At 37.8% G+C, this 40639-nt stretch carries 33 protein-coding genes and 1 pseudogene; 12 read left to right on the forward strand and 22 right to left on the reverse strand.

What is annotated here, in order from left to right; all coding sequences use genetic code 11:
- Positions 1–704: 704 nt before the first annotated feature.
- Positions 705–1043 (reverse strand): hypothetical protein, encoded by a 339-nt coding sequence (locus IQ244_RS25685; protein ID WP_193899243.1) that lies wholly within the window; start codon positions 1041–1043, stop codon positions 705–707.
- A 466-nt stretch (positions 1044–1509) separates the two neighbouring features.
- Here IQ244_RS25685 and IQ244_RS25690 point away from each other — a divergent pair, with 466 nt between their 5' ends.
- Positions 1510–2238 (forward strand): 2-phosphosulfolactate phosphatase, encoded by a 729-nt coding sequence (locus IQ244_RS25690; RefSeq protein WP_193899245.1) that lies wholly within the window; start codon positions 1510–1512, stop codon positions 2236–2238.
- A 184-nt stretch (positions 2239–2422) separates the two neighbouring features.
- Here the strand turns inward: IQ244_RS25690 and IQ244_RS25695 are convergent, their stop codons facing one another.
- A complete protein-coding gene (locus IQ244_RS25695) occupies positions 2423–2953 on the reverse strand; it encodes a hypothetical protein (RefSeq protein WP_193899247.1) in 531 nt (176 codons plus the stop codon).
- A gap of 542 nt (positions 2954–3495) precedes the next feature.
- Between IQ244_RS25695 and IQ244_RS25700 the strand changes: the two genes are divergently transcribed.
- The 4 genes from IQ244_RS25700 to IQ244_RS25715 all read left to right on the forward strand — a co-directional run bounded on the left by IQ244_RS25700 (position 3496) and on the right by IQ244_RS25715 (position 8764).
- Positions 3496–6906 carry a phycobilisome rod-core linker polypeptide gene (locus tag IQ244_RS25700; RefSeq protein ID WP_193899249.1) on the forward strand — a complete coding sequence of 1137 codons (3411 nt, stop codon included), beginning with the start codon at positions 3496–3498 and terminating at the stop codon, positions 6904–6906.
- Positions 6907–7278: 372 nt separating this feature from the next.
- On the forward strand, positions 7279–7764 hold the full coding sequence (gene apcA, locus IQ244_RS25705) for an allophycocyanin subunit alpha (RefSeq protein ID WP_015114202.1): 486 nt from the start codon (positions 7279–7281) through the stop codon (positions 7762–7764).
- 64 nt (positions 7765–7828) lie between these two features.
- The gene (gene apcB / locus IQ244_RS25710; RefSeq protein WP_015114201.1) at positions 7829–8317 is read left to right on the forward strand and encodes an allophycocyanin subunit beta; all 489 of its coding nucleotides are present in this window, start codon (positions 7829–7831) and stop codon (positions 8315–8317) included.
- 240 nt (positions 8318–8557) lie between these two features.
- A complete protein-coding gene (locus IQ244_RS25715; protein WP_015114200.1) occupies positions 8558–8764 on the forward strand; it encodes a phycobilisome linker polypeptide in 207 nt (68 codons plus the stop codon).
- 328 nt (positions 8765–9092) lie between these two features.
- Here IQ244_RS25715 and IQ244_RS25720 read toward each other — a convergent pair whose 3' ends face one another.
- Positions 9093–11738: a CHAT domain-containing protein gene (locus tag IQ244_RS25720; protein WP_193899251.1), complete on the reverse strand. Its 2646-nt coding sequence runs from the start codon at positions 11736–11738 to the stop codon at positions 9093–9095.
- Positions 11739–11880: 142 nt separating this feature from the next.
- Between IQ244_RS25720 and IQ244_RS25725 the strand changes: the two genes are divergently transcribed.
- The 4 genes from IQ244_RS25725 to IQ244_RS25740 all read left to right on the forward strand — a co-directional run bounded on the left by IQ244_RS25725 (position 11881) and on the right by IQ244_RS25740 (position 17095).
- Entirely contained in the window at positions 11881–12309 is a 429-nt protein-coding gene (locus IQ244_RS25725) for a DUF3110 domain-containing protein (protein WP_193899252.1), read from the forward strand.
- A gap of 143 nt (positions 12310–12452) precedes the next feature.
- Positions 12453–13376: an N-acetylmuramic acid 6-phosphate etherase gene (murQ, locus tag IQ244_RS25730; protein WP_193899254.1), complete on the forward strand. Its 924-nt coding sequence runs from the start codon at positions 12453–12455 to the stop codon at positions 13374–13376.
- Between the two features lie 737 nt (positions 13377–14113).
- Entirely contained in the window at positions 14114–15574 is a 1461-nt protein-coding gene (locus tag IQ244_RS25735; protein WP_193899256.1) for a hypothetical protein, read from the forward strand.
- A 285-nt stretch (positions 15575–15859) separates the two neighbouring features.
- Positions 15860–17095 carry a nucleotidyltransferase family protein gene (locus IQ244_RS25740; protein ID WP_193899258.1) on the forward strand — a complete coding sequence of 412 codons (1236 nt, stop codon included), beginning with the start codon at positions 15860–15862 and terminating at the stop codon, positions 17093–17095.
- A 30-nt stretch (positions 17096–17125) separates the two neighbouring features.
- Here IQ244_RS25740 and IQ244_RS25745 read toward each other — a convergent pair whose 3' ends face one another.
- The 14 genes from IQ244_RS25745 to IQ244_RS25810 all read right to left on the reverse strand — a co-directional run bounded on the left by IQ244_RS25745 (position 17126) and on the right by IQ244_RS25810 (position 34234).
- Positions 17126–18301 carry a glycosyltransferase family 4 protein gene (locus IQ244_RS25745; RefSeq protein ID WP_193899260.1) on the reverse strand — a complete coding sequence of 392 codons (1176 nt, stop codon included), beginning with the start codon at positions 18299–18301 and terminating at the stop codon, positions 17126–17128.
- A 163-nt stretch (positions 18302–18464) separates the two neighbouring features.
- The gene (locus IQ244_RS25750) at positions 18465–19694 is read right to left on the reverse strand and encodes a glycosyltransferase family 4 protein (protein WP_193899262.1); all 1230 of its coding nucleotides are present in this window, start codon (positions 19692–19694) and stop codon (positions 18465–18467) included.
- A gap of 131 nt (positions 19695–19825) precedes the next feature.
- A complete protein-coding gene (locus tag IQ244_RS25755; protein ID WP_193899264.1) occupies positions 19826–21139 on the reverse strand; it encodes an O-antigen ligase family protein in 1314 nt (437 codons plus the stop codon).
- 142 nt (positions 21140–21281) lie between these two features.
- Positions 21282–22460: a glycosyltransferase family 4 protein gene (locus tag IQ244_RS25760; RefSeq protein ID WP_193899266.1), complete on the reverse strand. Its 1179-nt coding sequence runs from the start codon at positions 22458–22460 to the stop codon at positions 21282–21284.
- A gap of 11 nt (positions 22461–22471) precedes the next feature.
- Positions 22472–23728 (reverse strand): glycosyltransferase family 4 protein, encoded by a 1257-nt coding sequence (locus IQ244_RS25765; RefSeq protein WP_193899268.1) that lies wholly within the window; start codon positions 23726–23728, stop codon positions 22472–22474.
- Positions 23729–23828: 100 nt separating this feature from the next.
- Positions 23829–24641 (reverse strand): hypothetical protein, encoded by an 813-nt coding sequence (locus IQ244_RS25770; protein ID WP_193899270.1) that lies wholly within the window; start codon positions 24639–24641, stop codon positions 23829–23831.
- Positions 24642–24742: 101 nt separating this feature from the next.
- Positions 24743–25882 carry a glycosyltransferase gene (locus IQ244_RS25775; RefSeq protein ID WP_193899272.1) on the reverse strand — a complete coding sequence of 380 codons (1140 nt, stop codon included), beginning with the start codon at positions 25880–25882 and terminating at the stop codon, positions 24743–24745.
- Positions 25883–25898: 16 nt separating this feature from the next.
- A complete protein-coding gene (locus IQ244_RS25780; protein WP_193899274.1) occupies positions 25899–26831 on the reverse strand; it encodes a glycosyltransferase family 2 protein in 933 nt (310 codons plus the stop codon).
- A 60-nt stretch (positions 26832–26891) separates the two neighbouring features.
- Positions 26892–27824: a glycosyltransferase gene (locus IQ244_RS25785; RefSeq protein ID WP_193899276.1), complete on the reverse strand. Its 933-nt coding sequence runs from the start codon at positions 27822–27824 to the stop codon at positions 26892–26894.
- A gap of 114 nt (positions 27825–27938) precedes the next feature.
- Positions 27939–29015, reverse strand: coding sequence for a glycosyltransferase family 4 protein (locus IQ244_RS25790; RefSeq protein WP_228059152.1), 1077 nt, complete (start codon positions 29013–29015; stop codon positions 27939–27941).
- Positions 29016–29110: 95 nt separating this feature from the next.
- Positions 29111–30352, reverse strand: a complete 1242-nt coding sequence (locus IQ244_RS25795) for a polysaccharide pyruvyl transferase family protein (protein ID WP_193899278.1) — start codon at positions 30350–30352, stop codon at positions 29111–29113.
- A 287-nt stretch (positions 30353–30639) separates the two neighbouring features.
- Positions 30640–31773 carry a nitroreductase family protein gene (locus IQ244_RS25800; RefSeq protein WP_228059153.1) on the reverse strand — a complete coding sequence of 378 codons (1134 nt, stop codon included), beginning with the start codon at positions 31771–31773 and terminating at the stop codon, positions 30640–30642.
- A 43-nt stretch (positions 31774–31816) separates the two neighbouring features.
- On the reverse strand, positions 31817–33268 hold the full coding sequence (locus tag IQ244_RS25805) for a lipopolysaccharide biosynthesis protein (RefSeq protein ID WP_193899280.1): 1452 nt from the start codon (positions 33266–33268) through the stop codon (positions 31817–31819).
- Positions 33269–33436: 168 nt separating this feature from the next.
- Positions 33437–34234, reverse strand: coding sequence for a WecB/TagA/CpsF family glycosyltransferase (locus tag IQ244_RS25810; RefSeq protein ID WP_193899282.1), 798 nt, complete (start codon positions 34232–34234; stop codon positions 33437–33439).
- A 1228-nt stretch (positions 34235–35462) separates the two neighbouring features.
- Between IQ244_RS25810 and IQ244_RS25815 the strand changes: the two genes are divergently transcribed.
- Both IQ244_RS25815 and IQ244_RS25820 read left to right on the forward strand, forming a co-directional pair.
- Positions 35463–35885 (forward strand): hypothetical protein, encoded by a 423-nt coding sequence (locus IQ244_RS25815; RefSeq protein WP_193899284.1) that lies wholly within the window; start codon positions 35463–35465, stop codon positions 35883–35885.
- A gap of 103 nt (positions 35886–35988) precedes the next feature.
- Complete coding sequence (locus IQ244_RS25820; protein WP_193899286.1) at positions 35989–36594, forward strand: hypothetical protein; 606 nt, start codon at positions 35989–35991, stop codon at positions 36592–36594.
- Between the two features lie 194 nt (positions 36595–36788).
- Here IQ244_RS25820 and IQ244_RS25825 read toward each other — a convergent pair whose 3' ends face one another.
- Positions 36789–36974, reverse strand: a complete 186-nt coding sequence (locus IQ244_RS25825) for a hypothetical protein (protein ID WP_193899288.1) — start codon at positions 36972–36974, stop codon at positions 36789–36791.
- A 261-nt stretch (positions 36975–37235) separates the two neighbouring features.
- Here IQ244_RS25825 and IQ244_RS25830 point away from each other — a divergent pair, with 261 nt between their 5' ends.
- Positions 37236–37709 carry a hydrogenase maturation protease gene (locus IQ244_RS25830; RefSeq protein WP_193899289.1) on the forward strand — a complete coding sequence of 158 codons (474 nt, stop codon included), beginning with the start codon at positions 37236–37238 and terminating at the stop codon, positions 37707–37709.
- Positions 37710–37721: 12 nt separating this feature from the next.
- On the opposite strand, the gene IQ244_RS25835 is transcribed toward IQ244_RS25830, so the two are convergent.
- From IQ244_RS25835 to IQ244_RS25850, 4 genes and pseudogenes are all read right to left on the reverse strand, one after another.
- Entirely contained in the window at positions 37722–38102 is a 381-nt protein-coding gene (locus IQ244_RS25835; protein ID WP_015114174.1) for a hypothetical protein, read from the reverse strand.
- Between the two features lie 18 nt (positions 38103–38120).
- Positions 38121–39407 (reverse strand): nitroreductase family protein, encoded by a 1287-nt coding sequence (locus IQ244_RS25840; protein WP_193899291.1) that lies wholly within the window; start codon positions 39405–39407, stop codon positions 38121–38123.
- A complete protein-coding gene (locus IQ244_RS25845; RefSeq protein WP_193899293.1) occupies positions 39394–39858 on the reverse strand; it encodes an ankyrin repeat domain-containing protein in 465 nt (154 codons plus the stop codon). Before IQ244_RS25845 ends, IQ244_RS25840 begins: the two co-directional genes overlap by 14 nt.
- 264 nt (positions 39859–40122) lie before the next feature.
- Positions 40123–40509: pseudogene (locus IQ244_RS25850) on the reverse strand (CP12 domain-containing protein); the annotation flags it as partial.
- Positions 40510–40639 lie beyond the last annotated feature (130 nt).

Genomic DNA, 40639 nt, shown 5'->3' on the forward strand with positions numbered 1-40639 from the left:
ACGTACTTGTTTGTCATATATAGTGCTGAACGTTGGCAAAAGTGCTTCAAAAGCTTTCCGGTTCAATCCTGTTAATGCCCGTAACAGCCTATCTTGTTTTAATGCCCGTTCGATGTTCAGCATTTCCTCACTTAAGTACTAACTTTCTATTCTCCCTTATTTCCCAACAACTCTACTATATAATTTTTTCTTATTACTGATATTTGGCTTTTTGTGTCAATTTCTGTTGACTTGTCGTAACAGCTTAGTTACACTTATTTACATAAGTTTATAAATGCGAAATAAACTACAATCAAAACCGCTAACCAATAAAGATATTGTGAGAATTTGATATCTTTCGCAGTTAGCTATGAACAACGGACTTCAGTATCGGTATCTCCCATCGACATTTGGACTTCTCCTAATCACCTCGGTTTGAACAACGCCGAGGTTTTTTCTTTCTAGATATCAAATAGCTTGATTTTTGACCATTACTTTCAGACTTCAGACTTCAGCCTTTTTGTACTAGTACAGCACGGCGGAAATAAACAGACCATCTGTAAGTGCTAAAAGGTTTGCGGGATAACTATTCTTTCTTTTGCCTTTTGCCTTCTTACAAAGTTAGGCGAAGAGAAGTTGCGTGCGCGGGTTCCCCGCGTTGAGCAAACTTCGGGGACGGAAACCGACACCGCCTACTTTGCGCTTTTTACTTTTGCTTTGTTGCACTAGTCTTCATCCAACGGTGGAAAAGCTTCCTCAAATTTCCATAGTTCATCTTTATTGTCGAGAAACCAATTACGTGTAGCTGGAGTTAATTGGCTCCAAATAATAGCATCGGGAATATTCGGACAAGCATATTGATATTTCTGTCCAAGTAATTTGAGATTTAACTCTACTTCATCAGGAATACCAAATTCTTGCCAGTCAACGACTACGTGACTTCCCACAATTCCCGCAGTCGGATCAAAAATTAACTGTGCAGCCCTAATTAAATCAGCAAAATGTCGTGATTTGAGGTTAGACATCTGGTGAATTTGGAATAACTCGTTATGTTCTTGAGACATTTTCCCTGGAGTGATCAAAATTGACAACTTGTAGAACTTACTGCCAGAGATTTTTATCCTAATACTTCTAGTTTAGCGCTTACAGCAAAATTCAGGAGGTTCACCTTGCAGGAAATCTGTTGTAATAATTTAGTTAATAAAATTTAGTTTTATAAATAACCTAACTCAAGATATAAATTTCCAGTAAGAATTTACTCATGATTGACGATATCAAAAAGTAGCAAATTTGCCATGCTTCACTCTCTTACTAACTTGTCGAACTCAGCAATCTAATCTAAGTTGTTCTTACTTAAGAACGCAATCTTTAATCAAGAGGTTTTTTGGAGGTAGTAAATATGATGGGAGTTTTTTGGTTCTTCGTTTTCTGCTTTATTTGGCTGATGGGCTTTTCGTTGTTAGCAGAAATTTGGTTCTATGAAGAAGAGCAGGAATTGTAAAGCCTGCATTGAGCCAAATCTAACAACAGATGATTTACAATCAGTCAGAATTTGATTTACGTTGTGAGTGGGGCGCACAAGGAATTGCCCAACTTGCTTCTATCAGTGATGTAGTTGTCATAGTTGATGTGCTTTCTTTTTCAACTTGTGTAGAGATTGCTACTAACAACGGAGCGATAATTTTTCCCTATGCGTTTCGAGATAAATCAGTTGGAGATTATGCTAATTCGCTACAAGCTGAGTTAGCAAGTCATCGTCAGAGTTTTTCTACAAGTAAATATTCTCTCTCGCCAGTATCACTGATTAATATCCCAGATGGTACTCGGCTAGTTTTACCTTCACTTAACGGTTCAACTTTGACTTTGCTAACTGGAAGTACACCTACTTTGGCGGGTTGTTTACGAAATTGCGAAGCTGTAGCGCGGTTTGCCCAAAAATATGGAAGTAAAATTGCTGTGATTCCATCTGGTGAGCGATGGAAGGAAGATCATAGCCTCAGACCCGCTTTTGAAGATTTGATTGGTGCTGGGGCTATTTTGAGCCATTTAGATGGCAGTTTATCACCAGAAGCAGCGATCGCTGTCAACTCATTTCAAGCTTTTCGGCAAGATTTACTCAGTTATTTACAAAAATGCAGTTCTGGCAAGGAGTTAATTGCTAAAAATTTCGCCTCTGACGTTGAATTAGCCGCAGCGTTCAACGTCAGTAGTTGTGTGCCTTTATTTACTGATAACGCCTATAGAAAACAGTTAATTTAGGCAATTAAATGCAAAACAGCACCATTCTCAACCGTAGGGTGGGCAATGCTTACAACGTAAAAATCAAGGTTTGAGCGAATTTTTAGCATTGCCCACCTTACCTTAATTGCAATAAACCAACTGCTACAAGATGTAGATAAAAACGCTTATCTTAAAAATTTTCCTCCTGCCTTCTGCCTTGTATTTACAAGTCACATTGATGAGTTTGGCAATATTTTGCACTATCAATCTCGGCTTGCAATTGATTTAATTTAACAATTTGAAAAGCTGATCCACCTTGCACTTCAGCCAGAATATAAGCATATTTTTGACCTCTATAATAATGGTCTCGACCAACTTTAGTGATGCGGCGAGACTGGCTAAAATCATTAGCAATATTAGCGTTATAAATACTTTGGATTAATTTCACCGCCTTAGCATTTTTGGTGGTGAATTTGATGCTTGAGTCGCCGCTGACGGTGATTCCTTCTTTGGTGACTATGCCATTTTCTGAAGGAACATCAACATAGAAATATAAATTACCTTTAGTACCTGAATAACCATGTGCTTCGCTACTATAGGTCAGGCGTGGGAGCTTGGTTCTAGTTTTTGCCCACTTAATCACAGTGTTAATGTTTTGCCCAGGAATTGCATTAGCAGGCATAACAGTAAACGCCACTGCTAAAGAAGAAAAAATAGCCAAAGTGATTAAGTTAAATTTATTACTATTTCTCATAGTATTTCCCTGTACTAATGCTGATTGCTACAGCATAGCCCATGATTATTCTGGAGTCAGCGTTAGGGAAATTGTTTGGTTTGAGCGGGGAAAACTGAGAGATGATTAATTTTACTTTACAAAAATGAAAAAACAGCGATTGCACTACTCACAAGACATATCTGTCATTACCCAGAATCTTTCTTGGTAGCCAAAAAGCAAACATTTGTATATTTTTGTCGTAACTAAAGAAAATCGTAGTTACGACTCCAGTAAAATATTTTTGTAAAGTTTTTAACTTTCAGATACAAAACTTAGATTTTGTCTAATGTCCATAGAAGTATTTATTCTTAGACTTGCAACAACAAGGCTACAGAATCTACACACTTCTTAATAAATTACCAGGAAAAACGCAAAACGTTCTAATCTAAAAGCTGACTGGGTTAATTTTACTGGCAGTTTTGAAGGCGGTACTCTGACGGCATAAACACATCAATGTGTCAAGCCTCAAAGCGACCCAGACTTAACACATAAATGATTATGATGGGAGTTTTACAAATCCGATGAGTGTTAAGGCGAGTGGTGGAAGCTCAGTTGCGCGTCCGCAACTATATCAAACCCTAGCTGTAGCAACCATTTCCCAAGCGGAACAGCAAGACCGCTTTTTGGGCAGTGGTGAATTAAACGAACTGGCAAGCTATTTTGCATCTGGTGCAAAACGGTTAGAAATTGCCCAGATTCTCACAGAAAATTCCGAGATTATCGTATCTCGTGCTGCTAACCGGATCTTTGTCGGTGGTTCGCCAATGGCTTTTTTAGAAAAGCCTCAAGAAGCTGAATTGGCGATGGTTGGTGCTGCTGTTGGCGCTGGTGGAGATGTCACAGAAGGCATGAAACTAGGAACCGTAACCTACGTTGAAAGTCGGGGTGGATTCCTAGAAAATTTGCGTTCTATCTTCAACACCTCACCTAGTGGCCCAACCCCACCAGGTTTCAGACCAATTAACGTTTCTCGCTACGGCCCAAGCAACATGGCCAAGAGCTTACGGGACTTGTCCTGGTTCTTGCGCTATGCTACTTATGCGATCGTCGCAGGCGACCCCAACATCATTTCTGTGAACACCAGGGGTCTGCGAGAAATTATTGAAAATGCTTGTTCTGGTGAAGCAACCATTGTGGCTTTGCAGGAAATCAAGGCAGCATCCCTGTCTTACTTCCGCAAAGATGCTGAAGCTACAGACATTGTGGCACAGTACATGGATGTGTTGCTGACAGAATTCAAAGCACCCACACCTTCGACCAAACTACGTCAACGTCCTTCTAGCGACCAACAAGGTTTACAACTGCCGCAGATTTATTTTAATGCCGCAGAACGTCGTCCCAAATATGTGATGAAGCCTGGGTTGTCAGCCGGCGAAAAAAATGAGGTAGTAAAAGCAGCATATCGGCAAATATTTGAGCGCGATATTACCCGTGCTTATAGCTTGTCGATTTCTGATTTGGAATCCAAGGTTAAAAATGGCGACATCTCCATGAAAGAGTTTGTCCGCCGTTTGGCAAAATCTCCTCTTTACCAAAAACAGTTTTATCAGCCTTTTATTAACAGCCGTGTCATCGAACTCGCTTTCCGTCACATTTTGGGACGGGGGCCAAGTAGCCGCGAAGAAGTACAAAAATACTTCTCAATCGTTTCTAACGGCGGTCTACCGAAATTAGTAGATGCCTTGGTAGATTCGGACGAATACTCCGATTACTTTGGTGAAGAGACAGTTCCTTACATTCGGGGTCTAGGTCAAGAAGCCCAAGAATGTCGTAACTGGGGGCCGCAGCAAGACCTGTTTAATTACAGTGCGCCTTTCCGCAAAGTACCTCAGTTTATCACTACATTTGCGGCTTATGAACAGCCATTACCAGATCAACATCCTTATGGTTCTGGTAACGACCCATTAGAAATTCAGTTTGGGGCGATTTTCCCGAAAGAAACTCGCAACCCCAGTAGCCGTCCGGCTCCATTTGGTAAGGATACAAGACGGATCTTGATTCACCAAGGGCCGGGGATTAATAACCAACTGAGCAATCCCAAAGCACGGGGCGTAGCTCCTGGTACTCTGGGGCCAAAAGTATTCAAACTGGATCAACTTCCTGGCACTATCGGTAAGAAAGCCGCGAAGGGTGCAAGTGTTAAATTCTCTGAAAGCTCCACCCAGGCAGTAATTAGAGCAATTTACTTGCAAGTGATTGGTCGTGATGTTTACGAAGGTCAACGTTTAAAAGTCCAAGAAATTAAGCTAGAAAACGGCGAAATTTCTGTACGGGAATTTGTGCGGGCTTTGGCTAAGTCTGATTTATTCCGCAGTTTATACTGGACACCGTTGTATGTTTGTAAAGCGATCGAATACATTCACCGTCGCTTATTAGGTCGTCCTACCTACGGTCGCCAAGAAAATAACAAATACTTCGATATTGCCTCCAAAAAAGGCTTTTATGCAGTAGTTGATGCCATTCTGGATACCGTAGAGTACAGCGAAGCATTTGGTGAAGATACAGTTCCTTACGAACGCTATCTGACTCCTGGTGGTGTATCACAGCGACAACTACGTGTGGGTAGCATCCGCGAAGATGTGGTCGCCACGAAAGTTGAGAAGCAAGAAACACCACGCTTTGTGGAACTGGGTGCAGTTAGCCAAAATCGGACAGAACCCGATATTCAGTTCCGCGTGAATCAAGGTGTTACTAAGCAACGCGAACAAACTAAAGTCTTCAAGCTGGTAGCTAATACTGTTGACAAAGCTGCCGTCCAAACTTTGATTAGTGCTGCTTACCGCCAGATTTTTGAGCGCGATATTGCACCATACATCGCTAAAAATGAATTTACCGTCCTCGAAAGCAAGCTGAGTAACGGTGAAATCTCGGTCAAAGAATTTATTGAAGGTTTGGGTTATTCTAACCTGTACCTGAAGGAATTCTATACACCTTATCCCAACACCAAAGTCATTGAGTTGGGAACCAAGCACTTCTTAGGACGCGCACCTGTTGATCAAGCAGAAATCCGCAAATATAACCAGATTTTGGCTACCCAAGGTCTGAAAGCGTTTATTGCTGCTTTATTGAACAGTGCGGAGTATCGCCAAGTTTTTGGTGAAGATACAGTTCCTTACCGTCGCTACCCAACTTTACCTGCGGCGAACTTCCCCAATACCGAGAAGCTTTACAACCAACTCACCAAACAAAATGATGATGTAGTTGTACCTAGCTTTAAGCCAGTCAAAGCGCGGATGGATTCTGCCAATACTCCAATTTTGGCAAAAGCGATCGCAGATTTGGCAGCCCAAGCTCGGCAAATGGATAAGACCCAGCCGCTATTTATCGAATTGGGTCGTTCCTTTAACGATGGTCGCGGTCAGTCTGTCGAAGTTGGTGTGGGTACTAGCCGTCGTAAACCGGCGAGAATTTACCGCTTAACAGATGGTACTGGCCAAGCAGAAAGACAGCAGATCATTAATGCTGCTTACTGTCAGGTATTGGATGTATTTAGCGGTCAGGTTCCAGATTATTATCGCCGCAGCGCACTCGACAGCAAACTGCGGAATGGGGAAATTTCCGTCCGGGAGTTTGTCCGCGAACTAGCAAGCTCAGAAATCTATCGCAAACGGTTCTATACGCCTTATCCCAACACCAAGGTAATTGAATACCTATTCCGTCACCTGTTGGGTCGCGCACCAGCCACTCAAGGCGAAATCAGGCAGTATAACAAGTTGCTGGCTGATAGTGGTCTCAGAGCCGCTGTAGAGGCAATTGTTGATAGCCCAGAATACGCCCGCTACTTTGGTGAAGATGTGGTTCCTTACCCACGCTTCCCATCTCTACCCGCAGGTAACTACCTCGGTAGTGTCCAGGCGGCGGCTGACCTTGTGAAACAATCTTGGTCGAGTCTGTCTCCGGCTGTGTTAACCGGTCGTTCTAGCGATCGCTAATTTCTTCGTCAAATAGTCCGAGGTCAATAGTCAAGAGGATTAACTTCTTGACTATTGACTATTGGCATTTTACCTTTCGTAACACTCCTCTCAGATAGCTGATTTACGTGTAAATCTGAAAAGGAATATTACAAAGTATTAAGAGCAGTCATAAATGCTCAACAGAATGCCGGAGAATATTTTGCGGAAGGTAGCTGAGTTTTTACGCTGGTGTAGTTGAAATTGACACCAGCAAACTCGTAAAGTATTAGCTACAGCAGCTACTCAACTGTTGTATCTAAAAAACAACGAGAGAACGTAGCTACATTCGACCAAAATTAAACCCGCACCAGTTTCATATCCTGGTTTCATTAGTACTGGAGGAATCCATTAATGAGTATCGTCACGAAGTCCATCGTGAATGCTGATGCAGAAGCTCGCTACCTCAGCCCTGGCGAACTAGATCGGATCAAGAGCTTTGTTTCTGGTGGCGCACAACGCCTACGCATCGCTCAAGTTTTGACCGACAACCGTGAGCGTCTAGTTAAGCAAGCTGGCGACCAATTGTTCCAAAAACGCCCTGACGTTGTATCCCCCGGTGGCAACGCTTACGGTCAAGAATTGACAGCTACTTGTTTGCGCGACCTAGACTACTACCTCCGTTTGATCACCTATGGAATCGTTGCTGGTGACGTTACACCCATCGAAGAAATCGGTATCATCGGTGTGCGGGAAATGTACAAGTCTCTAGGCACTCCTATTGATGCTGTTTCCTCCGGTGTTGCTGCACTGAAAAATGCTGCTTCCACCCTTTTGTCCGCTGAAGATTCTGCTGAAGCTGGCGCTTACTTTGACTACGTAGTAGGTTCATTGGCGTAGGGTAAAGCTTTTTCCCTGCTGAGACAAACTGTTGCAATACGGTTGAAAATAAGGAATTAACAAAATGGCTCAAGACGCAATTACCGCTGTCATTAACTCCGCAGACGTTCAAGGTAAATACCTCGACACAGCTGCTTTAGAAAAACTCAAAGCCTACTTCTCTACAGGTGAACTGCGCGTTCGTGCAGCTACCACCATCAGCGCTAACGCAGCTGCGATCGTTAAAGAAGCTGTTGCTAAGTCTTTGTTGTACTCGGATATCACCCGTCCCGGTGGTAACATGTACACCACCCGTCGTTACGCTGCTTGTATCCGCGACTTGGATTACTACCTCCGCTATGCTACCTACGCTATGCTGGCTGGCGATCCTTCCATCCTGGATGAGCGTGTATTGAACGGTTTGAAAGAAACCTACAACTCCTTGGGTGTACCCGTAGGCGCTACAGTACAAGCTATCCAAGCAATCAAAGAAGTAACCGCCAGCTTAGTCGGCCCCGATGCTGGTAAAGAAATGGGCGTTTACTTAGACTACATCTCCTCTGGCTTGAGCTAAGAGCTAGTCGCATCTAAGCAATTAGGTGCAGCTTTATTAAGGTCTGGAAATCAACTGTGAGTGCTAGAACGTCTTGTCGCTTATCTTAATTGCATAAATCATGGTGAGTGTTAGTGGTCTAGTATTGATGTTTGATTTCCAGCCTTGGAGAGATTAATTAAAGAATTGTCTAATAAATATACTCCCGCTTCATTTTGTAGATAAAAAAAGTTTTCACACTCACCACAGGAGATTCATAATATGGCGCGGTTGTTTAAAATTACTGCTTGCGTTCCCAGCCAAACCCGTATTCGTACTCAACGCGAACTACAAAATACCTATTTCACCAAATTGGTTCCCTACGAAAATTGGTTCCGCGAACAGCAACGGATTCAAAAAATGGGTGGCAAAATCGTTAAAGTGGAACTGGCAACTGGCAAGCAAGGTACCAACGCTGGGCTGTCCTAATTCATCATCTATACAAAGAGAACTTTATTGTAGGGAGTTCCCAAGAGGTCGATAGAGGCCTCTTTTTTGTTAATGGTCACATCAGGTCATTAGTAAATAAATGTTAGGTTTGGTGGAGGTATACAAAAGATATTGACAGCAATAAGGTAAATCCACATTTGCGCTTGTTACCACAGCTATTGAACTTTAGTTTTATTTTAATGCGATCGCATGAGCTTGCGATAGTCCCCGATATTTCTAGACTTCACAGCAGAACTTAAAGTCTCAGAGCATAGCAGGATTTTTACCTAGTCTAAAATCTAAAATTCTCCTAACTCCTATCTCTAGCCTATAACCAATTACCAATCAATACATAAGCAGACCAAAAACTGGGCGCTCTGTAATTGGGATGTCGCAAGATTTTTAGTTGAGCATGACGGAGAGCTTGAGCTTTGCTGATGTTTCCTTTTTTCAATTCTTTATAGAAGTCGCCGACAAACAAAGCTGTGGATTCATCATCAATTTGCCACAGAGAAGCTAAAGTGCTTCGCGCACCGGCTCTAATGGCTGTACCGGCGAGTCCTAAAGCGGCGCGGTTGTCTCCAGTTGCGGTTTGACAAGCGCTCAATACTAATAGTTCTACTGCTTTTACTTGAGTTGCGTCTCGATCTCGGAGTAAGCTGTCAAATTGCTTGACATTAATTGGCCCATCGGCAGCCAAAATAAAAGTATCCTCAGCACGAGAACTAAATTGTCCGTGAGTGGCTAAATGTACCACATTAAAGGGAACTGAGTTGACTGCTTTTTCGAGAGCTTTGCTGGTAAATTGTTCATCTATCAGATTGGTTGTAGCAACTCCAGCACTGCTAATAGATTGAACTTCTGACTTAATTGCAGGTAGTGAGGCAAAGTTAGGAAAGTTTGCTGGAGGCTGAGTTAACCCAGCTACTAAAGCTTTTAGTTGCTGTTGTACTATGGGCTGAGGATTTTGCAGTTGTAAACCAACACTTAAAGCGATCGCATATTTTTCAATTAAGAATTTTTCACCATCGTAAAGCGATGCCATTGGAATGTTACGTAAGACACCATCCAGTACAAATACGAGAGTATCAACTTTTGTGGTTGATAACTTTGATTCAATAGGTTTGAGCAACCAGTCGTAAATTTTTTGTGATTGGATTTTGACGGCGTTGATAGCAGTGGGATTCACCAATACTGTTCTCAGATTCGCCACAACTTTTTCTACTTCTTCTGGGGTAATATTGGTGCTGTAACTCTGTAGAGGTTGCTTGGGTAGTTTAACAATTACCTGAAGTTGTGTAGGTAGAATAATTGGATAAAAAATAGCAGTGGTGGGATTTTCTATATCTACCACTTGATCTAGGATGACGTTTTTACCTTCTAAACAAGCTTCTTGGAAAAAGTTATCTATTTCTGCCAATTGCAAAGCTTCTATGCGTTGACGTGCTTGATCTAAAATTTTCGCATTTTGCTGTCCTGCTTGAGATTGCAAAAGTAACTCTACTGACTGGCGATAAATCGGTTCAACACTATCTCGAAAATTAAATTGTACGTCTTGATTAATTGTTGCTAAATCTCTCCGCAGAGACTTAATAGTTTCCACCGCTGCATCATAAGCCGCGATCGCACTGGGAAAATCTTTTTTTTGCCAAAGTAATCTGCCTAATTGCCACTGTAACCGATAGGCAATGTCTGGTGTAGTAGTCGCCTGTGCTAAGATTAACCCCTGTTGAGTCAGACTTTTAGCCTCTGACCATTGTTTAGTTTGTTCGTATAAATTACCCAAACTCAAAAGTGCATTAGCTTCAGCACGGCGATCGCCTAAACTGTGAGATTCTTTCACCGTATTAGCCAGAATCTGAGCAATTTTTTGCAGATTTGCCTGTTGAAAGTCGGGAATAGAGTTTTTGCGTTGATTCGCCATCTCCAGTTTGATCAAGCTTTGGGCGTAATTAATCTGGGAGTAAATAGCAGTGCGACTGGAGGGAAGTTGGTTAATTTGAGATTCAAGAGTCGGTAATATAGATTCTGCCTCTGTTAATTGTTCATCTTCAATTAATAGACTTATATAATTAAGTTGGGCAGGGATTTTGGTGAAAGGTGAGGCAGATAGTTTGATAGTTTGTTGATAATAGGCGATCGCTGCTGGTGTATTCTTTTGTTTGCGAGCATTATTTCCCAAACTAAACAAACTAGCAACCATATCATGATCAGATTCTAGCCGCTGGGCGATCGCCAGACTTTGTTCTAAAATCTCTTGGGATTTTGGCAAACTTCCCGATATTAACAACGCATTCCCCAGCGATCGCAAACCTGTGGCTTTTTCCAGAGAATCTGGTTGCGATTGCAAATGTTGATTCACTGTTTCTAACATTTGGATAGCACGGCGGTAAAAGCCTTGAGTGCGCCAAGCTTGTGCTTGATTAATTTGCGATCGCACCACACCATGATAATTTTTTGTTTGCTGATATATTTTTTCTGCTTGCTGCCAACTGACTAAAGCTGCTTCAGCCTTTCCCATTGCCAGTTGCAAACGACCTTGAATTTCTAAAGCTTGGGCAAATACTGGCAGATTTTGGTTGCCTTGCAATAAATTTAAGCTCTCAGTTATTGCTTGCTGTGCCTCTGTAAATGCGCCTAGTTGCTGGTAAGCCAAAGATAAATTACTCAAAGTGGTAGCTAGTCTGAGTTGATCTCCTGTTTGTTTGTATTCCTGTACAGCTTGTTGTAATACTTGCACTGCTTCAGCAAAGCGCCCCGCATCATAAATAATTTTGCCTTGTTCTAAAGGTGACGGATGAATGCTTGCATTCGCCAATAAAGATGAAGAGTAGATATGATGCGGTAAAACTGCAAACACAGGTGAACCAAGCACACACAGTAAACTAACAAAAAAATGCAAAAATAAACGCGAAACTCTGTTGATTTTGCGATAATTAAGCCAAAAATCCCTAGTTATAATTTTGATGGGCATGGCAACAAGGAGATGATTAAATAAAAAAGTATAAAGGACGAGAGATGAAAGTTAAAGACAGAAAACAATTTATTTCATCCTTCATCCTATCCTTCTCCTAAAAGAAGACGCTAAGAGCGTTTATATACTTCAGATTTCAAAGATGATTACACCAATGCGTATATTTGTTTTAATTTTTAATGCTCATACAGAAAACGAAGGGATTCACACAGTTCGAGTTGGCGATCGCAATAAAATTCTTATGTTTGAGTCAGAAGACGATGCTCTCCGCTTCGCCCTAATGTTAGAAGCTCAGGATTTCCCTACACCTACAGTCGAAGCGATCGATGGGGAAGAAATTAAGGAATTTTGCGAAAGTGCTGGTTACGATTGGGAAATTGTGCCGGAAAATAGTGATTTAATTCTTCCCCCAGAACTGAACGTAGAAGAAACTGACTGGCAAGTAGATGGCGCAAACGAGGATATTGATGACAGTACATTCGACATTGAACAAGTTCCACCAGCAGCGGAAACAGAATTGTCTGAGTCGGAACTCGAAAGTATCCGCCGCAAACTAGAAGGATTGTTGTAATTAGTCATTGGTCATTAGTCATTGATGGTGGGTGTAAGTGTAAGAAGCAAGGTATCTTTGTCCTATTCCCCTATAAAACCTGTGTTGTTTGACAAATGACTAATGACAGCAGACAAATAACAAATGACACAGGAAATAAAAAAATGACAGATTTGCAGGAACGCGGGCATCTTTTAACTGAGCAGGTCAATCCTCTCAGTCTCAACTTAGATCAACTTAGTTCGTTAGAATTAGTAGAACTATTTAATAGCGAAGACCAAAAAGCAGTAGCAGCAGTAGCTGCGGCGAAAATTGAATTAGCTCAAGCTATTGAACTAACCGCAGAACGTTTGCACCAAGGCGGACGTTTATTTTATATAGGTGCAGGTACAAGCGGTAGGTTAGGGGTGTTAGATGCGGCTGAATGTCCCCCTACTTTTTGTACACCTCCAGAATTAGTCCAGGGAATAATTGCAGGTGGTGCTGGTGCATTGGTACGTAGTTCTGAGGATTTAGAAGACCGCTCCCAAGATGGAGAAGCCGCGATCGCTCAAAGACAAATTACCCAATTAGATGTAGTGGTGGGGATTACAGCTGGTGGGACAACTCCTTTTGTGCATGGGGCGTTGAGCGCTGCTCGCCAACGAGGAGCCGTAACTATATTTATTGCCTGTGTGCCGAAAGAACAAGTTAGCATCGATGTTGATATTGATATTCGCTTATTGACTGGGCCAGAGGTATTAGCTGGTTCTACTCGCTTAAAAGCGGGTACAGTTACAAAGTTGACTTTAAATATTTTGTCCACTGGGGTGATGGTAAAGCTGGGCAAGGTTTATGGGAATCGGATGGTGGACGTAGCAGTCACAAATCAAAAACTCCGCGATCGCGCTTTGCGAATTCTGCAAGACCTCACTGGCTTAAGTCGGGAAACTGCGGGTCTACTACTAGAACGGAGTGGTAAATGGGTGAAGCTGGCTTTATTGATGCATTGGACTGGTTTAGAAAAACAAGCAGGCGATCGGCTTTTATCAGAACACCAAGGGAATCTTAGATCCGCTGTAGCCAGCTACAACAACACACAACCTTGAGAATTATTGCATAGATAAATTTTTAAATCAATTCCCAACATCTGGCTGCTACTAATTTTTGGTAGCAAGCCTTTTTTGCGTTTTGAGGTTGGAATATTCTGCTCAATCTTCAGACTCGGATGCAATGTTCAGGCGATCGCTCAATAGCAGTAAAGCAAACTTGCAAAGCCCAAAATCTCCAAATTTGCGATCGCCAATCTTAATTAAAGAATTAACCATCAAGTCACCATTTTATAAATTTTTTTTCCTATTCAAAAAACTAATCTTACCATAGCCCAATCATCTCCTGATTGAAATGCTGTTTCTTCTTCAAACCGCTTTGACAAGCGAGATGTATTTTTATACATAAAAATAAAAATACATCTATGAAATACTACAATTTATTTTTCCTAGAATATACCCAAAAAAATCAATATTTACATGATTAGTGTTACAGATTACATAGAAGCTAAAAAAACACATATAAAATATGCAAAGCATTATATAACAATGCTTTAGAAATTAATAAAGATTAAGTATTTTCCGATTAAATTTATATATTACGTAGAGACATGAGTTTATTATGATACTTACAGGTATAGCTTGCTAATAATAATTACGAGTTTTTTCTAGTACCAATCACGCAAATATTAAGTTAACCTGAATCACATTGTGGTCTCAGCCCTATTTACGCAGTTTCTCGGATATAGAGAAGCCGAAACAGTTTAGTGTTCCCTATTGAGTTTAGGAATTTTTTCATGAGTAAACTTAATTCTTTGCTATGTTCCTTAATAGCATCTACTGCTCTTTTGGCACAATCATTATCTAGTGCATTAGCAATCACCCCAATTACCATTACAGTTAAATCAGGCGCAAGACAAGCATTCCAAGGTTTAGGATTTAGCTCAACTATTGCTGGTAGTAATGGATATGCGAAGCTAACACAATCACAAAAAAATACACTGCAAAAACTATTGTGTAATGATGCCAAATTCAAGATTGTCAGACTCTGGTTCGACGGAAATAAGTATGCGCCTCAACCCGGTGTTGAAAACATACCTGTGTTCGTCAATCCTTATGTAAAGTCAGGATTTATTGCTGATGCCTTAGCAAATGGATGTACTACACTGCTATTAGCACCTGGTGCCTTACCATCGTATATGAAGTCTGGAGATAGTATCTACATTAAAGATGCTGAGATATTCAATTATGCTACTCTTTTAGCCAATTTCATATCTCGAATGAAGCAAGAATATGGAGTGAAACTTCATGCTACAGGCATATTAAACGAGCCTAATGATAATTCAATCAGATTCAAAGATTCTCAATGGCCCATAATAGTTAAGGCTCTGCGCCAAGAGTTAGATAATCGTAATTTACAAGATGTCAAAATAATTACACCTGAGTTGGCAAATGCTGATAGTATCGCTGTCCGCATCATCAAAGCCATCAAAAATGATCCCGAAGCCTGGAAAGCACTGGCGGCTATTTCTACCCATTCTTACAATATGGCCGCAGCACCTTGGATAGTATCGCAAATTGAAGGCACAGGTAAAGAATATTGGATGACGGAAGCTGGTACCAATGGCCCAGAAGAACCCGGAGATGCTCTTATAGCCGCCTCTGCTGCTTCCCGCTTTCTCAACGATATGAACAATCTAGTAACTCACTGGATTTGGTTTATTGGACATGCACCCTCACATACTCAAGACAACTCTACACGACTAATCCCTTACTCTATCAGCCCATTTAAATATCAATTCTTCCAAAAATATCATTACTTCAAGCAACTCACTCGAACCTTTGATGTCGGAGCAGTCTTCAGAAAAAGCTATAGCTCTCTGGAGAAAGACATGACATGGTCTACTGGCAAAAAACCTCGAATTACTGTGGCCAGTGCTAAAAATCCTGATGGTTCTTGGGGAATAGGTATAAGTAATTACACCTCTGACAAATTTTTCTTTGCCCTTCCTGCTGGTTTTGGTCTTCCAGCAGGTACATTAGTAAGTGACGCACAATCTGGTCGTCAAGCAGAAACTTTTGCTATCACAGTATCTGTTGAAGAACTAGCTCAAGCTGGGGATATCAAGATGAAAATGTATCGTTCCAACAGCAATGTGAATAATGTCTACATCGGCACTGCTTTGATGCGTAAAGGAACAGTTACTATTCCTAAAGTAGAAAGTTTAGATCTCATTACTCTCCGCAGCAGTAAGTAAATCTCAGCAAATAAGCTATTCAATCATCCACAATGTTCTGAGTCGTGAAATGCCATCTAAATTAATTATCAAAACTTTAGCTAGAATGAATTCTAGCTATTTTTCTTTCTAAATGTAACGAGATACTTAATCTGCATCATTCTAATTCAGTTTTCCAGCTAGAGAAAATAAAAATACGTTGACTCGAACCCATATTTCACGAGGTAAAATAGGGAAAATATTCAATATAAACATTGTAAGTATTATGATAAAATTTTATATCAATTGCTTTAATAAGTTTATTATATGAGTAAAGTTATCCTAGAAAATAAATATATCCAGCAAAATACTCTTACTCCTGAAATAGAATTATTAATTTGCTGTTCTCGGACTGATATAGACGAAAAAAAGTCTCTACAAATCAAAACTTTGTTACAAGCACCAATTAATTGGCCATATCTCATCGAAATTGCTGCTTACCACAAAGTTATACCATTATTATTTATTAACCTGAGTAAATTTAAATCTCCATCTATTCCTAGTAACATCTTTAATTCATTACAAAAATATTATTATCTTAATACACAGCATAGTCTATTAATGGCTAGTAAACTTGTCAATATATTAAATATTTTCGCTGAACATAAAATTCCTGTTATTCCCTTTAAAGGCCCTATCTTAGCCACCACAGCTTATGGAGATATATCACGCCGAGCTTTTGGTGATTTGGATCTGCTTGTACATCGAGAAGACTTTATTAAAACTAAACAACTATTAATAGATAAAGGATTTGAGCCATACGCAGATAGTAGTGAACAAGAAGCCACTTATCTTAAATCTCTCAATATTCAAGACCAAGAAGCTTATTTACGTTCTCATTGGGAACTACATTTAATTAATCGAAAAGAGCAAGTTACTTTAGACGTTCACCAAGGAGTTTTATCAAAGAAATTTTCAGTACCATATAATTCAAAATGGATATGGGAAGATACTAAATTAATTTCTTTTATAGGTAAACAAATCCTCAGCTTTTCAGCGGAAAATCTGATCATTATTCTCTGTTCACAAGGAGGAAAAGACTGTTGGCTATGGCTGAATAGAATTTGTGACTTAGCTGAAGTACTACGTAGCCATTCTGATGTGAATTGGGAAAAAATTTGGCAGCTTGCTATAAAGCTAAAAATGACACGAATGTTGCTACTTGGACTTTCTCTTGCTCATAATGTTTTAGAGGCTCAACTTCCTGAATTTATTTTACAAAAGATAGATAGTAATGCCTTAGTCAAAAATCTCACCGCGGAAATCATTCTCCAACTGACTTGTAATCTTTCAAATGCTGCACCAAACAGCCAATTAAAATCTCTGCTATTTCATTTAAAATTAATAGAACATCCTGGGGATAAAATCATATATTGCTATGAACAGATAATTGTTCCTACGATCGCCGATAAAAGTTTTATCCGTTTACCTAAATATTTATCATTTTTGTACTATTTTGTTCGACCAATAAGAATGATATTTTTTAATCATAATAGCAAGTAAATCAAACCCAATTAAACGAGAAATTACCTATTAAATAAACTTATTGTAAATAGACATTAACTGTTTATAATTTACTGCTGAAGAATATTTAGATTCATAAATAAAACGAGCGTTATTTCCACAATTATTCATAAATTCAGGATGATTAATTGCCCATTGTATTTTAGTTGCTAAATCTTGCGAATTGCCAGCTTCAAAGTGTAATCCACTGATTTGATCTTCAACAATTTCTGCCATACTCCCTAACTGGGAGACTATCACAGGTAAACTAGAAGCAAATGCTTCAACGATTGTTAATGGAAAACCTTCATACCAAATTGAAGGAAGAATTAACAATTTAGCTTTTTGCATTAATTCCATCACTATTGATTTATCTTGATATCCCAAAAATTCAATTAAATTTGCATAGCCTGCTTGTTGAACTTGTTTCTGAAAGACTTGACGTAGTGGGCCATCCCCGACAATTTTTAATGGTGTAGATATATTGTTGTGGATATAAGCATTAATCAGAACAGAAACGCCTTTTTCTTCTGATAGTCTGCCAACGAATAGCAAGTAATTATCACGCTGACTATTGGGTTCTAAAGGATTTTGATGAAAAACAAAATTTGGTTTAACATGAATTTTTTCTGCTGGTAGTCCAGCTTGAATCATTTTTTCTTTTTGGAATTGAGTCAAAACAATATAACCGTTGACTCTCTTATGCCAAGTACCTGTTAATCTATGCCATGTAGTCATCGCAGCTACAACAGAACTTTGAATATGAGAGTTACGATAACAGCCATGCACAACACTAGACCAAGGTATTAATGTACCAATACAATCTTCACAAATCTTTCCATCTCGAAATGGCATTGCTTTAGGGCAAGCCAGACGATAGTTATGCAACGTTTGAATAACAGGTACTCCAGCACCATAACAAGCATCATAGACAGCAGGAGATAGTAAAGGAAAAAAATTATGTACATGAACTATCTCAGGAGAAAAACGTATAATCTCCGCTTGAACTCGGTGTTTGGATGCAAGCGAATATATTGCACCCCCAGCGGCTGCCAATGTATCCCAAATATTTACTATACTGAGATTATTTTCTTCCAATAAAATCACATTATGCCCGTTAGCTTCTAACAGGCTTTTTTCTGCCTGAACTACTTTATCTTCACCACCGCTTAATCGATAGCGATTGTGTAAAATTAACAGCTTCATGCTTTTTTCTAAACTTGTGGATATGAATTAATACTATTAAGTTAAGGAGTAGTAATTTTTGATCTGAGGGATACACTAATAAAAATTTATCTGAACTTTATTTTTATATGAATAGTCTATAAAAACAGGCAAGAACAATTAGGGAAAATCCAGGTATCTTTCACTATATGCAGACTTCTGCATAACATTGAGACATAAACAACCCTTTAAATTCCCAATTAAAAACATCTTTAACTCTCTTTTTCCCAGCCTCACCCATCCTTAATCTCAATTTTGGATCTGCAACCAAAGACATCATTGCTTGAGCGATGTCTTGTACTGCTTGTTCTGGTGTATTTGCCGGAATTTTAAAACCAGTTTCTTCCGTTACCTGAAGTGCTGGCCCTCCTAAATTTAAGCAAATCACGGGTAAACCTACGGACATAGCTTCTAAACATACTAATCCCCCAGAGTCATGTAAGCTTGGGTGAACGAGTACTTGAGAGTCTCTTATTTTACTTATAGTTTCATCACGGGACAAACTACTCCAAAATTTTACTTTTTGATCAATGCCTAGTTCTTGGGTGATCTTTTCCAAGTGTTTTCGCGCCGATCCCTCTCCTACAACCCAATACTCAGAATTACATATATTTGCTTTTGCAAATGCTAATAGTCCTAGATGAAATCCTTTCCAATGCAACAGTCTACCAACACTGATAAACCTGATAATAGATTGATGAGATGGAGCTTTATCTGTAAAACTCGCTAATTCTTCCGGCGATATACCCAGCTGAGAATATATTTGAACATTTTTTGCCCCTAAGTATTGCAGCCTTTTAACTGTATCCTCAGTTGTCGCCCAAGCCAGAATACTGCGTTGTGCTGTTAAGCGGACAAAAGGATCACACTCTCCTATGAAGCAAGCTGTGTTTCTAATAAATTCATATACTTTGCTGCGAAAATTCAAACTTGTCCAAAAATTTTTGGGAGTTAATTCTCCTCCGCCAACAGGCCCCCAGACAAAAGGAATTGGTAATAAACAAAGAAAACTTGGACTAGTATATTTGACGTAGGTGACATGATGCACAAGGTCAAAACCAATTTTATGATGGAGCGATCGCCCAATAAAATAAGCTTTAATTTGCCATAGATAGTAGTGAATATATACCCATTTTTGGGTGAATTTTCCCTTCTGACTCCAATCTATAATTAAACCAAAAGGATCTAAATAAACAAAGTTGAGATTGGGTTGTGAATTGCGTACTAATTCGGCTTCAATGGCTGGGCGGTGACAGTTAGAAGTTAAAACCCATATCTGATGATATTTGCTAATTTCTCTCACAAAATTCCAACCTACTCCTGGTTCAGAACCTTGCCTTGGTTCACAGGCGTATGCAGAAATCAGAATTTTCATAATCATGAAGTTGTATAGAGCATTTGTTCAGTATGAATAGTTTTTTTAAAAGTGAAGTTTAGGAATATTTCATGAAATTAAATTAGAAAAATATCTCATAAATAAATTTCTTCAATATTCAGACGAATTACTTATTGTCCAGAGTCAATTTCCATATTTAAAAGTTGGGGATAACGTTTGTATATTTGCATTGCGGCCAAACCAATACCATACATTGTCCATAACCAAATACCGCCTGTAGGGCCTTCAATAATCACTTCAAATGATGTGACAGTCATACTAGCTACCCAATAAGTCAGTAAAGTTAAAAATATACCGGCCCATTTTGTCTGTCCCTTTTTTCGGCACTGCAAATATTTAGCTAGTATGCTACCAGCCCAACTTAGTTGAACCAGTAACCAAAGAACAAAACCAGGAACACCAGTACGAGAGAGTACCGTAATATGTCCATTATGAGGACTACGCACAATACCCCCACCTACTGGGTCAAAACCAGTACCTGCTCCCAAGTTGAACCCAAAACCTCGTCCAGTCCAAAAATGCTCGGAGATAGTACTTTTAATTAAATAAGTCCACCATTCTAAGCGATACTCTTTTGAACCTTGTCTATCGTTATTATCAATAAAAATGCTTAAAACTTTGTTGATTAATGGTTGAAATATTTCTGGGTTGATAATTACAACCAATAAAATAATCAAAATTGTAATAGTTACTATGCGCCAAATTTTACTACTTTTATACTTAGCAAGCCCAACTATAAGAAAAGCATTGAGAAAAGCAAGTGTTCCAGAACGATTTGCATTTAGAGCTACTACACCCAAGTTGACAAAAAACATGAAAGTAAATAATAATGGTTGAAAATCTAGCAAACTAGACCCAACAAAAAAGGCAGTAATTCCTGATAAATGAGTCATGGTATCGGCTGGTTTGAGTCCAATAATTCTCGCTCCAGCGCCAGGCAAACTAGGTAATGGTATTGTTCTGGAGATTAACCATAAAAATGGAATTAAAATAACAAAAATTTTACAAAAACGCTCATATTGATTAACCATAAATAAAAATCTTTGTGGTTTACCAAGTAGTAACGTTGCAACTATCAGAGCAAAAAATATGTAATACCATAATGCAGCATCGCGTATGCAGTCTAAGCCATATATAGGAAAATAAGGTATGGTATTAAGGCAACACCACACCATAAATGTAATTAACAACCAAGCTTGAGGTAGCTTGAGAAGTTTTGGTATTGACTTGTTTATACTTAAAGTGAACAATCCAAACACAAGAGTAATTTCCCCAATATAGGCAGGAGCTACTCCAACGTAAGAAAATCCTCTACCAAACAGAGCATATCCTAGAAGCACCCAACTATACCAGTGGAGAAATTTATCGGCTATTGTAGACTTTTCTGTATCACTTTTAAGAAAAATGCTTGTCTTGTTGAGCATAGAATGATGTAATTATTATTTTGTAATTATAAAGAATTTAAATATTAAGATAAATTCAATAGAAGGTATATTATTCAATGCAATATTAAATAGGGGTTTCTAAACTAAAAAAAACAGGAATTTGTCTATCATTTTAGATTAATCAAATTTTTAACAGACGACGATTAGCAGCTAACTCATAAATTGCTATCATTCGATGATAGTTCTGTTGGGCTGTGTACTTAGATTCAAATTCATTTCTAGCTTCTTGACGCATTTGAGCTAGTACTGCTTGATTAGCAATAGCCCACTGTACTTTAGTGGCTAAATCTTCTGGGTTTCCTGGTGAGAAAAGCAATCCAGTACGGCCTGAGTCTACTAATTCTGCGATCGCTCCAATATTAGCAGCAATTACTGGCGTACCCTTAGCAAATGCCTCAACCGCTACTCGGCCAAAAGTTTCATACCATTTGGAAGGAAAAACTACAAACATCGCTTCTCCCATCAATTTATGCACTTCAGACATTGGTTTACGCCCTAGCCATTCTACATTGGGTAATCTTTTGACTGATTCCACCACCTGATCTGCTAAAGGCCCTTCCCCAATAATTTTCAAAGGAACTTTCCCTTCCAGATAATTCCAAGCAGTCAGTAAAGTATCCAATCCTTTTTCTACAGAGAGTCTTCCAACAAACAGAGCATAACCACCAGCACCATCTCCAATCCCAGGATCAGGATGTACAAAGTTAGGTTTGACTACAATTTTTTCGGCTGGGAAGCCTCCGGTAATAAATTTTTGTCGTGCAAACTCAGTTAAAGAAATGTATACATCTACCATTTCCAGCCAAGTACGCATGGCCCGATGAGCAGTTAACATACTGGCTACAGCGATCGTTGCTGGACGGTTTTCTCGATAGCAACCATGCAAAACCCCAGGATAAGGGACAAACTTCCCCATACAATCTTCGCAGACTAGGCCATCACGGAAAAATAAGCCATTGGGACACAATAGGCGATAGTTTCGCAGAGTTTGGACTACAGGTACTCCTGCTGATTTAGCTGCATAGTGAACAGAAGGAGAAATTAAGGGGAAAAAATTCTGAATATGAACAATGTCACAGTTTGATCGCTGAAGTTTTTGTTTGACTATGTTGTATGATTCTTGAGACCAGATAGATCTCAATGCCATTGGGACAGCGCCAATAGATGGAACTCGATCATTGTGTTCTTGATACACATCAACGACATTACCCATTTCTCGTAAGAGTTTTTCTTCAGCCTCACGAGATTCATCTTCGCCGCCACGAATTTGATAGTTGTTATGAATACTGAGAATATGCATAATTTAGGAATTCAATGCTGAATCGCACTTGAAGATGTCAAACTCTCTGGAGAATTCAAAATTTCTTCGTAAGTTTGAGCTAGAATCTGACCTTTCGCCTCCCAAGAAAAGTTTTCCCTTGCCAACTTGCGAGCCAAGTTTCCCATCCGCAAACGTAATTCGGCATTCTGAGCCAAACAACTCATGGCCGCTGCTAAGTCATTTACAGTTTGTTCGGGAGTATGAGCAGAAACCTTAAAACCTGTATCTTCTGTCACCTGCAAAGCAGGTCCTCCTAAATCAAGACAAATCACTGGTCTACCTGCTGCCATTGCTTCCATACAAACAAATCCACCTGACTCATGTAAACTCGGATGAACTAGCACATGAGATTCTCCTAATAATTGAAAAATTTTCTCTCTTGGCAGCTTACCCCAAAACTTAACTTGCTGCGTAATACCCAATTTTTCCACCAGAGCTTGCAGATATTTAAGTTCTGGCCCATCTCCAATAATCCAATATTCAGCATCTGTTAGATTTGCTTGGGCGAAAGCTCTCAAACCTAAATAAAACCCTTTCCAGTGCAACAATCTACCAATACTTATAAATATCACTGGGGAAGTTTTGGGTACTAAGGATTGAGCAAGGCACTCTATCTCCTGTTGGGGTAAACCTATAGGAGAAAAAACCTTTACATTGTCAGCACCTAAATTTTTCAATCTTCTTGCTGTATCCTGAGTCATACCCCAGGCGAGAATGCTTCTCTTGGCTGTAAGACGCACAAAAGGGTCGTGTTCTCTAGTCCAGCGCATCAAGTTTCTTAATAGTTCGTAAGTTTTGCCCCGCAAATGGAAATGTTGCCAAAAAGCATTTGGTGCTGATTCTCCGCCCCCAACTGGCCCCCAGATGAAAGGAATTGGTAACAAAGATAAAAAGCTGGGATAATTATACGTCACATAAGATACATGGTGAATAACATCAAAAGCAATATTATTATGTAGTTTTCGTCCCACAAAATATGCTTGTATTTGCCACAGATAATAATGCAAATAGATGATTAGTCCAGAACCTTTTTTCCAGTGTTCAGCCCCAGGTAAATCAAAATAGATAAATTCTAATTCAGGTATTGATTCTTGTTTGATTTCAGCTTCAATAAACGGATAGTTATCTTTACGGGTTAAAACCCAGACTTGATGTTTTTTTGCTAGTTCGTTAATTGTATTCCAGCCGATACCAGGATCGGAACCCATGTGTGGTCTACATGCGTAGGCAGACACAAGAACTTTCATGAATTAATGACTCCCCTGAGAAAATTTTTGCATCTTGTTAATTGACTATTGTTTTATTTATGGAGAGTAATATCAATTACTACCTTTACAGGATGTCCAGTTAGGAAAAAATTTCTACAAACAATTTACGGCTAGCTTTTCTGATGCTTTGGAGCAATTGTTGTCGTTGATTTAAACGGTAAAAACCACGAACTGAGTAATCAACCTTAATATCGTGTTTTTGAAACAAATCAACTACCGCTTCTTCTAACCACTTACCTCTAACAATTCCCGTTAAACTATAGGGAATAATAAATTTATTTTGGCGATTAAAGTAATCAAGACTTTGGCAGTAAAATTTATCTGCTTCCTTACTAGCTCTAATCGAACCCCAGCGTTCAAATTCCCAACCAGACTCTTCTGGTTTTAAATAAAACCTCAATCTATCTTTGACCCAAATACCAGCCTGTAAACTAATGCGATAGTTACATTTTTGTCGCAACTCCCAAAGTAAAGGGTATTTAGATAACTTTTGGTATGGTTCGTTTCTATTACCAACAATTTCCATTAATCGAATATGGGAACACTCTTCATGCTCCATAATTTGGAGAAAATCATTAATCAGATCTGTATTGACATAATCATTGATAAAATAATCTTCTTGTAAATAAAGTACATACTTTGTCTTAATTTTGTCTAAACAACGAATTAAGCAATCACTCCAACTTAATTTAGTGCTTGGTTTATCTAGCCCAATTTGCGAACACTGAATATTTAACCCTGGATAAGAAAAGGTTTTTGTCTCCGTATTGAGAATAATAGGATATGGACAATTTGGCCAATAAATAGAAAAAAGCTGGAAAAAAGGCTGCCAGCAATCTTCAAAACTGTCTGTACTATTTACTAAAATTGTTAGCTGTGAAAGATTATTCATAAGTAAGCTTACTAGTTTTTGCAGATTTAGCTAAATATTGAAATTTAAAAAAATTGGTAATTTAGATTAAAATAATCTTAGTGAAAATATTATGTTATTATTTAGGAGAAATCATTTATAACTCCTTTATATATTTCCTCTAAAGCCTTTGTCTGTTTATCAAGGTTAAAAAGACCTTCAACTCTTTGCCGACCATTATGACTAAATCTTTGCCAGAGTTCATTATTCTTGGATAGGTGCAAAATGTAGTCAGCCAAGCTATGAACATCGCGTTCAGCAGCTAAGAAGCCAGTTTTCTGGTGTGATACTGCTTCAGGAATTCCACCACTAGCAAAGCTAACTACTGGTAAACCCATAGCTTGAGCTTCAGCAAAAACTATTCCAAAACTTTCACAATCACCAGACTCTGCTCTAATACTAGGAACACAGAATATTTTTGCTACTTGCATCCAATGTTTAACCACCTCTGACGGTTGAGATCCTAGAAAACGATAGTTTTTTAGTGATGACTTGGCTAAATTTTCCAAGGAATTGCGAAGAATACCGTCACCAATGACTACCAAACTTATTTCAGGTTTTGTTGCCTGTACTCTCTCCATAGCTTTTATCAAGTACTCACAGCCTTTCTTCTCAACTAGCCGACCAACAAAAAGCACAATCGGCTCACGATTAACCATTGGCGAAGGTTTAAAGAGTTCTGTATCAACTCCGATGTAATGCACCAATATCTTTTCAGGTGGAAAACCTTGGTGAACAAGCTCTGATTTTAGAAACTCGGATACAGTAATAAACAATTCTGTGTCTTGTTTGAGTTCTTCTCGGCGTTTTAGATAAACTCTACTACTAATCGATTCACGCCTAGCATACTCATCCTTCATAGTAGCATCAAGACCATGAAAGGTAACAACCATAGGTAAATTTAAAGCTTTTATCAATGGGAGAGCTAAGGCTCCACAAACTCCAAAATGAGCATGAAGTAAAACAGGGTTCAGTTTTTTAATTTGGTGATATAACTTTGGTGAAAAACCAGATAACTTAAAAATAATTTCCTGTACAGAGCCAACTAAACTACCTTGATTAATAACGAAACTACGTTCTGTAGGTAGTGTTAAACCTTTAACCGACCTTGCGCCCACATAATGAGGAGTGAAATTACATAAACTCTCTCCTTGAGAACGTATAAAAGTTTCAGATTTAGGCAGTAGGCGACCAGTAAATATGATCAGGTTGGGATTAAGCATGATATTAAAATACTATTTACTTTGTTAACGATGATAGATAGTAATATACTGCTCTTGAGTAAATATTAATTTTGTCTAAGATTGAATTGGAATCTAAATACATTCTAATACCCTGAATATTTACTATATCAGTATTACCACTGCTCCAGTTCATATATATTGCGAAAGAAAGCAACTTGTTAGCAAATTTTTCAAATTGCGGCAATTCTTGTCTTATCCACTTACCAGTGAATAAATATTCCCTAGCTTTCATGTGTAATTTGTCTTTTCTTAGCGTAGCTGCATTGTTATCGTGTATCCGCTGGTATGTTAAATTTTTATGCAGCATAAATCCTTTTTCAAGTGCTACAGCCATAAACTTGACATAATAGTCACTGGCTGTAATTTCCTTGCTGGTAGGCATAGGAAGAATTTGCTCTAATAGTGATCTTCTAAAAGATAAAGCAGACGAAGTAGGAATGTAAGGTGGAATACGGCCTGATTTAATTTTTGCTCGAAAATCACTTTCACCAAAGATAAAATTTTTTGCCGTAGTTATATTTAGATAATTACCTTTTTTATCAGTTAATTGTAAACTATGGAAACACCAACCAATTTGTTTATAAGACTTAAAAATATTAACAATTTCTTCTACTTTGTTGGGAAGAAAAATATCATCAGAATCTAAAAAACAAATAATTTCGCCTTTGCTAATAGCAAAAGCAATGTTATAAACAGACGGTTGTCCACCATTTTCTTTAAAAATAGGAATTATTTTATCACCATAACCTTTAATGATTTCTCTTGAATTATCTTGAGAACCATCATCTACAACTATAATTTCAATATTTGTGTATGTTTGATTAAGAGCGCTATCTATTGCCTGATTAATAAAGCGATCATAATTATAATTACCTATTACAATGCTAACTAAAGGGTAATTGTCATCTACACATATTTGTCCTTTCATATTCACTATATTTTTTTAAATTAGAAGTTTTTGTATTTTTAAATATATTTATGATTAGACCTAATCTCTTCGTGAAACACCACCAAAATAAAGCCGTATTTTTTCAATGATAACTACATATCTAATGAAAAATACTACAGCAGTAAATTGTTTTTTTTTGCGAATTGTATCTAATTTTTTATTTTTCCAGATTCTGTAAAAAATTCTAAAAGGTGGAATGAAATTACTTAATAAATCTTTAGTCATTTCAACCCTTGAAGGATGTTGTCTCATCATTAAATCATGCTTGCCACCAATAAAACGAGCCATACGTTTATAAAGTTGGGCATAAGAGTTTCTTGCAGGATGTTTTACACAAACATCATCTGCATAAATTTGTTGATAACCAGCTTGAAAAACTCGTTTACCCCATTGGCTATCGCCACCAGATTTTAATTCTTCATCAAACACCCCGACTTTATCTATTACATGCTTGAAAGTGAAAAGATTTGCAGTTACTCCAAAATGTTTGTCCTTTACATTTAATTCTTGATCGAAAGGAAATTCAATACTTTCGTAAAGCTCTACTGGAGTTAATCGATCTGTATTTTTGAAAAAAAAGTCTATCCGACCAGCTACTAATCCACAATTAGCCGTATTTAAAAGATTACTTACACCTTTCTCAATCCAATCTGAGGTAGGAATACAATCTGAATCAGTAAAAGCAATAATTTTTCCTTTAGCTATTGATATTCCTTTGTTACGCGCTGCATAAGAACCAGGTCGAGCTTCACAAGTAGCTTGCACTTGCTTAAATGGACAAATCGCATCTTTTATACTCTCTTCAGAACCATTATCAATTACTACTACTTCATATAATTCTTGAGGATAGGTTTGCTTTTCTAAAGCTTTCAAACAAATTATTAATCGTTCAGTATCATTGAAAACAGGAATTAATACTGATACAAAAGGAATTGATAAGTGAGATGTATTAAGGATACTATCTTTTTCCATATCGCTCTTGATGGAGTTTTGGCTAATTTATACCCAGGCATATCAACGTCATTATCATTCAAAAATCAGATATGATGACTAATTTATTTTTAATCGGTACTTAACAACAAAATTTTATAGACAAGAGCGGTAAACATCATCTGTCATCTCGGCAACATGTTTCCAGTTATACTTTTCCGCTAGATATCGATTATGCTGCCCCATAAATGATAACTCAGAGTGTTTACATAATGCAGATTTCATTGCTTGTATTAAGCCACTTTCATCATCTATTTTGTATAAAAATGCACCGGTGTCATCAAGAGCTTCTCCTATACAACCCTTGCGCGGTGCAATACAAGCTTTACCAAAAGACATTGCTAGAAGTACTGCACCCGATGTCAATACATCTCGGTATGGAAAAATAACTATATCGCAAGCATTCATATAAAATTGAACCTCCTCTGATGGAACAAAACCTGGAATTAGTTTAATTCTTTTGTCATCAGAAATCTTTTGTATAAGTGCTTCTGCTATTTCAGGACTATCTCGATAAATCTTGCCAGCAATAACCAGTTGAGCTTCGTCATTATCTAATTGCTTGAACGTATCTATTAGTTCAAAGACTCCTTTGTAGGGTCGGATTAAGCCAAGAAATAAAAAAATAGTTCCAGATTGTTTTAAACATAGTTTTTCTCGTGCGATTGGTTTTTCAATTTTATTTTCGTAAGAGTCTACGTAGTTACCATGAGGAATAACAAAAATCTTATCTGTGTTTGTTCCAGAAAAAACTTCTAAAAACTCTTCTTTCGCTGCATTACAATGCGTAATAATAGCTTTGGCCAACCTGAATACCATAAAACTACTGATACGGTCTAAAAACAAATTTAAATTTTCGTGATTCTTAAGATTGTGTACAGTCCAAACAATTTTTACGCCAGAAATTTTTAAGATTATGAGTTGTACTATGAAACTTAGTAACTTTAAAATAGACTTGAATTTGTTTCTGTTTGGTACCTGAAATAATGGATCTAGCCAGTGAAAATGTACAATATCCGGTTTCCAATGAGAAATTACAGCCGACAAAAAGAAAGAATTACTAGATATAGTTTCAACTTGAATATTAATTTTTTGTAGATTAGCTATTAGTTGACTTAAATAAGGATTATCATCATTCACTGTAGGAGCAAAAATTACTTTTATCCGTTTCATATATTATTTGTTGCTCAATTGTATGTAATTTAAATCAGATTGTCAGCCAAGTGTACAAGGAGACAATTTTAGGGATATACCTGTACGATGATTTTTTATTTATTATCTTTCTGTTCTAAGCAATCAAAAACCATATCAAAGTTAAAGGCTGCTGCTTGTTTAGCTTGTGGTAGAATCTGACTAAGTTGATTTACCACCTCATGACGTTTTTTCCAAGAGTTAATGATCGCTTCACAAGCTATATCAACATTCAAAAACTGTTGAATCGAAATAAGTAATCCATCGTGTAATGCTTCAGATCCTAGTAAATCAGTCATAATCCCTTCGGCTTTAACTGAATAGCCAACTGGCATAGTACAAACTCCACTGGAAAGCCCTGCGATCGCAGGGTGCATTCTTTCTGCTACCACCATATCGCAAGCACCAATTAAGCCTTTAAACTCTGATGCAGTATGATCTGCACCTGCAAGTCGAACCTGTGGATTATAGTCAAGGGCTTTTAGTAGTTGTGTCGCAAAAAGCAAATCATTATTATTGGGATTAATTTCTTGGACATGAGGAATTATTAATACTTGCGCCTCAAATTCATTAACCATGAGCTTGACTACCTTAGACCAAACATCAATGTGCTTTTCGTAATCTTGGACAGCGTAACGGCAAATAGCTTGACTTGGTGCGATCGCAATTTTAGGTCTATCTAGTTCAATCCCATAATTAATGAGCATTTTAGCTACTATTTCTTGAGATGGTGGTCTTAGCAAAAAGGCTGGATCGGCAGTATGCTTTACTAGTGAAGGATCTAAACCTAAATCTTTAGTGACATAATTGTAAGAAAGTCGTTCTCGAACTGTAACTAACTTAGAACGACGAGCAACTTTTAACCATGCTTCCGCTTCGTCTGTAGTTTTGAATGGTCCAATTGATTGAGCAAGAAAAACAACAGGTACGTCAGCATTTAACGCCAACTCTAATGGCAACAAATGGCGTTTTAGTGCGCCATAATCTGAACTAAATACATCTCCCCCTGAAGCAATTACAATTGATGCTTTGCGAATCTTTTCTAAATTAGATTGGTAGCCAGGCGATAAAGGCTTGTGAAAGTGAGAAAGATTAGTTTGTAATTTTTGTAGCCGTCTCGAATTATTACTTCTTAAATAGTCATGAATTGGCTTCACACCTAATGGTTGCAATCTAATTTCGTCATACTCAGGCGAACAACTCAATACATCTATGGCTAAATCAGGACGGCGTTGATGTAACTGCTCAATGATTGGTACAACCAACGCTTCAACTCCGCGATTGCGTAATCCTGTGATCCCTGTAATAATTGCGTTCATGATAGTTTCTATCTCTATTCAAGTTCAAGTATTCAATATCAAGTAGCCATATAGCATTAATAAATGAGTCACAAACAAATCGACTTTCTATTTCCTTTCAAGGATAGTTTTTTTAGAATCTGGAAAATAGTTGATCAATTGTTTAACGTGGATTGGTTGGTTCAGGATTTAAGTATCTGCTGAAATAGTCAAAAAATGACACAATACAAAATATCTAACCTTGAGAAATCCATAATTCATATTCCCTGACTCCACCAAGACTGTGTAAATCAAATAAGATTGCTTAGTTAATGAACAATCATCACATCGTGAAGTTTTTTTCGAGGTGATTGCGCTACTTTCAGCTTTGTAGGTAAATGACCAACTGCTATCATCATTATTATTAGTTCCGAATCTTTAATTCCCGAAATGTTTCTAAGCTTTTCGTCTATCTGAAACTCAACGCTCCAATTCAAACAACAAGTACCTAAACCTAATGAATGAAGAGCATATATCAAAGACATAGCAAACATACCGCCATCTATCCAACCTTGATTTCTTTCTCCTGTAGAGATAAAGTATTGCAAATCAGACGTTACAATTAGCACTTTACTTGCTTGATCGCCAAAACCACGGTTGCCATTTTGACAGATAAGAACTGCTTTCTTATCTTCTTCACTGCTAAATACATGCAGCTTAGATGATTGACGATTACAAACAGAAGGTGTTTTTTGAGCCATTTCTACTGCTTGTTCAATTAAGTACATTTCAACATCTATAGGTGCAAAATGTCTAATGCTGTATCTAGAATTGACAAAAGCTTGAAAATTTATGTAAGTAGCTTCATTTATCTGCTGCTTTGTAACTTCTAGAACGCCACCTTGATTAGTACAATTTTTTTCATTATTTACTTCTTTTAAAGCAAGTATTTCTTGATGAAGTTGAGCGTTATTTAAGCCATTTTTAATACTAAAGTTATGGTAGCTACATAAAACATTAATTGCAATTTGTCCGGTTTCATCTAAACCATATTTTTTGTGATATATCCATAGATTAGATATGAGTCTTTTAATAATCTCAGATCCAAAACCAATTCTCGGTTCTTTGAGAGCAAGGCCTTTTTCAAGACGATGATAGTCCATCGTAATTAAAGACTTTAGTTGAATTTGATTAACAACATTTGGATTAACTACTGCTGTATCAATAAATCTTTTAAAGTCATAAGCATAATTGTACGCTAATTTTGGTACAGCTAATACTAGAGGCAAAATTTTAACCAGTTTTAGCTGATATTGAATATTTGTCCATTTAATTCTAATACGTTCTCTAAATTTTATACGCTGCTTCAGATTTAATATCCAATGTTTGACACCATAGTTAATAGATGTAGAATCTTTGATATTATTCAAATTTGAAGTAATATTTGAGAATAAATTAGACATTGAACAACTCCTTAATTTTTGTTTTATATCCTCTGTATGTAAACTAACGAGCAATATTTATTACTCGCCAAAAAAGTTTTGGTGCAATTAAGAAAATTGACAATACGTAAACTGCTAAACCTACTAATGTGGCAAGAGCTAATATTGCAGAATAACTTATTAAGTGACTCAAAAAATATTTGATACCAAAAATAGCTAACAACATAATTCCTGTTGCAGCTAAGGGAGCCGCACCTTGACGCAGATAAGTCGGCACATCAATCCGAATTAGCTTCCAAACAACCCAAATTGTAACAGGCGACATTAAGTAAGCTCTAATTACATAAGCTGCGGCAACAGCTACAATCCCCCACTGCACAGCTATAGCAAAAGATATAACATTGCAGATAGCTTGTACACCATCTAATGCGAGTTTCCATGAAGGCTTTCCCAACGCCATAATTACAGAGCCATTAAAATAGAAATAAGCGTATAAAATCCCAATTAGGTTAAGAACTTGAATGACTGGGATACTTGGTGTCCATTTGTCTCCGAAGACAACTTGCACTATTTCTGGCGCTAAAGCTACTGTAGCCAAAAATCCTGGAAAAGTAATTAAACTACTTAACTCTATAGCTTGATAAAGTGCATTTTTTAATCTTTCTGGTTCCTGCTGTAATCTGGCAAATGTTGGCAGAGAAACTTTGGAAATAACGCTAGTTAATAAATCTGTCAATATTGACAATATACGATATGCAACAGTGTAATACCCTAAGGCTGTAGAACCTAAGAAATACCCAATTAAAAAGTCATCAGAACGACGAGTAAAGAAGTTAAATAAACTTATACCCATTATATTCACTCCAAAGGAAAATAGTTCTTTGAAGTGTCTTGGCGAAAATCTGAATTTTGGTCGCCATTCACTAATTTTCCATATTATTAAAATCCTTACTAAACTAATGGATAACTGTTGACCAACAAGACTCCAAACTCCATATCCCATAAACGACATAGTTATTCCTACTACACCGCCCGTTACTGTTGTTACTAGCGATCGCGTAGCCAGAATTTTGAAAGCTAATTGACGCTGAAAAATTGTGTCTTGAACACTGTTAAAAGCATTTAGTAAAAGGTTAAGTGACAACCAGCAAATTATTGATGCTAGTTGCGGCTCTTTGAATAAGTTAGCAACTAAACTAGAGCAAGCAATAGTCAGTATTGTTAATATTCCGCTAATACCTAAATTAGTCCAGAAAGCTGTATCTAAATGTTCTGGTTCTAATTTTTCACGCTGGATGATAGCTTGTGAAAATCCCTGATCAAGAAAAACTTGTAATAAATTCAGTAATAAACTAGATAGAGCGATCAAACCAAATGCTTTTGGCCCTAATATACGGGCAAGAATAAAGAAAACACCAAAAGAAATTACCTGGCGTCCCCAAATATCAATGGCAGTCCAAATTACCCCCTTAATTGCTTGCTGTCGTAAGTTTGAATATTGTTTTGGTGGTTCCATTACAGGATTTACAGGATATAAATTAAATTGTGATACTTTTACTCTTATGGAAAAAGTGTCACATTAACCTGTGACATTTCTACTCTTGTTGAAAACACGTAAATGGCTACTACATAGAATATACATTACTAGTTTTTGTAAACAAACATTATTCTTTATTTACTGGTTTTAATCATTACTTTCACTCAGGAAGACTCGGGGAAGGCGACTTGATGAAATTAGTTGTTTAGCCGCCAGCCACATAAAAGCAGGTATTGTTGTTGCATAGCGTCGCCAAAGTCGTCGCGGTTCTTGAACCCAACGATATAGCCATTCTAGACCTAAGTCTCTGATTACACGGGGCGCACGCTTTTGAATTCCCGCATACACAGGGAAAACGCCACCTACGCCAACCATGACTGCGCGAATTTTACCCTTGTGTTGTGCCATCCATTTTTCTTGTTTGGGACACCCTAGGGATACCCACACTACACCCGCACCACTGGAATTAATTTTATTGATCAAAACTTGGTCTTCAGTTTCCATCAGTGGACGGAAGGGTAAGGGTTCCATTCCCGCTATTTTCAGTTGAGGAAATTCTTGTCCTAATCTTGCTTGTATTTTTGTAAGGATCTCAGTTTGCGAGCCAACAAAGAAAACACTCAGATTATGGGTTTGTGCGTAGTGACATGTCTCAACAAATATATCCATCCCCGCTACACGATCTTGGTAACGAGATCCCATTCGCCGCATCATCCAGACTAGTGGCATACCATCAGGTGTTACCATATCTGAATTTTTTAGTACTTTAGCAAAATCTGGATTCCAGTGTGCTTCCATTAGCATGTGTACATTAGCTACACATACAGTTTTGCTTTCGTGAGCGATCGCCCACTTTATAATTGTTTGTATCTGATCCTCAAAGCGTAAAGCAGTAATAGGGAAATCAAGTACTTTTTGAGTAGGCAGAAACACTTCTGCTACCATAGCTCACTCCTTGTGTCAAAGATAAATAGCAACAGATTACCTATAGGCACTCTGCATATTTAAATAAGCCAATTAGATGAATCTTGGCTCTTTTCTGAGCTTGTAGCATTCTTACAAGAGAACACATGATTGTAAAATAGTTTTTCAGCAATTTTACTGTTTGCTGAGTTCTATGTTTTTTAAAAAATACAATCGTAAATTAGCTTACTTGTTTAACTTAAAGTTTATTACACGAAGATGTCAAACTTTATATTTACTTTATATTCTTCTAAGGATTGGTTTATCTAAACATTACATTACTACTTAATTACCCTTACGTAATAGTATCTGGTTTCATAAAATTTTCTTGTAAATTTAGCCAAATTTTATCTGTCAACCCTCTAATAGAGGATTTAGTACAGTTAAATATATTTGAATTAATAGACTTGAATGAATTAATTAATAATATTTTTTTATGATTAAAAGAATTTAACCTTGTAAAATTCAACCTAGATCTCGAAAGCAACATCAAATACAAAAACAAGGCAATTTAGAAGAATTGTATGACAGTATGGGCAGAATTTCCTAGCTTCTCGCAATTATTATTTATAGTGGTCAGAGTGTTAAGCAAAGCGCCTCATATCTCTTTTTATTGGTTTATGCGCGTTTAGGAACAACCAATTGATTCAACTTACAAGAATTAGCCAAAAAAAAGGGGGAGGAATTATTCCCCCCCCTTTTTTCTTGTTGTCTCTGTTGTCTGGGTGATTATTTTCCTTTAATCGTTGCCTCAGCATTTGTCTTTGTTTTTTGAGTTGCCGTTTTCTGGCTGAACCACCTTTGCCTTTATCATTTCTCCCTTCTCGGCGGGGAGATTCCCATCTTTTTAAGCGCATAAAAAAATTTTACTTGCGTATGTTGGTTAGTTTCCTAATTATAATTCATATAACTATCTAGTGTCTACCCACTTCTCACGGCTCATACATCCTATATTTACCTATTTGCTTAACCAATCTAACCTTATAAAACACTGCTAGAACCTATCAGACTCTATTCAGCAGCAATAGTTTGAGCATCGATTACCTTTACACAAAAATTCAGTTAGTAAGATGTTGTAGGCATTCTAGGAAACTTCTTAGTCTATATATATTATTCAACAGCCGTAGCGTACCACACTAAAACTATGCGGAACAGTACGTTAGGCTTGCCTTAATACACTTCAAAAACATGAAATTTATAAGGTAAGCTTGTGTCTGATTTAGAACTACACAAATATCTTCCCAAACTCCCCGAACCAGCCCTACAAGAATTTACAGAATGGTGTGTTTTAGAGCAGGCAAAAGCCGCAGGTATAGAATTTACTCCTGATTCAACTAAGTTAGCAAATTTAATCCCAAATGAGTATATTTGGCAACTTATTGATCAGTTTATGAAAGTGAAACCAGACCCAATTAAAGCTGGGTTAGTAGCTACAATAGCTGGTCAAGAAGCTGATAGCCACGGTTTAGTAGGTTCGCCAATTATGGCAGATTTTTTGGCCATTTATATTAAGTATTCAATTCCCGAAAATGGCACACCTCCAGAAGAAGCGAAAAAGTTAATCACAGAAGCGGCAATTCAGCAGTATGAAAAGCTATCTGAGCTTGCTGATAAATATAATATAACGTTCTAGATTGTGGCTATTTGTTAATTATTCCAAGGCTTTGTCTATATTATGAGGCAAAGCCTTTAAGTTGTAACATAAGAATACAACAAAGCGGATTAAGAATGAAGCTATGCCATACAGTGACTTTACACTCAAAAAGGTTAAAAAAGATTTTGGGCTGACGGTAATCGAACCTGTTGATTTCCTCCAAGATATTCAACCTGTCACTCCTAGCGAATTTTTAATAGAAACTATCAATAAACGCTTAAATTTAGCTCTGGCAGTTAATACGGAAAAAGCGAGAAGTGAGTGGTTGGTCTCTCCTATACTTTCAGAATTAAAAGATATTTTATCTAACGAAATTAGTTTATTCTCTGGCACAGATTTTACAGTAGATCCTACTTTAGGATTAAGCGGTGTTTGTGATTTTTTGATCAGCCGTTCTCCAGAACAATTAGAGATTGAAGCCCCTGCCCTTGTAGTAGTTGAGGCGAAAAAGGCAGACTTAAATCCGGGCATTGGCCAATGTATCGCTGAAATGGTTGCGGCCCAGAAGTTTAACGAAATGAACAATAGTCCGATACCTATAATTTACGGTGCAATTACATCAGGCGATCGCTGGAAGTTTCTCAAACTAGAATCCCAAACCGTCACAATTGGGCTAACAGAGTACAACATTCCTCCAGTCGATAAGGTGTTGGGGATACTGTTAAGCTTTGTTTCCAGTGTCAATTGAGTAGTTTGTGTCCAATTTAGACACCTAAATAGTAGATTTATTGCAGAAGTTTTTTTAGCTTGAATGTAATCATAAGCTAAATTTTTATCGAACCGCATAGACGCGTCAGCGGCTACTCTTACGAGAACGCCTGACGGCGAACCGGCAGGATAGAACGCAAAGATCCCAAATAAAAGTAAGAAAATAGTTATATTTTATTCATTCACATTATTATACCAGTTGTCAAGGCGTTCAAGAAGTGTGAACATAGTTTCTGCAAGATAATCAGACTGGTCAACTATAACTTTATATTCATCGAACCGATACTTGTTAAATTCATCGAATATACAGTAGTGAAATGTTAACCAGTTCCGCTTGGGATAAATAGTAATTTTAGGCATTTTACTTATTTTGCGCCAATCATGAAAAATTAGAATATGAAGAGATTGGTGTGATGGCAAAGGAAAAAATAGGTTTGAAAATCTAGATTCAATGATTTGGTCTACCAACCAAGCCATAACCTCAAAAGAAAGATATAGATTAGGAATTGACGGATTTTGATAATAATTTTTAATGTTATACCAATCTTCTTGTGACATAAGCTGCTTTTTTATTCAAGCTGCACTATTAAAACTTAAGTATAGTGTCACCATTAGTAATTTATGCTAACTATTATTGGATGCGGAAATCTCAATCGCTGCGATGACGCTGTTGGGGTAATTATTGCCCAACGCTTACAACAATATCTAGCCGAAAACCCTCACCCTAGTGTGCGCGTGTATGACTGTGGAACCGCAGGGATGGAGGTAATGTTTCAAGCTAGAGGTAGTAAGAAATTAGTAATTATTGATGCTAGTTCAACTAATTCCGAACCGGGTGCAATATTTAAGGTTCCGGGCAAAGAATTGGAAGCTTTACCGGAACCCAGTTATAACTTGCATGATTTTCGTTGGGATAATGCACTAGCCGCCGGGCGGAAAATATTTCAGGATGAGTTTCCTAAAGATGTGACTGTGTATTTAATTGAGGCGGCAAATCTTGGCTTTGGACTGGAGTTAAGTCCTGTTGTGAGACATTCTGCTGACCTGGTTTTTGAGAAGGTAGTTGCAATTATCAGACAGAATAATTTGTCGTAATTACAGAATCTTTTATCCAGCCATATCACGATAAACAGCGATTTCATCTACCCGCATTTCAAAAGGTATACCTTGGCTTTCGGGGGGACAAACGCGAATTTTGGCGCTGCTAACAATTGACTGGAGCAATGTCCCCATTGGTACGATTTGCTGTAATATTCGCCAGTTGGTAACTTGGTCGGTACATTCAATAACTAATGTCATTGCGCTGGCATCGGTTGTCACATACCAGCGACAATGAGAAAGAAGATTTTGAATTGTGCGATCGCACGCTTCATAAAAGTATCTACTAATAGAATGCTCTAGTTGTTGGCGTAAAATGATATCTGCCGATGTTGGCTGCATTGGGTGGAAATCGGAATCATCATTGAAACAATACATACACCTAACCATCTCTACTTACAAAACTACTTAAATGCCAATAGCCATTGCGTAGAGGATATCCTTGGTTGTTTCTAAGAAACTCTGGGTTTCATCGTCGTAAAAAGCGCCAATTCCGCTACATTGTATCCCCAAGTAATTACTACTCAGGTAAACTCTGTGTCCTAACAACCCTGCAAGCTGCATAGCGGTTTGATAATTTGTATAGTCGGACACAAAAAATAAAGTTACTGCACAATCACGAGCGATGGCTTGATTAATGCTTAAATAACCAGTATGTTCGCTAAAATCACCACTTTTAATCAGATGATTGTCTTGATATAACCCAGGGGATATCCCCTTGACTCGATGCACGACTGAATAAACTTTTATTGCTTCGCAACTTTCTGTGGGAATCGGTTGCTTTAGTTGTTGCAATATACTGAAATAATCTTCTTGAGAAATCAACTGTTTCCGGAAACGTCTATTTGAACGTCTCTGCCAAACAGTTTGATAAAATTTATCCTTGTCAAACTCAAATTTAGGATGCTCTAGCTGTTGTTTAGAACTCTTTTCTAAGGCAGTTACTTGATAGCCATCTTCGATAAATTGATTAGCTTCAAAATAATCTGTGCCGCTAACAAAAGGAACTTTCAGCCTTAAACGCCTGACATTCTTTTCTTCTACTTCCCCACATACAACACAAGCCGTGACAAACTCTTTATTCTCAAAACCTAAATCTGTATTGAGAGCTAACTTATCGAAATCGAAAATTAGCTGGATGTCTTTGTCATGGAGATAAGCTGATGCGGCAATTGTACCCAATTGATGTCCGCTATCTAAAAAGCAATACCTCAGACTTCTGTTTTTATATTTCCAACTAGACCTATAATAAACGCAACTAATTAAAAAAATGACTCCCTTGATACATTTGCTCGGTATAATATAACTTTCTAAGCCATCATCTATTAATTCATAGATGAGTGTTAGACAATTATTCTCAACTTCTAGATGGTAGATGCCATCAACTATTTCAGGCATTCCACGAATTTGTACATAAATCTCTGTAGGATATAGACCCCCGGCAGAAGGATTTACACGTAGTTTGTAGGCTACATCTTTATAAGCTTTTTCTAGGGTGATTGCACCTGTTAAGTAAATAAAAGAATGAATTGGATGATTGAGATTTAATTGCACCCGGCGATAAAATTTGGGATATTGCTTAAAAGCAGATGGTTGAGTTGTAGGGTATACATAATTGGGAGCAAGCTGCACTGATAGGTAGGAATGTTTAGTTTCTTGATGAAAGTTTTTACTAGATAAATCATTTTCCAGCATCTTTCAGCATCCTTAAAACTTCGACCGTGCTGGCAAAATCTATAGCTTTGTAATCGTCTAGATTTTTTAACTGCAAATTTGGGTGATGTGGTAAAAGTAACTTGACAACTTCTGCCTTACCTGATGAGGCTGCATACATTAGAACTGTTGCCCCATTATCATTTTGGTTATCGATATTAATTTTCACTTCTAGCAACAAATTAATTAATTCATAATGATTACCAAAGCAAGCAAACCATAAAGCATTATTACCATCATTATTTCTAGAATTAATCTCCGTGCCTACACCAATCAATTCTTGAACAACGGAATAATTACCTATCCTCGTGGCTTTCATCAAAGCTGTATCGCCATTCTCACCCCTGTGATTCAATTCTTCTGGGTTATAGTTGTTGGCTATCAACCATTCACAAGTTGTTTTACTCAAACCTTGCTGACTTTGTTGCTTCATAAATCGCCTCAAGTTAATATGGCTTCGATGAACATCTCCCTCCCAACCTCCCTCTCTTAAAAGGCGAGGGAGGAGTAATACAAATACAAATTAAGGTTTTGGCTCCCCTCTCCGCGTCGGAGAGGGGCTGGGGGAGAGGTAAATAGACTTGTCGAATTACGTTAAGTTACTAATAAAAGGTAATGGTGGACAATGCCCACCATTATCAAAAAACTCTTTAGAAATGCTATCTATCGAGTTGGATAAACTCCTCTGAATTCACACTTAGACAGCATTGACTGTCTGATTAGACTGTTCACTAGTTGCCATATATTTAGTTTCTTCAGAGAATAGTTCTCTAGAAGATTTATCTTGCTTGGTTGCGCCGTAAAAACCTGCTTCAGCTTCTAGTTCATCTACGAAATCCCAAGCTTCAATTGTGCGTTTAGAATCTGAGCCATAGTTCGCAGAAATTGCCCGTGCATTAGAGACAGCTTTATATATCTCTTTTTGCAAGAATAGTAATTTGGGTTTCTCTACAAAGTCACCCTTAGTAATAATATCGCTGATAGAAATCATCCCAAATAATTCGCCTCGGATGACTGGCGCACTCCGCATACCTGTATTAGTCAATAACCTTGCCACATATTCTATATCAAGGTCAGGATCTACAGTAGACCTCTTGCAAAAGTCCCATGAGCGTGGGAAAAGTAGCTGAGAGCTTTCTTGACATCTATGAGCTACGAAAAGGTAAAGAACCTCAAACCAGAAGAATTCAAACGGCTGTGTGGTGTGCATCCGG

Source organism: Nostoc sp. LEGE 06077 (assembly GCF_015207705.1).
GTDB lineage: Bacteria > Cyanobacteriota > Cyanobacteriia > Cyanobacteriales > Nostocaceae > Nostoc_B.

What these genes read in the sequence shown, in the direction of transcription:
- IQ244_RS25685 (WP_193899243.1), bottom strand. Translation starts at nt 1,043, where the DNA reads ATGTCTCAAGAACATAACGAGTTATTCCAAATTCACCAGATGTCTAAC.
- IQ244_RS25690 (WP_193899245.1), top strand. Translation starts at nt 1,510, where the DNA reads ATGATTTACAATCAGTCAGAATTTGATTTACGTTGTGAGTGGGGCGCA.
- IQ244_RS25695 (WP_193899247.1), bottom strand. Translation starts at nt 2,953, where the DNA reads ATGAGAAATAGTAATAAATTTAACTTAATCACTTTGGCTATTTTTTCT.
- IQ244_RS25700 (WP_193899249.1), top strand. Translation starts at nt 3,496, where the DNA reads ATGAGTGTTAAGGCGAGTGGTGGAAGCTCAGTTGCGCGTCCGCAACTA.
- apcA (WP_015114202.1), top strand. Translation starts at nt 7,279, where the DNA reads ATGAGTATCGTCACGAAGTCCATCGTGAATGCTGATGCAGAAGCTCGC.
- apcB (WP_015114201.1), top strand. Translation starts at nt 7,829, where the DNA reads ATGGCTCAAGACGCAATTACCGCTGTCATTAACTCCGCAGACGTTCAA.
- IQ244_RS25715 (WP_015114200.1), top strand. Translation starts at nt 8,558, where the DNA reads ATGGCGCGGTTGTTTAAAATTACTGCTTGCGTTCCCAGCCAAACCCGT.
- IQ244_RS25720 (WP_193899251.1), bottom strand. Translation starts at nt 11,738, where the DNA reads ATGCCCATCAAAATTATAACTAGGGATTTTTGGCTTAATTATCGCAAA.
- IQ244_RS25725 (WP_193899252.1), top strand. Translation starts at nt 11,881, where the DNA reads ATGATTACACCAATGCGTATATTTGTTTTAATTTTTAATGCTCATACA.
- murQ (WP_193899254.1), top strand. Translation starts at nt 12,453, where the DNA reads ATGACAGATTTGCAGGAACGCGGGCATCTTTTAACTGAGCAGGTCAAT.
- IQ244_RS25735 (WP_193899256.1), top strand. Translation starts at nt 14,114, where the DNA reads ATGAGTAAACTTAATTCTTTGCTATGTTCCTTAATAGCATCTACTGCT.
- IQ244_RS25740 (WP_193899258.1), top strand. Translation starts at nt 15,860, where the DNA reads ATGAGTAAAGTTATCCTAGAAAATAAATATATCCAGCAAAATACTCTT.
- IQ244_RS25745 (WP_193899260.1), bottom strand. Translation starts at nt 18,301, where the DNA reads ATGAAGCTGTTAATTTTACACAATCGCTATCGATTAAGCGGTGGTGAA.
- IQ244_RS25750 (WP_193899262.1), bottom strand. Translation starts at nt 19,694, where the DNA reads ATGAAAATTCTGATTTCTGCATACGCCTGTGAACCAAGGCAAGGTTCT.
- IQ244_RS25755 (WP_193899264.1), bottom strand. Translation starts at nt 21,139, where the DNA reads ATGCTCAACAAGACAAGCATTTTTCTTAAAAGTGATACAGAAAAGTCT.
- IQ244_RS25760 (WP_193899266.1), bottom strand. Translation starts at nt 22,460, where the DNA reads ATGCATATTCTCAGTATTCATAACAACTATCAAATTCGTGGCGGCGAA.
- IQ244_RS25765 (WP_193899268.1), bottom strand. Translation starts at nt 23,728, where the DNA reads ATGAAAGTTCTTGTGTCTGCCTACGCATGTAGACCACACATGGGTTCC.
- IQ244_RS25770 (WP_193899270.1), bottom strand. Translation starts at nt 24,641, where the DNA reads ATGAATAATCTTTCACAGCTAACAATTTTAGTAAATAGTACAGACAGT.
- IQ244_RS25775 (WP_193899272.1), bottom strand. Translation starts at nt 25,882, where the DNA reads ATGCTTAATCCCAACCTGATCATATTTACTGGTCGCCTACTGCCTAAA.
- IQ244_RS25780 (WP_193899274.1), bottom strand. Translation starts at nt 26,831, where the DNA reads ATGAAAGGACAAATATGTGTAGATGACAATTACCCTTTAGTTAGCATT.
- IQ244_RS25785 (WP_193899276.1), bottom strand. Translation starts at nt 27,824, where the DNA reads ATGGAAAAAGATAGTATCCTTAATACATCTCACTTATCAATTCCTTTT.
- IQ244_RS25790 (WP_228059152.1), bottom strand. Translation starts at nt 29,015, where the DNA reads ATGAAACGGATAAAAGTAATTTTTGCTCCTACAGTGAATGATGATAAT.
- IQ244_RS25795 (WP_193899278.1), bottom strand. Translation starts at nt 30,352, where the DNA reads ATGAACGCAATTATTACAGGGATCACAGGATTACGCAATCGCGGAGTT.
- IQ244_RS25800 (WP_228059153.1), bottom strand. Translation starts at nt 31,773, where the DNA reads ATGTCTAATTTATTCTCAAATATTACTTCAAATTTGAATAATATCAAA.
- IQ244_RS25805 (WP_193899280.1), bottom strand. Translation starts at nt 33,268, where the DNA reads ATGGAACCACCAAAACAATATTCAAACTTACGACAGCAAGCAATTAAG.
- IQ244_RS25810 (WP_193899282.1), bottom strand. Translation starts at nt 34,234, where the DNA reads ATGGTAGCAGAAGTGTTTCTGCCTACTCAAAAAGTACTTGATTTCCCT.
- IQ244_RS25820 (WP_193899286.1), top strand. Translation starts at nt 35,989, where the DNA reads ATGCCATACAGTGACTTTACACTCAAAAAGGTTAAAAAAGATTTTGGG.
- IQ244_RS25825 (WP_193899288.1), bottom strand. Translation starts at nt 36,974, where the DNA reads ATGCCTAAAATTACTATTTATCCCAAGCGGAACTGGTTAACATTTCAC.
- IQ244_RS25830 (WP_193899289.1), top strand. Translation starts at nt 37,236, where the DNA reads ATGCTAACTATTATTGGATGCGGAAATCTCAATCGCTGCGATGACGCT.
- IQ244_RS25835 (WP_015114174.1), bottom strand. Translation starts at nt 38,102, where the DNA reads ATGGTTAGGTGTATGTATTGTTTCAATGATGATTCCGATTTCCACCCA.
- IQ244_RS25840 (WP_193899291.1), bottom strand. Translation starts at nt 39,407, where the DNA reads ATGCTGGAAAATGATTTATCTAGTAAAAACTTTCATCAAGAAACTAAA.
- IQ244_RS25845 (WP_193899293.1), bottom strand. Translation starts at nt 39,858, where the DNA reads ATGAAGCAACAAAGTCAGCAAGGTTTGAGTAAAACAACTTGTGAATGG.